At 54.5% G+C, this 51142-nt stretch carries 72 protein-coding genes (2 of these 72 running past the window's edge); 21 read left to right on the top strand and 51 right to left on the bottom strand.

Annotated elements, in window-relative coordinates; genetic code table 11:
* From K0F88_RS20110 to K0F88_RS20065, 10 genes are all read right to left on the bottom strand, one after another.
* Positions 1-573 carry the 5' portion of an endonuclease domain-containing protein gene (locus K0F88_RS20110; RefSeq protein ID WP_219096248.1) on the bottom strand. 6 nt of this gene lie to the left of the window's left edge, so only the first 573 of its 579 coding nucleotides appear in the window; the start codon lies at positions 571-573; its stop codon lies off the left edge, out of view.
* Positions 574-902: 329 nt separating this feature from the next.
* The gene (locus K0F88_RS20105; protein ID WP_219096247.1) at positions 903-1262 is read right to left on the bottom strand and encodes a hypothetical protein; all 360 of its coding nucleotides are present in this window, start codon (positions 1260-1262) and stop codon (positions 903-905) included.
* The gene (locus K0F88_RS20100; protein ID WP_219096246.1) at positions 1262-2548 is read right to left on the bottom strand and encodes a ParB N-terminal domain-containing protein; all 1287 of its coding nucleotides are present in this window, start codon (positions 2546-2548) and stop codon (positions 1262-1264) included. Before K0F88_RS20100 ends, K0F88_RS20105 begins: the two co-directional genes overlap by 1 nt.
* Before the next feature lie 107 nt (positions 2549-2655).
* On the bottom strand, positions 2656-3675 hold the full coding sequence (locus K0F88_RS20095; RefSeq protein WP_219096245.1) for a ParA family protein: 1020 nt from the start codon (positions 3673-3675) through the stop codon (positions 2656-2658).
* A 284-nt stretch (positions 3676-3959) separates the two neighbouring features.
* Entirely contained in the window at positions 3960-4289 is a 330-nt protein-coding gene (locus K0F88_RS20090; RefSeq protein ID WP_219096244.1) for a hypothetical protein, read from the bottom strand.
* A gap of 130 nt (positions 4290-4419) precedes the next feature.
* A complete protein-coding gene (locus K0F88_RS20085) occupies positions 4420-4905 on the bottom strand; it encodes a hypothetical protein (RefSeq protein WP_219096358.1) in 486 nt (161 codons plus the stop codon).
* Between the two features lie 78 nt (positions 4906-4983).
* Positions 4984-5583, bottom strand: a complete 600-nt coding sequence (locus K0F88_RS20080; RefSeq protein ID WP_219096243.1) for a hypothetical protein — start codon at positions 5581-5583, stop codon at positions 4984-4986.
* A gap of 238 nt (positions 5584-5821) precedes the next feature.
* Entirely contained in the window at positions 5822-6094 is a 273-nt protein-coding gene (locus tag K0F88_RS20075; protein WP_219096242.1) for a hypothetical protein, read from the bottom strand.
* Positions 6095-6221: 127 nt separating this feature from the next.
* The gene (locus tag K0F88_RS20070) at positions 6222-6818 is read right to left on the bottom strand and encodes a hypothetical protein (RefSeq protein ID WP_219096241.1); all 597 of its coding nucleotides are present in this window, start codon (positions 6816-6818) and stop codon (positions 6222-6224) included.
* A 192-nt stretch (positions 6819-7010) separates the two neighbouring features.
* A complete protein-coding gene (locus K0F88_RS20065) occupies positions 7011-7433 on the bottom strand; it encodes a DUF6283 family protein (RefSeq protein WP_219096240.1) in 423 nt (140 codons plus the stop codon).
* 1412 nt (positions 7434-8845) lie between these two features.
* Here K0F88_RS20065 and K0F88_RS20060 point away from each other — a divergent pair.
* Genes K0F88_RS20060 through K0F88_RS20015 form a run of 10 tightly spaced genes read left to right on the top strand, consistent with a single transcriptional unit; the run spans position 8846 to position 19683 of the window.
* Positions 8846-10045: a toxin co-regulated pilus biosynthesis Q family protein gene (locus K0F88_RS20060; RefSeq protein ID WP_219096239.1), complete on the top strand. Its 1200-nt coding sequence runs from the start codon at positions 8846-8848 to the stop codon at positions 10043-10045.
* A gap of 11 nt (positions 10046-10056) precedes the next feature.
* Positions 10057-11778 carry a hypothetical protein gene (locus K0F88_RS20055; RefSeq protein WP_219096238.1) on the top strand — a complete coding sequence of 574 codons (1722 nt, stop codon included), beginning with the start codon at positions 10057-10059 and terminating at the stop codon, positions 11776-11778.
* Between the two features lie 3 nt (positions 11779-11781).
* Positions 11782-13101, top strand: a complete 1320-nt coding sequence (locus tag K0F88_RS20050) for a type 4b pilus protein PilO2 (protein WP_219096237.1) — start codon at positions 11782-11784, stop codon at positions 13099-13101.
* A complete protein-coding gene (locus K0F88_RS20045; RefSeq protein ID WP_219096236.1) occupies positions 13091-13615 on the top strand; it encodes a hypothetical protein in 525 nt (174 codons plus the stop codon). Before K0F88_RS20050 ends, K0F88_RS20045 begins: the two co-directional genes overlap by 11 nt.
* 9 nt (positions 13616-13624) lie before the next feature.
* On the top strand, positions 13625-15364 hold the full coding sequence (locus K0F88_RS20040) for an ATPase, T2SS/T4P/T4SS family (RefSeq protein WP_219096235.1): 1740 nt from the start codon (positions 13625-13627) through the stop codon (positions 15362-15364).
* Positions 15365-15366: 2 nt separating this feature from the next.
* The gene (locus K0F88_RS20035) at positions 15367-16533 is read left to right on the top strand and encodes a hypothetical protein (RefSeq protein ID WP_219096234.1); all 1167 of its coding nucleotides are present in this window, start codon (positions 15367-15369) and stop codon (positions 16531-16533) included.
* A gap of 30 nt (positions 16534-16563) precedes the next feature.
* The gene (locus K0F88_RS20030; RefSeq protein ID WP_219096233.1) at positions 16564-17142 is read left to right on the top strand and encodes a type 4 pilus major pilin; all 579 of its coding nucleotides are present in this window, start codon (positions 16564-16566) and stop codon (positions 17140-17142) included.
* 28 nt (positions 17143-17170) lie between these two features.
* A complete protein-coding gene (locus K0F88_RS20025) occupies positions 17171-18445 on the top strand; it encodes a hypothetical protein (protein WP_219096232.1) in 1275 nt (424 codons plus the stop codon).
* Between the two features lie 22 nt (positions 18446-18467).
* Entirely contained in the window at positions 18468-18935 is a 468-nt protein-coding gene (locus K0F88_RS20020; RefSeq protein WP_257605307.1) for a lytic transglycosylase domain-containing protein, read from the top strand.
* Positions 18936-18987: 52 nt separating this feature from the next.
* On the top strand, positions 18988-19683 hold the full coding sequence (locus K0F88_RS20015; protein ID WP_219096231.1) for an A24 family peptidase: 696 nt from the start codon (positions 18988-18990) through the stop codon (positions 19681-19683).
* Positions 19684-19840: 157 nt separating this feature from the next.
* Here K0F88_RS20015 and K0F88_RS20010 read toward each other — a convergent pair whose 3' ends face one another.
* The 10 genes from K0F88_RS20010 to K0F88_RS19965 form a co-directional block, all read right to left on the bottom strand.
* The gene (locus tag K0F88_RS20010) at positions 19841-20134 is read right to left on the bottom strand and encodes a hypothetical protein (RefSeq protein WP_219096230.1); all 294 of its coding nucleotides are present in this window, start codon (positions 20132-20134) and stop codon (positions 19841-19843) included.
* A gap of 67 nt (positions 20135-20201) precedes the next feature.
* Positions 20202-20384: a hypothetical protein gene (locus K0F88_RS20005; protein WP_219096229.1), complete on the bottom strand. Its 183-nt coding sequence runs from the start codon at positions 20382-20384 to the stop codon at positions 20202-20204.
* Between the two features lie 5 nt (positions 20385-20389).
* Positions 20390-21040, bottom strand: coding sequence for a hypothetical protein (locus K0F88_RS32485; protein ID WP_257605306.1), 651 nt, complete (start codon positions 21038-21040; stop codon positions 20390-20392).
* Entirely contained in the window at positions 21040-21306 is a 267-nt protein-coding gene (locus K0F88_RS19995; protein ID WP_219096228.1) for a hypothetical protein, read from the bottom strand. Before K0F88_RS19995 ends, K0F88_RS32485 begins: the two co-directional genes overlap by 1 nt.
* A gap of 50 nt (positions 21307-21356) precedes the next feature.
* Positions 21357-21548, bottom strand: coding sequence for a hypothetical protein (locus K0F88_RS19990; protein ID WP_219096227.1), 192 nt, complete (start codon positions 21546-21548; stop codon positions 21357-21359).
* Between the two features lie 115 nt (positions 21549-21663).
* On the bottom strand, positions 21664-21972 hold the full coding sequence (locus tag K0F88_RS19985) for a hypothetical protein (protein ID WP_219096226.1): 309 nt from the start codon (positions 21970-21972) through the stop codon (positions 21664-21666).
* 83 nt (positions 21973-22055) lie between these two features.
* Positions 22056-22352: an adhesin biosynthesis transcription regulatory family protein gene (locus K0F88_RS19980; RefSeq protein ID WP_257605305.1), complete on the bottom strand. Its 297-nt coding sequence runs from the start codon at positions 22350-22352 to the stop codon at positions 22056-22058.
* 113 nt (positions 22353-22465) lie between these two features.
* The gene (locus K0F88_RS19975; RefSeq protein WP_219096225.1) at positions 22466-23044 is read right to left on the bottom strand and encodes a hypothetical protein; all 579 of its coding nucleotides are present in this window, start codon (positions 23042-23044) and stop codon (positions 22466-22468) included.
* Positions 23045-23157: 113 nt separating this feature from the next.
* On the bottom strand, positions 23158-23571 hold the full coding sequence (locus tag K0F88_RS19970) for a hypothetical protein (protein ID WP_219096224.1): 414 nt from the start codon (positions 23569-23571) through the stop codon (positions 23158-23160).
* Positions 23572-23653: 82 nt separating this feature from the next.
* Positions 23654-23842, bottom strand: a complete 189-nt coding sequence (locus K0F88_RS19965; RefSeq protein WP_219096223.1) for a hypothetical protein — start codon at positions 23840-23842, stop codon at positions 23654-23656.
* 248 nt (positions 23843-24090) lie between these two features.
* Between K0F88_RS19965 and K0F88_RS19960 the strand changes: the two genes are divergently transcribed.
* The 3 genes from K0F88_RS19960 to K0F88_RS19950 are packed head-to-tail and all read left to right on the top strand — an operon-like array spanning position 24091 to position 24805.
* The gene (locus K0F88_RS19960) at positions 24091-24312 is read left to right on the top strand and encodes a hypothetical protein (protein WP_219096222.1); all 222 of its coding nucleotides are present in this window, start codon (positions 24091-24093) and stop codon (positions 24310-24312) included.
* Positions 24313-24316: 4 nt separating this feature from the next.
* Positions 24317-24559, top strand: a complete 243-nt coding sequence (locus K0F88_RS19955; RefSeq protein ID WP_219096221.1) for a hypothetical protein — start codon at positions 24317-24319, stop codon at positions 24557-24559.
* 12 nt (positions 24560-24571) lie between these two features.
* Positions 24572-24805, top strand: a complete 234-nt coding sequence (locus K0F88_RS19950; protein ID WP_219096220.1) for a hypothetical protein — start codon at positions 24572-24574, stop codon at positions 24803-24805.
* A gap of 27 nt (positions 24806-24832) precedes the next feature.
* Here the strand turns inward: K0F88_RS19950 and K0F88_RS19945 are convergent, their stop codons facing one another.
* The 5 genes from K0F88_RS19945 to K0F88_RS19925 all read right to left on the bottom strand — a co-directional run bounded on the left by K0F88_RS19945 (position 24833) and on the right by K0F88_RS19925 (position 27184).
* Positions 24833-25420 (bottom strand): hypothetical protein, encoded by a 588-nt coding sequence (locus K0F88_RS19945; RefSeq protein ID WP_219096219.1) that lies wholly within the window; start codon positions 25418-25420, stop codon positions 24833-24835.
* Positions 25421-25678: 258 nt separating this feature from the next.
* Positions 25679-26164, bottom strand: coding sequence for a hypothetical protein (locus K0F88_RS19940; protein WP_219096218.1), 486 nt, complete (start codon positions 26162-26164; stop codon positions 25679-25681).
* A 276-nt stretch (positions 26165-26440) separates the two neighbouring features.
* A complete protein-coding gene (locus tag K0F88_RS19935; protein WP_219096217.1) occupies positions 26441-26623 on the bottom strand; it encodes a hypothetical protein in 183 nt (60 codons plus the stop codon).
* Between the two features lie 68 nt (positions 26624-26691).
* Entirely contained in the window at positions 26692-26919 is a 228-nt protein-coding gene (locus K0F88_RS19930) for a hypothetical protein (RefSeq protein ID WP_219096216.1), read from the bottom strand.
* 49 nt (positions 26920-26968) lie between these two features.
* Positions 26969-27184, bottom strand: coding sequence for a hypothetical protein (locus tag K0F88_RS19925; RefSeq protein ID WP_219096215.1), 216 nt, complete (start codon positions 27182-27184; stop codon positions 26969-26971).
* Between the two features lie 252 nt (positions 27185-27436).
* Between K0F88_RS19925 and K0F88_RS19920 the strand changes: the two genes are divergently transcribed.
* Complete coding sequence (locus K0F88_RS19920) at positions 27437-27739, top strand: hypothetical protein (RefSeq protein ID WP_219096214.1); 303 nt, start codon at positions 27437-27439, stop codon at positions 27737-27739.
* Positions 27733-29316 (top strand): hypothetical protein, encoded by a 1584-nt coding sequence (locus tag K0F88_RS19915; protein WP_219096213.1) that lies wholly within the window; start codon positions 27733-27735, stop codon positions 29314-29316. The genes K0F88_RS19920 and K0F88_RS19915 overlap by 7 nt, the downstream gene beginning before the upstream one ends.
* A gap of 609 nt (positions 29317-29925) precedes the next feature.
* Here K0F88_RS19915 and K0F88_RS19910 read toward each other — a convergent pair.
* The 13 genes from K0F88_RS19910 to K0F88_RS19850 form a co-directional block, all read right to left on the bottom strand.
* Positions 29926-30207, bottom strand: a complete 282-nt coding sequence (locus K0F88_RS19910) for a hypothetical protein (RefSeq protein ID WP_219096212.1) — start codon at positions 30205-30207, stop codon at positions 29926-29928.
* 206 nt (positions 30208-30413) lie between these two features.
* On the bottom strand, positions 30414-30761 hold the full coding sequence (locus K0F88_RS19905) for a hypothetical protein (protein ID WP_219096211.1): 348 nt from the start codon (positions 30759-30761) through the stop codon (positions 30414-30416).
* Positions 30762-30807: 46 nt separating this feature from the next.
* Complete coding sequence (locus K0F88_RS19900) at positions 30808-30960, bottom strand: hypothetical protein (RefSeq protein WP_219096210.1); 153 nt, start codon at positions 30958-30960, stop codon at positions 30808-30810.
* Positions 30961-31011: 51 nt separating this feature from the next.
* A complete protein-coding gene (locus tag K0F88_RS19895) occupies positions 31012-31299 on the bottom strand; it encodes a hypothetical protein (protein ID WP_219096209.1) in 288 nt (95 codons plus the stop codon).
* A gap of 126 nt (positions 31300-31425) precedes the next feature.
* Complete coding sequence (locus K0F88_RS19890) at positions 31426-32025, bottom strand: hypothetical protein (RefSeq protein WP_219096208.1); 600 nt, start codon at positions 32023-32025, stop codon at positions 31426-31428.
* A gap of 77 nt (positions 32026-32102) precedes the next feature.
* Positions 32103-32963 (bottom strand): DNA/RNA non-specific endonuclease, encoded by an 861-nt coding sequence (locus K0F88_RS19885; RefSeq protein WP_219096207.1) that lies wholly within the window; start codon positions 32961-32963, stop codon positions 32103-32105.
* Positions 32964-33141: 178 nt separating this feature from the next.
* Positions 33142-33453, bottom strand: coding sequence for a hypothetical protein (locus tag K0F88_RS19880; protein WP_219096206.1), 312 nt, complete (start codon positions 33451-33453; stop codon positions 33142-33144).
* Positions 33454-33472: 19 nt separating this feature from the next.
* On the bottom strand, positions 33473-33724 hold the full coding sequence (locus K0F88_RS19875) for a hypothetical protein (protein ID WP_219096205.1): 252 nt from the start codon (positions 33722-33724) through the stop codon (positions 33473-33475).
* 81 nt (positions 33725-33805) lie between these two features.
* Positions 33806-34084 carry an HU family DNA-binding protein gene (locus K0F88_RS19870; RefSeq protein WP_219096204.1) on the bottom strand — a complete coding sequence of 93 codons (279 nt, stop codon included), beginning with the start codon at positions 34082-34084 and terminating at the stop codon, positions 33806-33808.
* 30 nt (positions 34085-34114) lie between these two features.
* Positions 34115-34393: a hypothetical protein gene (locus tag K0F88_RS19865; protein WP_219096203.1), complete on the bottom strand. Its 279-nt coding sequence runs from the start codon at positions 34391-34393 to the stop codon at positions 34115-34117.
* A gap of 82 nt (positions 34394-34475) precedes the next feature.
* A complete protein-coding gene (locus K0F88_RS19860) occupies positions 34476-35033 on the bottom strand; it encodes a hypothetical protein (RefSeq protein WP_219096202.1) in 558 nt (185 codons plus the stop codon).
* A gap of 15 nt (positions 35034-35048) precedes the next feature.
* On the bottom strand, positions 35049-35324 hold the full coding sequence (locus K0F88_RS19855) for a hypothetical protein (protein WP_219096201.1): 276 nt from the start codon (positions 35322-35324) through the stop codon (positions 35049-35051).
* A gap of 15 nt (positions 35325-35339) precedes the next feature.
* Positions 35340-37181, bottom strand: a complete 1842-nt coding sequence (locus tag K0F88_RS19850; protein ID WP_219096200.1) for a DNA cytosine methyltransferase — start codon at positions 37179-37181, stop codon at positions 35340-35342.
* A 164-nt stretch (positions 37182-37345) separates the two neighbouring features.
* On the opposite strand from K0F88_RS19850, the gene K0F88_RS19845 reads away from it, so the two are divergent.
* A complete protein-coding gene (locus K0F88_RS19845; RefSeq protein WP_219096199.1) occupies positions 37346-37954 on the top strand; it encodes a hypothetical protein in 609 nt (202 codons plus the stop codon).
* Between the two features lie 180 nt (positions 37955-38134).
* Positions 38135-39196, top strand: coding sequence for a tetratricopeptide repeat protein (locus K0F88_RS19840; protein WP_219096198.1), 1062 nt, complete (start codon positions 38135-38137; stop codon positions 39194-39196).
* A gap of 33 nt (positions 39197-39229) precedes the next feature.
* Here K0F88_RS19840 and K0F88_RS19835 read toward each other — a convergent pair whose 3' ends face one another.
* From K0F88_RS19835 to K0F88_RS19825, 3 genes are read right to left on the bottom strand one after another with little or no spacing between them, the layout of a single operon-like run.
* Entirely contained in the window at positions 39230-39517 is a 288-nt protein-coding gene (locus tag K0F88_RS19835) for a hypothetical protein (protein WP_219096197.1), read from the bottom strand.
* Positions 39517-39876, bottom strand: coding sequence for a hypothetical protein (locus K0F88_RS19830; protein WP_219096196.1), 360 nt, complete (start codon positions 39874-39876; stop codon positions 39517-39519). The genes K0F88_RS19835 and K0F88_RS19830 overlap by 1 nt, the downstream gene beginning before the upstream one ends.
* Complete coding sequence (locus K0F88_RS19825; protein WP_219096195.1) at positions 39876-40340, bottom strand: hypothetical protein; 465 nt, start codon at positions 40338-40340, stop codon at positions 39876-39878. The genes K0F88_RS19830 and K0F88_RS19825 overlap by 1 nt, the downstream gene beginning before the upstream one ends.
* 150 nt (positions 40341-40490) lie before the next feature.
* On the opposite strand from K0F88_RS19825, the gene K0F88_RS19820 reads away from it, so the two are divergent.
* The 3 genes from K0F88_RS19820 (at position 40491) to K0F88_RS19810 (ending at position 42743) form a co-directional block, all read left to right on the top strand.
* Positions 40491-40970 carry a thermonuclease family protein gene (locus K0F88_RS19820; RefSeq protein ID WP_219096194.1) on the top strand — a complete coding sequence of 160 codons (480 nt, stop codon included), beginning with the start codon at positions 40491-40493 and terminating at the stop codon, positions 40968-40970.
* Between the two features lie 77 nt (positions 40971-41047).
* Entirely contained in the window at positions 41048-41596 is a 549-nt protein-coding gene (locus K0F88_RS19815; protein WP_219096193.1) for a DNA-binding protein, read from the top strand.
* Positions 41597-41834: 238 nt separating this feature from the next.
* Positions 41835-42743: an Ig-like domain-containing protein gene (locus K0F88_RS19810; protein WP_219096192.1), complete on the top strand. Its 909-nt coding sequence runs from the start codon at positions 41835-41837 to the stop codon at positions 42741-42743.
* A gap of 64 nt (positions 42744-42807) precedes the next feature.
* Here K0F88_RS19810 and K0F88_RS19805 read toward each other — a convergent pair whose 3' ends face one another.
* Positions 42808-43059, bottom strand: a complete 252-nt coding sequence (locus tag K0F88_RS19805) for a hypothetical protein (RefSeq protein WP_219096191.1) — start codon at positions 43057-43059, stop codon at positions 42808-42810.
* A gap of 481 nt (positions 43060-43540) precedes the next feature.
* Between K0F88_RS19805 and K0F88_RS19800 the strand changes: the two genes are divergently transcribed.
* On the top strand, positions 43541-44893 hold the full coding sequence (locus K0F88_RS19800) for an OprD family porin (protein ID WP_219096190.1): 1353 nt from the start codon (positions 43541-43543) through the stop codon (positions 44891-44893).
* 121 nt (positions 44894-45014) lie between these two features.
* On the opposite strand, the gene K0F88_RS19795 is transcribed toward K0F88_RS19800, so the two are convergent.
* The 9 genes from K0F88_RS19795 to K0F88_RS19755 all read right to left on the bottom strand — a co-directional run.
* Entirely contained in the window at positions 45015-45785 is a 771-nt protein-coding gene (locus K0F88_RS19795; protein WP_219096189.1) for a GNAT family N-acetyltransferase, read from the bottom strand.
* Between the two features lie 14 nt (positions 45786-45799).
* Entirely contained in the window at positions 45800-46633 is an 834-nt protein-coding gene (gene aroE / locus K0F88_RS19790; protein ID WP_219096353.1) for a shikimate dehydrogenase, read from the bottom strand.
* Positions 46634-46652: 19 nt separating this feature from the next.
* Complete coding sequence (hemF, locus tag K0F88_RS19785; RefSeq protein WP_219096188.1) at positions 46653-47600, bottom strand: oxygen-dependent coproporphyrinogen oxidase; 948 nt, start codon at positions 47598-47600, stop codon at positions 46653-46655.
* A 29-nt stretch (positions 47601-47629) separates the two neighbouring features.
* Positions 47630-48211 (bottom strand): hypothetical protein, encoded by a 582-nt coding sequence (locus tag K0F88_RS19780; RefSeq protein ID WP_219096187.1) that lies wholly within the window; start codon positions 48209-48211, stop codon positions 47630-47632.
* A 319-nt stretch (positions 48212-48530) separates the two neighbouring features.
* Positions 48531-49529, bottom strand: coding sequence for a hypothetical protein (locus tag K0F88_RS19775; RefSeq protein ID WP_219096186.1), 999 nt, complete (start codon positions 49527-49529; stop codon positions 48531-48533).
* 139 nt (positions 49530-49668) lie between these two features.
* Complete coding sequence (locus K0F88_RS19770) at positions 49669-50115, bottom strand: hypothetical protein (RefSeq protein ID WP_219096185.1); 447 nt, start codon at positions 50113-50115, stop codon at positions 49669-49671.
* A gap of 132 nt (positions 50116-50247) precedes the next feature.
* The gene (locus K0F88_RS19765; protein WP_219096184.1) at positions 50248-50568 is read right to left on the bottom strand and encodes a hypothetical protein; all 321 of its coding nucleotides are present in this window, start codon (positions 50566-50568) and stop codon (positions 50248-50250) included.
* Complete coding sequence (locus K0F88_RS19760) at positions 50568-50942, bottom strand: hypothetical protein (protein WP_219096183.1); 375 nt, start codon at positions 50940-50942, stop codon at positions 50568-50570. Before K0F88_RS19760 ends, K0F88_RS19765 begins: the two co-directional genes overlap by 1 nt.
* Before the next feature lie 27 nt (positions 50943-50969).
* Positions 50970-51142: the end of a hypothetical protein gene (locus K0F88_RS19755; protein ID WP_219096182.1), read on the bottom strand. It continues 235 nt past the right edge of the window; the window shows 173 of its 408 coding nt (coding positions 236-408); the start codon falls outside the window, past its right edge; the stop codon is at positions 50970-50972.

The raw sequence follows: 51142 nt of genomic DNA, 5'->3' as shown, positions 1-51142 counted from the left end.
AACATTCGCCGGCGCCGAGCGCCCGTGCGCGTCGACAATCAGCGCCACCAGATCGGCAAGCATGGCATCGTCCAGGCACTGTTTGGTGAACGCGCGGAACACGCGGAAGCCGTGTTGCGTGAAGATGTTCGAACGTAGGCGGTCATTCTGAAAAGCTTGCTTGGAACGGTGAAAACCGAACCCATCCATTTCAAGGACGATGTTGGGAGGCACAAAAATGTCGGCGCGGTACTTCCGGTTCTCGATAAGACCTTCACGTTCCCACTGAGCATCAGGCAGATGCACTCGTAGTGCATCGAACAGCCGGCGCTGGGGGATTTCGTTGTCAGCTTTCTTTTGCGCGTTGAGCTGCTTAGCCGCTGGCGCAGGCTCAGACTTCGGCGCTGGAACGGCGACAGGCCTTGGCATGCCTTTAACTACGGGAACTTGGTTGCGTCCCGAGCGCGCCTGGCGCTCCATTTCGGCAGCATCGGCGTGGGAAATTAAGCCGCGATTGGCGGCGTCGGCGGGAGAAAGGCGAAGGCCCATCGGTGATGTCCTGGATGTGGAATTCTGCTTATGCAGCAGTTTCACTCTCAGCACTTAGAACCTGTCCCACTTATTCAGCGGCAGCAGGCGCCGCCTGCCGGATCACCAGCAGGCGGTAGTTTGAAATCGCTATTCAGCGTCTCGTGCAGTTCTGCCTATTCGGCAGAGTAGGTATGTCGCAATATCATGCATACAACAAACATATGCACACGCAACCCCGCCTATACGGCGGCGAACATCAGCAATTGGACACAGCTGATTGTGGTTTTTGAAGCACCTCTTTTCAGAGGAAAAATCACTTGGGAACAGTGAAAACGTTACTAAATACGGGAGCTAGTTTAGCACATGGCCAGATGGCGGCTTTTCCCGCCAACTCAAGAGCCCATCCGTAGTGCGTGGATATAAAGTGCGTGCTGCAAACAGGCCTGCTTCGACGCATTCACGTTCTTGGCGCACAGCTCATGGATTTCATCTAGCGTTGATTCGGTGATTCGAATGTTGATCCTGGTCTTGTCCTTGCGACCGCGCAGCCACGTTTGCAGCAACACTTCTATTTCTTCCTCCGGCTCACATTTGAATCGCTGCATGGCGTCAGCCACCCATTCGGGCCAGAGCTTTTTAGACGCGGCCTGAGCCTTTTTGATGATTTCCAATTGATCGTTTGGAAGCCACAACGGATATGAAGTCGTGGCTACGGCGACCTTCTTGGTTGTTGGCGCTGGAATCCGAGCCATCAAACATCAACCTCTTCGAGCGAATCCAGCGACAAGGTGAAGGCTGACAGCACTTCCTCCAGATACTTTTTCCGCTGCTTGTCCGGCGCACCGCGCCAGCCGTTCATGGCTTTACTGATGACGGCCTTGGTGTTGTCGTCCATACCATCAATTTCGTTGATCGCCGTGAGCAACTTCACGCCGGCTTCAGTGCCAGGCAGCCGCACTTTGAGTGATGCCGCTGGCGCCGGGTTGGCCGGTGGCTTAGGCGCAGGGTTAGCTGGCGGGTTGGCCGGTGCATTCCCATCAGGGTCATTGTTTTCGGTGTCGGTCACACGGTTCGGCTCAGGGTCTTCACCGAGTTTGAAGCGCCGGTGGTACGCCCGAACCGCTTCATCAATTTTCTGGACGTTGTTCAGTGCTCCCGAGCAGATGTCGGCGAGCAGTTGCGAGTCTTCCGGTAGTTTGCAGATCCCGCGCCAGCGGTGTGCCCAACTCTTGGAGCGGCCAGCGAACTCGTTCTCAAATACCGAGATGGTCAACTTCTTGTTCGTTGGCCCACACGGCTCGCCGAGCAGTTTTTCAAAGTAGCGGCGAAATGCGATAACCCAACCACCGCGCGAAACGTCCAGGCGGTCCAAGTTCTCGTGGATCGTCTGGCTCATCGCCGACAGATCGTCAGCCGTGGCGCCTACAGACGGGATGTAGTCAATGTTCGCCATACGGCAAGCCCAGTACCGGCGCTCGCCACCAACAATCTCGAAGTAGCCGGTCATCGGGCGCAGACGAAGAGGGGAAATTAACCCGTCTTTGGCCACGTTGGCAGACAGAGCAATCAGCTCGTTCCACTCGTTGACGAGTTTTTGAACACGCTTACGGTCAGGGCCTTCAGGAACTGGCGTGCTCACCTGGGGCGGTCGGCCAAGAATGGCCTCCCAGCGCTTGAGAGTGACTGCATCTGGCGGCTCGCGCAGCAGCATGCGCTCAACACGCTCAAGCCAGCGGCGCATGTACGCCTTCCAGATGATGTCCTTTTCTTTTTCGTCAGGGTTATCGAAGTTGAACTTGTGGCCGTGCCGCGCTTCTGCCGCCAGCCATACTTTGCCAGCCTCCGATTTCAACCAGCCGTTTTTCGCATGCAGAGCCCACGACACCGCGCGATTGCGGGAGAGCTTGTTCACGTGCGAAGAACTGGAATGCCGTGGTTCGCCGGTCGCGGTTTTGAAATTGGCCTGAATGATAAGCGCGGACGAAAGATCGTTGTAACGCGGATTGAGCGGCGTGGTGCGGATCTGGTTGAACAACACGTTGGATACAGGCTTGAGCGATGACGCTGCATCCTGAAGTTTCTGCTCGCCAGTTAATAGGCCATTGAGTTCGCTGGAGTTCGAGGCCGTCGCGATTGATTTCCTACTCATGCCATCCGCTCCCAGCCATTGCGGTCTTCCATCAGCTTCTTCGCGGCCTGCTTCACAAACCTGGTTGAATCCACACAGCAGTTTCTGTTTTTGGCCGCGAACACTTGATCAGGCGTGTTCCGCCAGTTATCCGTTTCCGGGTAGTCGATTGCCCTGCGAAGGGGGCTCATCAAGTAATCGCTCAACGGAGAGTTTTTCACTCGGTTGATCTGCTGCTGATGTACGAGCGTCTGTTCTTGAACGATGTTTGGAAGTAGTCCCAGCAGTGTCAGCGGCAGGTCGTCTGACTCACGACGCTCGCTGATTTTGGTCTGGAAGTAGCTAACCATTGCCATCACACCGTCAACGCTTTGCACTTCTGGAATAAATGGAATGTAGATGTGCGTTGCCGCGTGAATGGCGATGTCGATAATCGAGTTGCGGGTCGGCGGAGTGTCGATGACAACAAAGCTGTATTGCTCGGCCAACTCTGGCGAACGTAGCCAGTCGCGGAAAATTTTAGCCGCCTCCAATGCGCCGGCTGAACCGGTGCGGAAGCTCTGCATATCCATCAGTTGGTTTTCGTTGTTCGGAACGATGTGGATCAGGTCGCTGCCAACCGGCTGGCTAACGTCTTTCGGAATGATCCCCATGTTTTCCAGAATTTCGCCGGTGTTACTCGGGTAAGGGATCGGCACAACGCTATCGCCCTGGCCAAGCAGGGTGAGCCACAGATCACAGACAGAAGTTCGGGTAACGTCTTCGCGATCCTCGACCAGCTTCGGGTGAGGGCGCGGCACTTTCAAGATGGACCCGTTGACGATTTCCAGCAGGTTCCAGCGCAGGCCAGTGTTGCCCTGCGGATCAAGGTCGATGTAGAGGATCGGCTTTCCCTGATTGAACATGGAGAAGTAAGCCAGACCTTGAACGAGTACGCGGCTGCTTACAGTCTTCCCTACGCCCCCTTTGTAGTTCGCCGCCACACAGACCGTGAGTGGCTTGAGGTGGAAGTCGAAGACTTGTGCTTTGGCCGCCATCGTTGACGCTCCTGGGTGTCCTGAGTTGGGTAGCCAGCATCTCTGCTCGCCGATGGGGAGGGATCATACACAGCTGTGGTACAACTTGTGTAGTACAAATTCGATTTTTGCGTGGTATGAAATCGCGGTTAGGCCTGTTGACTATTTTGCTTGGCGGCTGCTTGAAGATGTTCGTGGCTGTTCAAAATGCAGCGACAAAAAGGCCCGCCGTAGCGAGCCTTTAACTGGTGAGTTCGGATATGCCCTATACCGCACTGAGTCTCAGAACCGTCTGCCGCCATCCTTCACTCAGGGCTGGTGCAATCGGGGCAGTCAATACCTGGCGTTCGCGGCTCGGCAATGTACCCATCGTCTCCGCAGGTTTGGCAAACGGGGGCACGGAATTCGTCAATGACCACAAAAGGGGTCTGCGCCATGTTAAAGCCCTCCCACGCCCCACGGACCCATTCAACCGCATAGCGGCCGTTGCGATTACGCTCAATGAGGCTTTTGAGTAGCGCGTCATTGCGGGAGTAGTCGAACCGCTCAACTGCGATTCGTTTAATCCCTATTTCGAAGTAAGCACGTTTGTGGTCCAGCGGCTCAGCAGGGTAAATGTATTCAGCAGTGATCATGTTTTTTGTCCATGGCCTGTGACAGTTGATAGCCCCAGCGATCCGGGGCAATTCGTTTGCTCTGTCCTGTCAAAAGCCGACTTGAGTAAGAGGGCTTTTGACAGGCCCCATTGATTGGGGGCCTCTAGAGTTACAGCTGATCGATGAACGCAATCACCGAATTTGCTGTCGGCTCGGAAAGCTGGTGATAGGCATAAAAATGGAACTCCTCCTCCTCTTCATCCCACAACGCCAGCTCAGCACCATCAAACGACCAGCGCTTACCGGCGTGCGAGAACTCCACCCAGTTATCTTCGTGCTGTTCACTGCTCATGCTCGCTGGCTCTTTTTGAGTGCTTGCATCAGGCGTGAGGAGTGCCTGCGCGGCTACCGCTTTCAAGCGGATCGCTTCTACTGTTGCACCGGGTGCGCTGATGATATCAGCAATCAACTTGCGCTCTTCGGCAGTTGAAATCGACTCCCACAACTCACCAACAGGCTTTTTCTTGTTGTGCCACGCGGCGGCAGAGTGGGGCTTGGCGGTCGGCGCCAAGACAACGAACTTGCCGCTGGCATCAACGATTTGAAACTCTTGATCCAGCTCAGAGCTTATAACTTTGAATTTCACGTTCGACATCTCACAACCTCCGATTTGTATTCAGCTCCGCCAGCAGCCCACGCGTGCCGGCGATTTCTTCGTCGCTATGGCAGGCTTTTATTTGATCAGGTTCACGACAACGCCGGCTTTAGCGATGTCTTCAAGGGTGAGGTAGACGTCAGCTTCAAAGATGCACTCGCCAGCCCTGTTGAAAACATCGGCCCGTTTGCATGCCTTGTCGACTGTACAAGCGTATTCAGCGCCGTTGCCGCCTTGCACAACCTTGCGGGTGTCGCCGTTCCAATCCACGAAGAACCCGCTAAAGCTCAACGGAAAGTCGCACTCGTCCAGCTCGTCGCAAATCATGTCGCAGAGCGAGTAAATCAGCTCGTTGTGGTTGCGAAAGTTTGGCAGCCCCGAGTCCCACTGCTCAGTCTCTGCATCACACAGCTCCAACTTGTTGCCGTCAGCATCCAGCGCATAAACGCACAGCTGATGAAAGAACCACTCGCCACGCTCAAACTCCGCTACTTCCTCGGCGGAGCAAGCAAGGTCACGTACATCATCAAGTTGCAGGTCGTTTTCATCCACGACAAATGTCACCTCCAGAGACCGCCCGCGATACTCAAACACCACAGCAGTTTCAACGCCGTCGACGACGACAGGCAGGAAGGTTACTGGGCGGGTGTACTGCGGTGCGTTCTTCGAAGTTGTCATGGTGCTGTGTCCTGAGTAGAAACTGAGTTCTGAGGGTTCAGGAAGCTTTTTTGAAGCTGCCCGTCTCGATATGCTCAGTTTACACTAAAGGGTAAACCACACAAGCAGAGTTCATACTTTCCTATAAACTTTCTTTGCCGGCACGACAGGCATTGTCCGGCTGGAGATTGCTGCCGGATCTGACGGGCCTTGCACCAGCGGTGCGCCCTCCGGATGATTCTCGGGAGGGCGACACCTATTAGGAGCGGGAGAACTTCGACGGGAAGTCCACCGCATCAGCAGCGGCCTCCAAGGCGCTCACATCCAGCACCTTGCCATCAGCGCCACGCTCCGGAAACACGACCGGCTTTCCGTCCGAGCCCATGAAGCACCAGCGGCACTCTTCGTCGTATTCAACGCTGGCGACCTCAGGGGCAAAGGTCGCGACGTATTCGAACGCAGCACGCACCAGCCGCTCTTGGAAAGCGGAAAATGGTGTTTCGGTGTTCGCGGGTTTAATTTCCTGGTTCATGCAGGTCTCCTTCAAGGGGCTGGGTTATTGTGGGTGTGCAATTCAGTTGTCGCGGCGTGCTGGCAATTGCCAGCCTCCCACAGCGACATAGGGGAGGGCCGCCACGTTTGACGGCCACCAATGTCGCTCAGGCTTGGGCGCTCATCTCAGGTGCGGCAGGCGGCAAAGGTGGATGCTCTGGCAAGGCCTCAGGCAAGTTGGCGCGCGCCTCAACAATCACCTTTGGATTGACCTCAAGCCAATACTTAAACGCTGAGTTGGCGCTTGGTGGGTTGCCCGGTGTCACACGCTTCTGCATCAGCGATTCGATTTCCGAAGTCACCCACGCAGAGTCAAAAGGGAACTTCGTGTGCTCGGTCCAGAAGGCCGCACGCGTGATCTTGAACAGCATCTCGTAGGCAGCAAGCGCATGCTTCGCGTAGGGCGCATCAGACAGCGCCAGATGCGCCATCACAGGGCCGAACTGGCGAATGGCTTTGATGCGCAGGGTGTTGGCGTAGCTGATTTGTTTCTGGGTGACGCCGACCATAGCTGGCAGGGCCAGCCGATGAAAACCCTTGTCACGAGGGGCGACCAGCTCACGAATGTCGATGCGACATTGACCGCACAGCGAGGCGGACGCATACAGAGCATCACGCGAACGCTCAGAGCGATAGGTCGAGAACGAGGTCAGTGCAGAGTGACCGCAAAGGCGGGTGGCTAAGGCCGAAACATTCTTGTTCATGTGAAAACCCCTAGTGACAAATCAACATGGGGTTAGTATACACCTAATTATAAACCAGTATATAGTTATCTATAAACAATCTATGTTTTTTGAGCCCTTCCTTTCTCGGCGATCACGCCTGCAATGAATAAAGGTCGCCACAAGCAAGTGCACCTGGTGACGAAGGCGCACAGGTTGTCGTGACTGATTCAGTCAGCGGCAAGGCTTGATTGTAGGGTCGTCCGGATCCACGCCGTTGGCGATGGCCATCTCACGATAGGAGTCGAACAAGGCCAGTCCATTGTCGTCCAGATCGTTACCTATCTCTCCACGATGGTAAGCAAGACGAACACTCAAGTTGTGGTCTGCGCCGCGCATCAAGAAGCCTGCGCACGTAGCGGGTTTGTAGGTGCCGCCGCTGTGGCAGCTGAACACAGGAATCGCCATGTCATAAGCGGTACGAGCGGAATGGCGGAAAGCCTCGGCAGGAAACTCGCCCGCCGCGTCTCTACGCCAAGGACAGGTCTTGCAAGGCTTGCGGCGATAGTCCCGTGCGCCGCCATTTGGGCGACTGAAAGTCACAACCTGGTGCTCATCGCCAGCAGCTCGGGTTTCAATGATTTCGATCTTGGTCATGCTCAATCCCTTCAAACTGCTTCACCGCCGACCTGCTTTGCCCGTTCCAAACCCGCGCAGCGGCCTTGAACTCAAATTGCAATTGCGTCTGGTGCGGTGCTTCGATTTCTACTGAGTCAGTCAGACAGTCAAGAGTGCAGGCTTATCGCCCACCCGCCAGATAAGGCCAAACCCGCCGATTTCGCAAAGTACGGCCCACGCCGCATAAGGGACTTCGCTCTCGCCACCAACCCACTTGCGGTACGTCCGAGCGCCGCTCTCGCCAAGTCGTAAAAGATCGGCAATATCGCGTCCGCTCAGGGGTTTTCCTTTGCGCTCGCTGATGATTGTTACGAGGGATCGAATTTCTGTTGATGTAGGTGGAACCCAATCAGCGGCCACGGTTAGGCACGCACTTCTAATCAGCGCCATTGAGCACCAGCCGGCCGGAGCTTGGATGGAATGACAGAACTGGCGATATGGCTGCCAGGCACTGCGAAGGTGGAGAGCGGGACATGCGCTCGCACCACCTGGGGGAGGGGGGGTGGCAATTCATCGGGATACCCGGTAGTGGCCTTGGTGGTTACCCGGCCTTCACGAGAAACGATATATGCAAATCACATGCTGCTGCAAATAGTTTGTTCGCGATGCGCGGAGTGCTGGGCTATTCGCATCTCGTCCCCGCGTGTGTCCCTGACATCAGGGGACTGACTGCCTCCCCACAGGCCGTCATCTTCAAGGGCGTAGCTACCAAGGAACGCCGATGAAAGCACTCGGACACCTTCAGCTGGGCTCGGCACCTGGGCTGCCATGCCAAGTCGCGCAGCAAGAAATCCAGCTTCGCCGGCTAAATTCTCGGCGGTCATCGCCATCTGGTCCATAAGCAATTGGATGTTGCGAGGGGGGCACTCGCCGTGAAGTCGTTTCATTGCGTCCGATTGGCGTAGCAGGTCACAAGCTTCGCTGCAAAGTTCGGCGGGGGTTACTGTTTTGTTCATAAGAGCCTACGCACGTCGCGGTATCGGGATCATCAAAGGCCCATCAGGGGCTAGCGCCAATCGGTGTCGTGAACTGAATGCGTAAGGGGCGCTCCGCCCACATCGCAATCCAATTTACTTGGTGCTCAGAGTTTTTTCGCTCGGCAGCTAAATTCTTGACACCTGAACCAGCTATGTACAGTATTATTGTATCTTGCACGCCATGCCAATGGTTTGTTCAGCAGCCTTACTGGCGTCTGCCTTCGAGGCCTCCCATTGGTGAATGACTGGTCACGTTTGAAGCGCGACTGAGTAGATCGACACAAACACAAGTGCTTTCCACCCGACGCTGCCAGCGGCAGCGCAAGGGTGCGACTTAGCCGAAGATTTTCAACGAGAGGTTGGAGCTGGAATGAAAGCCCGAAATTCAAGTGAAGCTGGAAAAGGAGTTTGCCTGTGAAGCGCAGCATCATCGCAACCGCGCTCCTCGCGGCAGCCGTAGCGTCCTCAACAGCTTACGGTGCTTTCATTCTGGATGAAGGGAATGTCCTCAGCACCGAAAACGGGCCGATGGGCAAATTCCAGCCTTACGACGCAGAAGGTCGCGCAACGTTTGAAACACCAAGCGGCAGCATGGCCCCCAAGCAGGCCAAGTACAAAGATGCAGCGCTGATGGTTGACCTCGCGTACTCGCCGGTGTCGCAGCGCGGTTCGGGTGAGCCTGGCATGGTGCCGGGGTTTGGCGATTCTGTTCCGTTCGTGAATGCCATGACCATGATCTTGCCGTCGGGCTGGCAGCAGTATCGCGACAAGTCGATGTCCGAAAAAGACGTGCCAGAGCGCATCAGCTTTTCGGGAGGTCGCGCGTGGCCTGAAGTGCTCAAGCAAATTGGTGACCGCTACGCGCTGCACTTCCACATTGACTGGTTTGACAAGACCATCATGCTCAGCAAGGGCCGCGTCAGCATGGCCAGCCAAGCCAGCCAGTTGCGCGTTATCCCTGAACCTGCACGCCCAAGCTCGACCACTACCTCTGCATCTGCCTTCACGCCATCCCAAGCCGCCACCAGCGCAACACCTGGGACCGCTAAGGCCGCATCGTCCAGTGGTGTCGTAGTCATGGCCGCACCTTCAACGCCAGTTGCCGTTCAGGCCAACGGATCGCCTGCGGCGGCCAACAGCAAAACATTTGCTCCGACCACTCCTTCAGCCACGCCTGCGCCAGTAACCGGATCGGTCACGAGCGCGTCCCGTCCGGCACCAGTAGTCGCATCAGCTTCAGCGTCTGCGGTGGTTGCACACTCAGTGCCGGTCGCTGTGGTGGCTCCGTCAGCGCCTATCGCAGTCGCGCCGCCAAAACCATTTGTGCCTGCCATACCTACGTGGAAAGTCGGGCCGAATGACAAAACCATTCGTGAAGCACTCAAGGGCTGGACTCGCGCGGCGGGCTGGACCTTCGAGCCCGAGCATTGGGCTGTGCCTGTCGACATCCCAATCACCGCTGGCGCCACTTTTTCCGGCGACTTCAAAACGGCTACTCGCCAGTTGATCGGCACCACCGAGCTGGGGGCTACACCTCTTCAACCGTGCTTCTACCTCAACAAAGTGGTGCGTGTTGTCCCTATCAACGAAGTGTGTAACCCGAGCGACCGGTAATGATGAATTCTTTGAAGCAGTTTCAATTCAAACCGGTTGCTGTATTGGTTGCGGCGTGCCTTGCAGCCGGGTGCTCAACGTACAGTGATAAGCGCGAAACTGATCGCCTCTCGGAGGACATGGGGCGCACTACTTACGATAAATACGGCCGTACCGTGAATAACGTGACTTTGGAAGCAAAGCGCGCGGCTCAAGACGTTCCGTTGCCCTACATCACAGGCAAGGCCATTCCGCTTGCACGGGACGTAACACTGCCTCCAGCGCTTCGCGGCATGGTCGACGTTACGCTGCTGTTTCGCGACTCTGGTGACCTGTTAGTCGTAGCGGACCGAATTACTCAGGCCACCGGCATACCGGTCAAGGTTATGCCGGATGCATTGTTGCCTGCTGAAGCATTCTTGCCGAATTTGGGTCTTGGCCAGAATGGCGGCCCAGGCATGGTCTCGCAGGGAGTGGTGCAAGCCAGCAGTGCCCCAATAAATCTAAACTCGCCTCTGCCTGGTGTCGGCGCCCCGATCACCTCGCAACCGATTGTCACCACGCCGTCTAGTTCGCCATCTAAGTCCACATCATCAGCCAAGGCACCACCAAAGGAGCCGCCACAGATTCTGGCGAATGTCCTGGACGGTATCGCGATGCGGCGGGGCGTGTACTGGAAGTTCGACGACCAGACGGCCGGCATCGTTTTTTACCGCACAGAAACCCGCACGTTCGAAATCCGCGGTGCTGAGTGGGCAACAAACGGGGACATGTCGATGGAGCTGACTGGAGCGGTGGACGCCGGCAGTACTTCCGGCATGGCGAGTAAATCCAAATCCAATCTTCAGCTGCCTGACGTTAAGGACGGTCCGATGGGGGCGATGATTGGGCGAATCAATCAGTTCATGACTCGCTCAGGGCGAGTTGCGGCTGGCGCTGGCGGTATGCTCGTAGTGACTGACACCAAGGGCGCGCTGGATCAAATCGCAAACTTTGTGCGTCAAGAGAACACGATGCGCCAGCGTCGCATCGATATGGTGTGGGAAGAAATCACCATTGAAGAGAACACGAACTCCAATACAGGCGTGAATTTGAACGTGATGTTCAACAGCGCGGGCGGCAAGTTCAACGTCGACGGGCTCAACAGCCTGATTCAACAAGAAGGTGCTGCACTTTCCGTTGCGGCCACTGCGGGTGAAGGGCCATGGAAAGGTTCATCCATTGCGATGCAAGCCCTCTCCCGACTCGGCAAAATCGTTGATCGAAAGGTGAATAGCTTTGGCACCCTCAATGGTACGCCAGCAACTTCTGGCAAACCAAGGCGCGAGAAGTACATCGACAAACTCGAACAGACACAAGCTACCTCTGATGCAAGCAGGCCAACCGTTACAGTGACTCAGGCCGAAGAGGTATCGGGACGTATTATTCAGGTCATCCCCAATGCCTACTCGGATGGCGATATCAGTTTGGCGGTGAAATTCGACAACACGCCAAAACCAATTATCACAAAGCAGTTTTTGCCTGACGGCAGTTACGTTCAATCGCCAGCCTCCGAGGGCGACAATCTTCAGAGCAGTGCCGTTGTGCGTAGCGGTCAACCATACGTTGTCAGCGCGGCAACGGTTGACACTTCGCAATATGACGCAGCACGTACCGACCGCTCGATGCCAATGATTTTTGGCGGCTCTGATGTCACGAATAGCCTCAAGCGCGTCACGGTGTTCGTTCTCACCGCCCGAGTCAGTGAGAAGTAACCAATGACCGACGCCTACATTGAGCAGCTAACGCCGAATGCCTGGCTCGTCTTCGGCGGGATCAAGTGGAAGCCCCTGATCGGCTCAGGCTTGCCGGGTAAATCTCAAAAAGAAGCTGTTGCAGTTAAAGCAACGCACTTTGTCTCGGCTGGCGCGCACTCGGCGGCCGTCGGCACAATTCAGCTTCCCGACGAAAAAAACAACAAGATAGCGCGCAAGCTTTACTCCGCCGCCGCGATGTTTGCGTTGAGCCATCAAACTGGCGCAATGATTGCCAAGGAGAAAATACACGACGGCAGGTACTGGGTTGTTGGCTGCCATGACGGCATGGTCAGTAAAGGAACCGACGTCGTCTGTTCGGCAGCTGAAGCAGATGAAATCGTTGCCGACTTTAAAAGCCGACATTCCAGCGCGTTGGAGGTATCAGGCACTGATGCGGAGCTGGCCCATTACCTGAACGTCAATACCGAACTTCAGCCGGTCAAGTCTGCAATAGAGAAACTGCCGAAGCCGGTAAAAATTGGTGTTTGCCTCTTGCTTTGCCTGATGCTCGTAGATACCGGGTTGGGGTACTGGAAGAAATACCAATTGCGCAAGATGCGCGAGCAGAACATTGAGCAGTTTGTAGATGCACGCGCAGAGTGGGCGAACGCCCTGGATGATTGGGCGAAGACGGTAAAAATCGACGGTCAACCGGGTTTGAAAGGTGTCTATGACGCCATGGGCCGAATCCCCATGGTAATCGGGCGTTGGCAGCTATTTGAAAGTGAGTGCGTGCCTACCTCGAAAGGCTGGTATTGCGCTGCAAAATACAGGCGCACCGTTGAAGCAACAAACTACACGTTCAAAACAAATTTGCCCGAAGGTTGGGTCGCGAAATGGGATGGCTTGTCGACGGCTATTGGGAGTTGGGAGATAACAGCGCCCCGCAAACCATTGGCGCGGCCCGCGATATCACCGCTGGCCCAGTTCAGCGTCAATTACATTAGTCAGTTACAGCGGGTACTGTTCTCCTATCGAATTGTGGATTTATTACCGCCTGTAAAAGTTGTAATTCCAAACCCAACCGTTGTTCAAGTTTCGCAAGGCCGTAGCGAGCAGATCCCGATTCCTTATCCTCAGGATAATCTGAAGGGAATTGAGATTCCTAGTAAACAGAGCTTCACCTTCAAAGGACCACTACGTTCACTTTCGGTGCTGCCGCTAGTAGACGAAACAGTCATCAAATCACTGAAATTTGAGGTTGAAATGCGCGCTGTATCTCCATCATTGCGCGATAGCGTCTTCATGACTACGTTAACAGGTGAATTTTATGTTCAGTAACAAGTTACTTGCGTGGGTAATCGCAACCGGCGCGGTACTAATGACTGGGTGTGTTAGCGCAGCTACTGATACACCATTGCCTCTTGTGCTGAGCAATGATGTTCCTGCAACGGTTAACCAGATGCTTGCTATAGATGCACAACGAGCACTTGTTGCGGAGCAGCGCCTGCTCCTGGAAGAACAGCGCAAAGGTGGGTATGGGGTCGTTGGTTTGTCTAATGGCGCCTCTGGGGAAGCTAAACCTGAAGTGGCACCCAAGCCAACTGAGACACCAAAACCGGTCGAACTCCCTGTGCGAATTGAAGTGATGGGTATCTTCGGAATCGGCAAAGACTTACGAGCCGACGTGGAAATTGGAGGGGGTCGTTACCGCTTTGTACGTGGCTATGAGTTGCCAGAGGGTGCAAGTGATAATTTCCGTTACCGACTTGTCAGCATCCAAACGCCTTGCGTACTTCTCAGCGATGTAGCTGGTGCGCAACGGAAAGTTTGTCTGACCAATCCATCGCTTTAAGGTGCAATCATGACAACGTTTAGAGCGCTCTTAGGTGGTAACGAGAACACTACTGAAGTTATTTTTGATCAGAAGAGCAGCAACGGTAATCACGAGTATACGAGCATAGAGCAACTTTATGCGGCGTTACCTGCGCGCATCCAAAAGCTGCGTCCTGATATTGTTGGTGAGCAGAACTCGTCGAAGTTTTGCCCAGCGTTAATGGAAAACGGGAACTGGTTAATTCTGACTACGCCTGACTACGAGCGATCCGATCTGCTGGAAACGGCACGCGAGACTTGCTCAGGTCTGCATGAGCTAGGTCATCCACCTGTAACGCATATTGTTTCACCGACGTTGCTTCTGACTCTGCGGCAAACAGGCCTGGGTCTCGGCAGCGTTACTACGAAGGAAGAAGCCTCTTCCTACAAAGCTGCCTTCAAAGAAATTGTTGCATGGGGCATTAAAAACAAAGCCTCTGACGTAACGCTGAACGTTTCGGAATCAGAAGCGCAGTCACAAGTTCACTTTACCATTGATGGGCAATACTTGGCGCCACCGCGCTGGAAGATTGCAACACAGCGTCTGCGGGAAATCCTTAACGTTGCCTGGCAGTCTAACACTGGTGGCGCGGGAGCCATTCTGAGTGACAAAATTGAAACCCAGTGCCGTTTGCAACTTCAACTCGATTCCGGCCCGGTCATGTGCCGTTGGTCTGGTATGGCCGCCGACCGTTATAGCTCGGTTACCCTCCGACTACTCAAAGTAGATGAGAAGTCTGTACAAAAGCCACTGTCCGAACTAGGCTGGCTGCCTTCGACTGTTGATGTGTTCGAGCGTGCGCTACGCAAGGAAGGCGGCTCCATCATTTTTGCCGGCGTGGTTAACTCCGGTAAGACGGTTTCCATTGCGAGCCTGCTTTCTCTTTTACCCGATACACGAAAGATTATCTCGCTCGAAGATCCGGTTGAGTTGATCATCCCTGGTGTGATTCAGAACACCATCACTCGTTCATTGGAGGAGTTGGGAAAAGATCCATTCATTGCAAAGAATTTGACACTGAAGCGCTCGGCGGCAAACGACGTGTACCTGGGCGAAATCCGTGACCTGTTAACTGGAACATCCTTCACGGATATCACAGGTTCGGGTACGAAACTGTACTCGACTGTTCACGCCACGTCAGCAATGCAAATCCCCGAGCGCCTGTATTCAGAGTCAATCGGTATACCCTCTGACTTCCTGTCATCTCCCGGCATGCTGAACGTACTTGCGTACCAAGCACTGATTCCAAAGCTTTGCCCGCACTGTTCGCTGCCTAGTGAACATCTCGAACTAGAAGGTGGGTTCGATAAAATGGAGCGCCACCGTGACGGCGATTACTGGAAGGTTTTTTTCAATCGAATCGATAAGCTTTATTCGATTGATACTGGGCTTTTAAAAGTCAGAAACCCACAGGGTTGCAAATACTGCAAGAACCCTGAATTGCCAATGCTTGGCGGCTACATTGGGCGCGATACTGCAACTGAGCTTATTGAGCCAGGCACTGACCGCACCTTTCTGCGGTACGTCAAAGCTCGCGATATGCTTGGTCTTCAAGACTACCTGGATGATTTGCCTAGAACTGCATTTGATGACCCTGACATGACCAACAAAACCATCGTTGAGTGTGCGGTTTATAAATCTCTTCAAGGTACGTTTGACCCACGTGACATCGAAAGCAAAACGACATCGTTTGAGTCGATTGCGATGACTCGGAAAAAGGCTAAATAGTCATGTCGATGAGAGAATCTATTGCAGGCGTAAAATATAAGGTAGCCAAGAGTCTTGGGCTGCTGAACAATTCGACGCTCTCATTTGACAATCGGATCGCGGCTTTTTTGTTCCGTCCGAAACGTGCCGACTATTACAATTATTTGGCCGATATTATCGAAGGCACGAAAGGCCGTAAATCGTTGCTCGATATTTTTAATAGTGACTCCGAACGTTATGGAGATACAGCTCGGGGAAAACTGTCTCGGCATTGGGCGACTCAATTTGACAGGGGCGGTGGCAGCCTTACTAAAACGTTCCAATCAACATTGCCGGACGAAGATGTTGCCGCATTGGAGACGCTTAAAAAAGCCGGTAGCGACTCGGCGCTGGAGTCGGCTCTTCGCGATTTGGCTGCAAACAGTGAGCTGGTGAGTAAAGCTCGTGGGATTGTGATTATCTCATCGATCGTTTCCATAGCGTGTCTCGCTTCGCTTTTTTTGTTCATCATTCTTATGCCGACGTTCATCGTGCCAAAGCTTCAAGAGGCATTCGCGATGCTTCCGGCTGAGTATTATCCTTCAAGCGCTACGACCCTATTTTCGATGTCTGATTTTGTCGGTAACAATTGGCTGACAATGGCTGTCGTTCTGACTTCGTTTTTGTACGCCTGCTGGTACTCGTTTTCGAACCTTACCGGTGATTTTCGTCTTTTCTTAGATAAATATGGTATGGCCTGGGGTATCTATCGCGATTTCCAGAGTATCCGCTTTTTATCTTTCCTTGCCGCAGTTATCAAGCGGCGTGGAAACTCGTCAACGGTTCTGCTTGACGCAGTTGAAATGCAGACAATTGGGGCGTCTCGCTGGAAACGCCATCACATTGAACTGATGCTCCAGTACATCAAGCGCGGATCCGTAGGGCCTGAACTTTTTTCAACGGGGATCATGGATCAAACGATGGAGTGGTATATCGCTGACCTTATTGAGGCACGCGGTTTTGAAGATGCACTTGAATTCGTTCGAGACCGTTTGAAAGAGCGAGTACTGAAAAAAATCACGATCCAGAGCGCGATCATTTCGTGGATCGTACTTCTATCTTCGGTGATGACGTCTGGCTGGCTCATGCTTTGGCAGATGACAGTGATTGAAGATATGAGAAAGGCTCTCCAGTTGTTTTTGTCGCAATAAATTTTCTAAAGATCAGGGAGTAACATCGTAATGAAATATTTGGGCACTAAGAAGAAGCAGGAAGGTAACTATCTGCTGAACATCGGTATTGGTATTTTGATTGCGGGCATCCTCGCTGTTTGGGGTATTCCAAAGATCATGGACTACCTGGTCGAAGGCGCCATTCCATCCGTAGCTGAAGAAAGTCAGCGCTTTATCGCTCGAACTCAAGTGAGTAACTCGGGCAACGGTACTACTCCCTATGTCGGCCTCACGCAGGCATCGTTCGCTCGCTCGGTTCGTGGCACCAGTTTGCAGGTCGGCACCATTGCCGGCGAAGGCACTGGCGGCACCGTAGTTCGTCATGGTTTGGGCGGCGGCAATAACGGCACGGTGGTCATCTCCACCACCGGCGACACCTTCACCCTGACTTTCAACAGCGTGAACCAAGCTGCGTGCCCTGGACTGGCGACGTCGCTTCAGCGTTCCGTCGACAACATCACCATCAACGGTAAAACCGTGAAGGTCACTGATGTCGATAAAACAGTTTCTGCCGGTTACGTGGCCGGTACTGCAATGGCTCAGTGCATTGACGGTGACTTGAACACCTTCGCGTTCACCGTCCGTTAACTACGACAGATAAAAAGGAATACCGAACGTGGGCAAATTTCCCTCCAGACTCATGCGCAGAAAACGTCAGGACGGTTGGGCAATCGTCAGTGTGATGGTCGCCATGATGATTACCGGACTGTTGGCTATCTACGCGTCTGGGAAATGGACCACGTCGGTGTATGAAGCGCAGGCAGAGTCGACCGGTCGGTACATGACCAAAGTTAGAGGCGCCATTCTGACTGCGCTCACAAAGCACCTGGAAGTATTTACGTTGGTGGATACCAGCGGAGCCCCGCCAGGCACTTATGCTCCGGCTCCGGCATGGGCTACTTTCGCTGGTCCCACCACAACGATTTCAGTTGCTGACCTCAAAGTATCCAAGTTCTTGGAAGGTGGTTTTCCAGACTTGCCACCCCTTGGGCGTTCGATTCACATCAACCTCCAGCGTACTGGCACATGTCCGGGTACTGACTGCAACGTCACGGCGTATGTGTACAGCTGCTGGCCGATTTCGAAAGGTAAACCGTCTGGCGCCGTGGACAACACGACATGTCCAGCGGTCCCCGGCAACTGGCAAACTGACTCCAGTTTGGTTGGCGCAGTTATGATTGCCGCCAATGGCTATGGCGGTACAAATAGTTTGCAGCCCGCAACCATGCGTGGCCCTCTTTTTAGCGTCACTAGCGCCAGCTTGGGTATCCCAGCGACAAGCGCTGGTCATGTCGCACTTTTGGCGTCTCTCAATGACAGCCTGTTCCCTCAGTTTGTGCGCCAGGGTGATACCCGGCACATCTACCTGAATGACAGTCTATCTGTGGCCAAGCAGATCTCTACCGACGAAGGTTTGCTCATCAATACCGCTGTGGTGCCTGGCAGTCCTTGCTCGACACCGGGCCTCTATGCGAACAGCAACAAAAACACGATGGTTAAATGTATCGGCGGCAACTGGTTCGAGTTGGACGGTTACATGTTGATGGCTGCACAGTCTCTCGCCAACGGCGCAGCCGTTGTTGATCCGATTTGTCCAGGCGCGAATCTGCTGCCGTTCTCCTTTGCGTCACTACAAAATGCTGACGTGACAATGACCGGTCCTGATATCGCCGTGACAGGCGTTATCTCTGGCGGGTTGACTGGTAGTGGTAACGTCAACGCTGCTGGCGCCGTATCCGTCAGCGGGACATTCAACGGCACCACCACGTCCACGGCGGCGAGTAGCATCCGTGTTGCGCAGGGTGTGTCCATCGTTGCAGGCAGGGTCGTCATCACTCCGCCGTCGGCCAACGCACGAGCTTTGGTTTTGCAGGGTTGCCGCTCTTCATAATGGATCGAGGCCCGCTACAGCAATGACGACTTTCAAACACATCGCATCAATTGCTCGAACGACGATCCTGCTTTTGTTGTTTATGTCTGCCGGCTGCGCCAGCGCTGCACAGCCAAGTCCCATCGTTGATCAATGCCTACAAAAAGCCTCTGCGCTTCATGGCGTGGATCTGAGGCTTTTGAAAGCAGTCGCCAAGGTCGAGTCCGAATTCAACCCGAGCGCCAGAAACTCGAACAAAAACGGCAGCGGCGACACCGGCCTGATGCAGATCAATGATTGGTGGTTGCCAACGCTCTCTGAGTTCGGCATTTCAAAGAGCAGCCTGTATGACCCCTGCACATCTGCCTATGTGGGGGCGTGGATCTTGGCCAAGGAAATCAACAAGCACGGTCTTACTTGGCGCGCTGTGGGGGCCTACAACTCCCCTAATGAGACAAACCAACAGATCTACGCCGAGAAGGTTAATAAGGCGCTCAGAGAGATGCCTTAGGGCGCTCCAGCGGCCGCTACGCCAACCCGTCGATACCATTCGGAACGCTCCCATGGAATTTGCATTGCTTGTCGCCATTCTTGGCTCTCTCTGCGGCGCTATTGCCGGCTGGATTATTTCGTCGTTCACCATGCAATTACCGTTGCGCTGGGAGCACTTTCTTACGCGGGAAGCGCAGGAGCACCTGGGCATGCTGAGCGATGATCAATCACCGCCTTCAGTCCTCTTGCCCCCGCAAGTAGACCGCCGATTTGTGGTAGTCGTGATCCTATGCATCGCGATATCGATCCTGATTTTCAGCGCCGTGGGTTTTACGCCATCTGCGCCAGCACTAATGGTTTTCGCATACAGCATGATCGCGGCCGCCATCATCGATCAGGAGCACATGGTACTGCCGGACGTCATTGTCCAGCCTCTCCTGTGGGTCGGCCTGATCAATGTTGCCCTTGTTGATCCCAGCACACTGCGAATGCACGTCCTCGGCGCAGCCGTGGGCTACTGCCTGTTCCGGTGGTTACCAAAAGTCGGGGAGGGTGATGCGAAGTTGTGCGCGGCCGTGGGGGCTTGGCTCGGGCTTAGTGCGTTGCCCATGTTTGTGCTGGTAGCCGGCGCGCTTGGATCGGTCGTGGGGTTGATCTATTACGCTAGAAGGGGGCGCACAGCGCAGTGCCCCTTTGGCCCATCACTAGCCGTTGCAGCCCTCGCTTTGATGGCTTGCAAGGTCGCGGGTATCTCTGTGCCGCTATGAAGGTGCAAAAGCTGCGCAGGCAACAAAAAACTGCATCAGTAAATCGGGCGCGACGCATTAATTCTTCGACCTGGTTCCGGAGCGGGATGCAACAAGCAGAAAAAAACCACTGACCCGCTCCCGCTCGTCAGTGGTTTGAGTTACAGCCGACGCGGGATTACTTTTCCCGCTTTGCAGCTTCACCCTCGTAATACTCTGTCAAAAAACCTTTCCCATCTTTGGACGCTTCAAAGCGTGCACTGCACTTGACGCCGCTTTTCGTTTCGCTGACTTCGCCGTCGGCAATCTTCAGGATGGAATAACCCATCAATTTGGAATTCAGCTCAGCGTGCCCGCGCAGGGCCGAGATGCAATCGTCGCGCTCGGTGATGGGACTGGATTGCGCGAACGCGGCGGCGGAGGCAATCGACAGGGCAACTGAAAGAGCGATAGTTTGAAAAATGAGTCGCATGCGTGTTCCTTAGATAGGGCTGGTTAAATGTGGTCTCGCCAGAGAGCAAGTCCGATGCTGATTGCTCTTACAAAAGGCCGTACCGGCGCGACAGGTCGTCGATCCGAGCTGCGCGCTGCTCATGCTTACGGTGCGACGCCTGATCAGGCACCAAGTCGCCATGCGTAACCGCAGCGATGTACTGTTCGCTCTCTCGAACGAGCGCCAGCAACGCCTTCAGCTCGGTACGCATTTCTTCATAGATACTCATGCCAACTACTCGCCAGTCCGGTTCCGGAATTTCGCGGCAAACTCAGGGTTCTGGGCTTTCATCTGGCCAAGGGTGAAGGTGGTTTTCGCACGGCCCTCGGCGATGAGTTCTGCCAACGGACGTCTGAGATAGTGTTCGGCTGTTTCTGCGGTGATGCGCTTCTCATCAATCAAGTCGCCGTCATGATCAAGCTTGTCCGCAATCAGGTTCGCCGGATCGTCGTCACCGAGCGGAGAAACAGGCATGTTCGACCATTGCGCTTCCCATTCCGCTGCGTCCTCCCAGCCGGCACCGCCAAGAATGACAAAGCCGTTGTTTTCTTCATCGGCAAAAGTGATGGCGATGGAGCTGATCTTTGACGTAGAGGGCTTGGGAGCATCGCTCTCTCGCGCCAGCGGCGTCTCGCCTGGCGTTACTGCGCGTGGCGGTAGTGCTTCTCGTATGCCCTTGAGGATCAATCGGCCAATCTGTTCAGGCGAGCGCTCGGCATCATCGGTCGCGACATGAACGATACCGTTGGTGGCGGTGATTCGAAGGTCGCGCCCTTCTGCGTCCGTGGCGCACACTTCATGACCAAGCTCCAACTGAGCAATCATGCGGCGATTGCCGTTGATTACGCTGAAGCCAAGTTGTTCCAGCTGATCAAGAATTCCCATTATTTCGATACTCCCTGTTTCTGTGAGACCTGACTAGTTTTGATCAGACGGTCGCGGGCAACCGCAATAAGGTTCTGTGCAAACTCCAGCGCCTCGAAGGGGGTCAAGTGCATCGACAACGTGCGGTTATCCGATACGCCGCCATCCTCGTTGCTGGTGAACAGGCGCACGCGAATGCATTCCGGACCGGCCTGGGCGTCGACGAGTGGGGGCTGTACCTTGATAAGCGGTGCGACACGCTTATTGAACTTTTCATCTACTTGCATCGTGTCCTGCTCCATTTTATCGAACGCCTGGCGGCGGAGTTATCAACCGGTTAACGCTGCTCGATGTCTTTTGCATTGGCCAGCGCGTTCTTTTCTGCTTCATCACTCGACACGGCGGAAAAGCCCCACGCACGAAAGCCACTGCTCAGCACAACCAGTACGGCTTGCTCTCCTGCATGAGCAGCTGCTTTCACAGATACTTGGCGGCGTGACTGAACTTCATAATTCGGCTCGGTGTGCATAGCTCTTTTCCCCCAAGCAAATTGTTTGTGCTGTGGTTGGTGTCGTGTCGCATTCAAGGCGCTACTACTGGAGCGGCCCTGCAAGGGCAGGGCTTGTGGTGCAGACGGGGCATCCTCACTGGCACAAGCGCCAGCGGTCGATAACATCAGCGGCGTGCTCAATCGCCGAGTGCGCCCGCTGTATGTCATTGGCATACCGATTAGACACCAGCGGCAAAGCCCCTTGAAGCTGGGCGATTTTCGGTTGCAGACTACCTGGGATGTTTTGCTTCTTGAACTCGCTCGCGGTCCCACCAGTCAGCCAGCCACGGGAAAAATTCAGTGACTCAATGAGGCTGCGGAAATCACCGATTTTCAGCTTCACCTTGGCGCTGCCATAAACGGAGTCATTGGCGGCATTGCGAGTAACCGGGACGGTGTTCATGAGCGACCTCATTATTGGCTGTAGGGTGAAATTCGGAACAGCCATAGGTTTACACAAAAGGGTAAACCTGTAAACAGTCTAGTTTACCCTTTACGGTAAAATTTGCTCAGCTTGCGCACGCGCCGACTTTCAACAAAAAGCACCAGCAGTCTGCGGCTAAACTGACTCTTGTTGACGTCGTTCGCTTCCCAAGCAGCTTTCTGCGATAGCCCGCCCACCAGATGGTCGCGTAGCGCCAGAATTACCTTGGGCCCACGGATCGAAGTCCCCGCCATCAGCAAATCAAATTGCTCTTCGCTAACCTTTCCTGGCGGAAGTTCTTTTGCAACCTCGGCGGCACTCACGGTGACTACGCTTTTATCAGTTTCCTGGCTATTCAATTTGCTGCCTCTTCAATTCTGTTGAGTGTTTGCCGCGTAGGAGCACGCTTTCGTTGTGAGCTGGTCAGAGCGTCAATCCTGCGGATATAACCACGTGGCCACCGACAATCGACTTACTTCAAAAGCACGAATTCTTTACCTCTACCATCAGGCGTGGTTATTCGCAGCTGACCTTCAAACGAAGTCACAGAGGCCCCCTTTATGACCCCGCCAACCTTGCCACTCACCCTGTAAAAACCTTGTGTGGTTTCGATTGTGCTTTCGTCGGAGTCCATGAACCCGCCACGGTTTACCGCGACATGCACAAGGTCGCCTAGCGAAATGGGGGTGGTCTCTTTGGCGCGCTGCATTTCAAGCGCTGCCTCAAAGGCTTCTTCAGACCCAATGTATTTAATGGCGATTGCCCGCTGGAATGGCCACAAGAAAAAAGCTGAAATAATGGCCCACGCGCCTCCGCTGCAAGCCGCTCGGCCGAAGTGTTCGAACCCTCGAAACACCTCGACAATGCCGAATGACTCAGAATCATTGGACGCTGGAATCCAACCTATAGCTTGAAGCCATTCCACCGGACCGGTGTTGATTGCTCCGAACCAATAGAGGAGCGGAACAACTAGACAGCTGGAAAACATAAAATTATGAATGGTCTTCAGCTTTTCCTCATCCCGTGTTGCAGCCTTCAATATTTCTGTCATTGGAATTCCCTGGTGTACTGGTGATGAGCAAGATTGCATCACTTGCTAAAAGATACGTGGATACTTTATTAGGAACGACGTAAGAGATTCAGCGTGCGTCGGATGGGCGACGCTTAGGCCGCGCGGTAGTCATACTTCCCGGCAAAAACACGCAAATGAGTAACGCGACAAGCCAGCTCGTAGCCTTCCCCTTCACCCTTGTAGTTGCACAGCTCAGCGAACTCCAAGCTGTCGACCAACGCATCAGCCTCTTCAAGCGAAAGGCCTGCCTTGAGGATTTCAGGCTCAGGATAGAAATCCTCTTCGTCGTTATCGCCAAAGTAGGCCGCCGCATTACCAGTGGCGGCGACTGGCTTATAGATAGGCTCCATCAGGTAGCGCACAAGCTCATCACGCGGGTATGCGTCGCTGGCCACGGTGAAGGTAGCCCCGCAGCGAAAGGATTCGGCATAAAGCGCCTCGGCACGGGCGAAGGTGCTTTCGTCTTTCAGCATGGCGGACAGAGCTGCTGAGATTGCTTCCAGCATGGCCGGCTTCCTTCGATAGTGACTGTCGACAACCGACTCAAGGAGTCGGCTCTAGACAGAGCCCTGCGCACAGGGCTGATTGTTATGCTTGCTGGTGGTTGCGGGAGGAAAGCGCACTTTCAACGCGCTTAAACTCAGCGCTGCCCTTGCGCACGGGAACCTGGATATTCCCCATTTCGGAAGGCTTCAAGCGGTAAAGGGTGCCGCTGAGCAATGCGCCAGTGAAACCGGAGTACATGTAATCCTCACCGCCGACCTTGAAGCTTGCCATCTGCGTTTCCCCGCCCTTGTTTCGATAGGCCGAGTTTACCGTAAAGGGTAAAGCTGTCAATCACCGATTGTGCAAACAACCTTAAAAAAATTGCAGCCAGCTTTATACAACTGAATGTCAGGCTGTGCCTGCGTTACGCCATTTTATTCAGCTCCAAATAGTTGCTCTGTAGTGCAACTAAAAAGCTTGCGATAGGTTGTCGTACAGTTTAATCTTTTTGCGGTCGGTGATTTTCACGGAGTTGACAGATGCATTCAATCGAGACCCAACAAAGCCAGCAGGTGCGCTTCGGGCAGATCCTCAAGGGCCATGATTTCCTGCGAGCCCAATCGCCCACAGTTGTTTGGCGGCGCACCCAAGGGGCGTTCGCGATCCGCGTCGACCTGATTGGCGAGGGAAAATGTAGCTGGCCAGTCGACGTCACTGAGCTGGTGACCCCGGTAAGCAAGCAAACGGTAAAGGCGGGCTGAGCTCATGAGTGCTATTGAACAAATTGGCGACAACCGTTACTCACTGAAAGCGCGCGGGACCAGCATGGTGCTGGAGCAAGTCAACGGTGGGTGGCGGGTGAAGACCAAAAATGCCGCAACTCGCGCTTGGAGTATGGGCGGTGAAAGTTGGAAGGAATTCGCCACCCTGGCTCAGGTTGAAGCGAACTATAAGAGCTGGCGCGGTATTGCAGCGCTGGTCGAAACCCAAAATCAACAAGCGCACTGAGAGGTATCCGCCGTGGCCACCAGCTACCAAACAAACAAGCTCGCCGAAATGAAGCGACTGGGGTGGGCAGACGCCGGCCGGCAGAACCTGCCAGGTCCTGGCCGCGCGCCGATGGAATACATCTACGTGCTCACCAGCACTGCTGGCCTTCGAGCGTTCATCTACCCGAGTCAAACAGAGTACGTGGTGCTCCAGGTGCAGCCGATTGATAACCTCAAGCTCGCTTTCGAGGCCCTAACCGGCTAGGAGTTTCACCCTTCTTGAGGCAAAGCCTCAGCTGATCCGCCTTCCCAGAATTGCGACCTGGTGCGCAGCGCCGCCGAGGTCATTTTGAATTGCCTCTGTGGTTGATTTGCTCACTCGTTCACCAACGGCCGCGTCCACCAAGTAGGCGTGCATATCGATGCTTTCGGATGCCGTCGCGAGGAACTGCCAACCCTGCGCAACAGCCTGAGCGGGTGATGTCAGAATCGATTGCACCGCCCAAACGGCTGACTCTTCGTTCCATATGGCCAAGAACGGCTTTGCGTCGTTGGTAGCGCCACGGCGAAACCATGACAGTCGCGCAGCATAGTCATCGACTGGCGGGCCTTCCCAAGCACCCACAAGCGGTTTGATGACTGGCAGCGGCAGGCGCGGCTGATAGCATTGCGGGTTGTAGTCAATCTCGACTTCAGCGGCTATCAAATTGTTTGCTGGCAGGAAGGTTGCGTAAGACCAAGGCAGGGTGCCAGACACGACGTATGCCTCCAGCTGCGGATCAAAGTACGCACCGTTTTCGATAAGTGCCTGGCGGGCTCGATAGCTGATAGGGCTGCTGTCTTTGCCCTTGATCAAGTGGACGGGATAACGGTCTTTCATGTCGCTTCTCTTTGCTCGTGGGCGAATATTCCTCGCCCTATACCACTAAAGGCCCACAAGGGCCTGAGGTGTTGAATCAACGAAGTTGGCTGCGTGTCTAGCCGGTCGTTTATGAGCCGGTTCCGTAGATGGAATTCCATGCGACTACCAACGTCAGCAGTACGATGCACGCACCGAACGGCATAAAGCGCTTCATGTAAAACATAGCCGAGGTGAACATCAAATATGAGGCTATCGCGTATCCAATTTGGCTTGTGTTCATTTCTCTCGGGCTCCGCCAGTGCTTAGCGTAGGAAGAATTTTCGTAACCGGATCTTGGTCGACTTGGTGCTCAGGCAAATCTTCAAATGCATTGGTCTCTTCAATCGAAAGATGAATGGTGTAGTGCCTCGCTTCGGCCTGAGGTAAAGCTGTGATCAAGGCTTGAAGCGTCTCTGCCGGTTTAGTGGTGGTCACCGTTGCGCAAATTGTTTCATCACCGCCGCACCAGCCCCTGACGTGACTCTGACCAATTTGATCCAAGGTTGCTAGGCGGAGGCTTTCAACCGCCCTGATGGCCTGGGTTGCGTGTGGGGTGTCATCGGAGCTTTTGGGGAACACCGCGATAGCAATCATGGAGACTGCAACCACGGCCAACAGGTAAAACCCCCATCGATACCACTCAAAGGGCCTTGGTAAATCGACAGCTCCGTGAATTACGGCCTCGCTCTGTGGGTCGATTGAATCATGATCGGTGTTGCTCATCGTGTTTTCCCTCACAGCGGTGCATGGCACCGCGCTCTGTCTGCGAAAACCCTGCAAGCAGGGCTGGCATTGCGTCTGGATGCATCAGCCTTGGCGAGCAAGATCCGCTGCAACCCAAAAAAGACCGCATGCCACGAAAGCACCGGCCGCCGCTTCTTTCTGTCTCAAGTAAGTGAACACGCATACCGCAGCAAAACAGCAAACAGCGAAAAAAGTGTGCATGACGACGTGCATGTTACGGTTCCAGTCTGTCGATTACCTGGCGGTGGATGTCGCTCATTCGACGCTGACGACGTTGAAATCAATGTTGTCGTAACCACTGAAGCCGTTCAGGTGCTCGCGAATGTTCAAGGCGTGAAACGCGCCAAACTCAGCCAGATCAGACGCATATTGCGACTCGGTAATGCCTTCGGGTTTCTCAACCTCGACGCCGTTGGCGAGGTCGCATCGATCAGCCATAAACCCGGTCCCATGCCGCCCATTGTGGCTATACGGTTTTTCGTTCATAGGAAATTGCATGGCCCGTCTCACCGCTTGTTCGACATGATGGAGGTGTAGCGGGCGCGGCTATGAGTGAAGGTTTTGATTTCGTCCTGGTTGCCGGTATCAACGCTGCCAATAAGTGAGAGGAGGCCACTCTTGGCCGCCACGGGATCGAGGCTGCCATCGGCAACGCCGCGCAGTACTTCGTCCAGCGTGCGTTCCATGTTTTCTTGCGTATTGTCGTCGATGATAGCGGGGCGTCCGGTACTCATGCTGTTGATCCTTAATGATTAGAAGTTTGAATAAAGCCTATGGCGGTGACTAGCCGAGAATCATCCGCTTCAAGTCCGCTTCATGAGCCTTTGCAAGTTCCGCTGCATTGCCGGAATTTGCGTTGTAGGTCGTCGTCCTTGCCCTCGTCCGACCGCCGCTGTTGGTGAGCGTAATGTAGTTCTCGCTGAGGCGAGCAAGGCGCTTTCGTTCTGTCAGTGCGGCCCGCGCCACACGAATAATCTCTTCCAGATCGCTAATCTGCATAGGCATCACCTAAGGGGTTGGATGGCTGTCAAAAAGGCATCCAGCCGAATAATGATCAGCAAGATAACATAGCATTAAACATAGCTCTTAGGAGCTGCTAAGCGTCCGCCTGCTATGGAAAATGGTTGATTTGATGCCGTCCCGCCAGCCGAAAAGCAGAATGGTAGCCTCTCATTAATTTGAATGGGTATAGTGGTACTTTATCGTGTTAATCCCTTCAGGCTTCGGCACCTAATCAAGAGCATCAGCCCCATGCCAACCACAACAACGCTGTCTGATTTTTTGCTTCACGTCGGCCCCACCAGTGATGGCGACCGGTGCGCGCTTCTCAGAGCACTGGGCGATGAATGGATAGAGCAAGGGCATGTAACGGCTAGACCGACGACTGATGACCGTTTTGAAGTGATGTTGGTGACCCCAACACAGTCAATCTGCTTGGCCGGCGTTGAACGAAATCACATGGACCTCATTCGCGGACATGGGCTGTATGTGATTCAGCGTCAGGATGAAGCCTCGGAAACTCAGGCAGTATTGATGGAGTGGCGTGAATGCTGAACATCACTGACTTTCTGTCGCGCGGGGAAACCTCGCTGTATTCGAACAAAGCCGGCCTGATGAAAAGAACGGCCGTGGCGGTTGTTGCGCCGCTGGTGATCGGCATGCTGAGCGCTTGCTCGGTAGCACCAACTTCGGATCTCGCTGGCAGTTACGACGCGCCAGCCGCTGCAAGTGCAACGAGGAATGAGTTCACCGTGACCGGTGCAAGGGGTAGCGAAATTGCAGCCACTGTGAGCGCGAGGTCGCGCGGCAATGCAAAGGGTTATAGCGTCGACGGCAATACCTTGCTCATGCAGGCGCTGTTAGACCCCAGCATGGGAAAAATCCGGGTGGCATCTTCAACCTCGGACGTCCTGGACGCTTACGTGTCGAGCTTACCTAGCAATGTAAGATTATCCATGATGGGCAAGCAGTCACCGCCGCAGTTGGCTAGCGGATTACAGAACCTCGCTCCAGATGGCGTCGCCATTTCGCACCATAGCAGACACCAAGACTCTGCTTGCATCGTGTTCGCGGTGGGTGCTTCTAGCACCAAGCTCCCAAACGGTAAACCGGCGAAATATGTCGACTTCACCGACGCCCTCTATGTAGCGTCGACCGACTTGAATGACGCAACCACAATGCTCCATGAGCTGACGCATTGCCTGCCAAACATTGATCTGAAACTTGATAATCATCCATTGTCGCCGTACTACGAATCGAGTATTCGTGAAGTACGGTCGGACCTGGCAATCGTTTTGTATGGCGCTTCGAAAACAGGATCATTCGAGAGCGGCCTTGAGAACGTCAGTACCTTTCGAGGAGCAACACCGATCAGGCCAAACCATGCGACCGTGGCCATGCTTGAGGTGATCACCAAAGGCCTGAATCCAAGATCATTTGTTGGGATGCCGGCTCAGGAAGTAATCAATTCGGCGGTGGCCATCGTAAACGGCCTCGCGCCAGCGACGAACACCGATCTAAGGCTCGCGTTTGCCAAGGAAGCGTGGGCGAATAAGCTGTCTAACAGAGGTATTTCTTCCGGCGATACCTCAGCCCCAAGCAACCTCTACACCAGTTTTGCTGGTCAGTCATTTCAAGTTGATTTGCAGGGCCAAGCCAACACGATCATCAATCGGTCGCTCGACCATGCCTTATCTCAATCCGACATAGTGCGTGCGTCCAAAAAGCTGACGGTTGAGCGGGTTGAGGCGTTCGCTAAAAAGCTGGGTGTTTCTCTCACGAAGGTACAGCGAGCAAAAGCGGAATTTGTCGACGGCACTCGTACAGCAGTCGGTACAAAGGTTTCGCATGACGGTAGCATCGTCGCGACAAAAAACCCTTTCACAATGGCGGCCCTTGAGTCTTCCATTCAGGGTGATTTGAAAACGATGGTGGCGAGCGGCCTAATTAGCATCCCGAACCCCGCTGACAAGGCACTCAACAACACGTTGACCACGATCAGCAAAGCCGGAAGCTTGAGAGGGCTGAACAAAACCTTTGGAAGCGCGTTAGAAGCCTTGCAATCAGGTCTGGCAAAACAGGACCAGCACCGAGAACTACCTGCGAGCACGCTTCGCGGGCCTGGGCAGTGACGCACCATTACAACTGGTTTTGACCGAATGCGGCGCCAGCTTATTACCGGGCAAAAAAAAACCCGTCCCGCGAGGGACAGGGTGGTGCGTCGTTGTAGGGGAAAGACTATTGGCAGGTACTAGCCCTACAACTACTAAACCGATGCCAAAGGCAAAGGTCGTGAAGGAAGCTTGGGCTATGAGGGCTGGAATTGCAATAACGTTAAAGCTATTGGCGGGGTGATGCAGAACCTCGCCGGCTTGCCTGCCCCCTCAGCCGGTATCCTTGGCGGCACCTGCAAAATTGCACCCTACTTGACCACCCGTTTGCATTGCATCTGACCAACTGTTTGCATAGGACCTGACCAGTTGTTTGCATGGGACTTGACCAGCAAGATTCGTGAAGACCTTACCGGCAGAGAACGGCCAAAGCCCGCACAAAGGTGGGCTGAGGGTAAGCAGCATGAAAGTTTGATCAACTGCGGCTGTACAGTGGCATTTCATCCTGGGTAAGCCCATAGGGCTTGGAGATGGGGACTCGTTTGATTCCCCGAGGAAGGCGGTCTTGCGGGCGCTCAATCTGCGCCTTCTCGGCCCATACCGATTTCCAGTGGCGCTCTTTTTTCATTATCAACTCGCTTCGTTCGGTTGATCAGCATTACCTGCCTGAAGATTATTGCCTTGCTCCTCCTGAGGCTGGGAGGATTTTGCGTTTAACTCCGGCTCGCCCTCACGCAAGTACAGCAGCGCCGATTTCATAAACATGAAGCTGCTGGCTGACGCAAACGTGAGTGTGATAACTATGCACACATAGAGCGATGTGGAAAAGGGGGCATGCGCTGCGTACATGCTAATGGAGATGCCAAAAACTGCTGCTGTGAAGCTAAAAGCAGTGCTGTTGAGTCGAGTCATAAATTTCCTGTGTTCCAATATCGGGGCAATCGTGTGCCTGGGTGAACGACCTATGCTTTGGGAGCGGCCTCGTTTCGTTGAACGCAGAAATCAGCGCTCTTCTACTGGCCTTAGCCCACAATGGCGGGGCTAAGGCGGAAATTAACGCTACTGCAAAAGGTCAGATAAGCCCCAACTAAGGGGCCGTGATCTTTCGCAATTACTGGTCAGGCAACGCTTCCGGTAGCTGTCGCCTCAATCCTGATGACCTCTTGCCACTCCAGAGCAGTAACGCACGCAATCTCCTCGTCATCAGATTCGCGGTACACACCAATTAGGTTGTCTTCCCACTCCTGAAGGTCCGGCACAGCACTCCCGTCCTCCGAGGTGATGAGCATGTAAAATTCGCCGCTTTGACGGCGGAGCGCCATGCAGCCCCCGCCAGTGTGAACCGCGACGAATCCGATAGCGCACGGGTCAATGCGGCCTCCATCTTCGGCCACCAGTGGGTGGCTTAGTGAAGCGGTGAAACCAGCAGTGCGCAGAGCATTTAAAGTTTGGGTTGGAGTCGGCATCGTTTATTTCCTTGAGCTGGTGGCTTGGCGAGCAGTGCGGTGATGGTTAGGCGCAACGGGCGATGTGGTCCGCGTAGCATTGCTGGCTGTAAACCAGATAAACACCTTTCTGGACCTTGCGATCTTTTTTCCACGAAAAGGCAAGACCGGTTTCCATTGCGTTTGAAATTGCATTTACCATCTGCTGTTTTTCGCTCATCGCCTTGCCCTCCGGGGCATTGTTCGTTTCGATGGCTCCACTATAGTTCTGTTAAACAGAACCAGTCAACACTTTTTTGACACCTGTCTTCTTTAATATATCCCCCCACGACTGGATGCTGTAGACAGGGCCTTCTTTCTCGATACGCACGCCAAATTCTCGGTTCAGCGCGGAGACATAGGTGTCAATGTTGCCCTTGCTCAGCCCCGTCAAAGCGGCCACGCTCGCGGCTGTCGGAGTATCAAGGGCGTCTATCGCTGCCATCGTCACTAAAAGGCGACCAGCGTGGCCCTTGGGGTATAGGGGGACGCCATGTTCGTTTGTTGGAAATTGGCTCATGGTTGTTCTCTGTGTACTGATAAACAGAACTATACGTCCGTGATGAGCGCCTGTCGAATTGTTCCTGGTGCGCGCGTACAGGCATCGTGGATGCAAGTACACGGATGATTTACCTGGTAGGCGAGGTTATGGCGCCGAGTCGTTAGGTAAATGCAGGCACATTGTTCTGTCCAGTCGACTTTGGATCTGACGTACCCACGGTGCAGCCAAGCACCAGCCAATGGCAATACCGGCAAAGTCACAAGTAAGTTGGGCGAGCTGGACATGCCCGCGTGGCGGCCCGCCGTAGACGCTGACCAGCGGTTGCACCAGCACCTCCCACAGCAGAGAAGTCGACACCAGCAGCAGAACCGAGGCCGTAAGTGCTGGCATTGGTTTCAGCCAGCCAGGCCGCAGACTGCGGACATTGTCCATCACATAGCATCCGCCCAGATACAGCGGTAGAAGCTGACAAAGCGCTTTCACCACCAAGGCGCCGATCAGTTCCTTCACCGCGACTGAACCGAAGAAATAGAACAGCAGGGTTGCAACGCCGAGTCCACCAATCGCCTGCGGCACCCAAAGTGCAGCGCGCGTCGTGTAGAAGCGCATAGCGCTCCAAACGATCATCACGCTGCCGGCGTAGCCAATGAAATGTGCAAGTTCACGAGGGCGGTAAAGCCATGCGTCACCCTGGAACAATTGGAGCGGCTCAAACGACGCGTGGCCCGATACCAAAATCGCCATACCGATCAGCGTGCTCCCGAAGCAGAGGAGAGACACCACCTTTGGGTTGTTTCGCCGCGTTCGCACTCCAACTGCCCTCAAGAGCGACTTATTGATCCGGACACCGGTAGGTTGCCAAGCAGATGAAGTCCTGTCGTGTTTACGAAAGTCTCATAGTCGACCGGCCGCTCAATACGGGTTTCAGCATTGGGCAAGATGTAAGCCCATGCGCGCTGGGAGGTCGCGTCATACACCAGCTTGAAGAGCCGTGTCGGCACCCAGACTTTGTTCGCCCCGATTGTCGAATGACCTTCGTCAAAAATAGGTCCAGTGAACACAAAGACGTCACCTCCTGCCCGCTGCGTGAACTTGCGGACATCTTTCTCGACGACCGACCAAATTTTTCGATTATTGATACTGTTCTGAGGGACCATGTTCGAGAGCGCGAAGGACTGCGCCATTGCTTTCGGGGAGGGCGAGTCGGCGGCTGGAGCTTGATGGCCACGGTCTGTTTGGACCTGCCCGCGATAGTCGCTCAGTTCCGCTCGCCCGCTCTTCGGAATGCGTGGATCCGGGTAAAAGTCGTTTGTGCGCTCTTCACCCTTGGCGTCTCGAAGTACGGCCGCATTGAGCCGCTCTACCACCACGAGTGGTGTTTTACTTGCCTGCGAATACAGGACAGCAAACGAGTCAGAGCAGAGCGCCATCGGTTTCAACTTCACCGAGATGCGTTCCAGATCGAATGGTTTCTCGTCAGGGAAGCTATCTGCGCAAGCATCAAATGTCGGCTGTTGCTGCTTGGCCGAGTACAGGCTAATTGGATCATCAGGGCTGTAGGTATTGATGTGCAGCTCATGCTCCAGCGGCACTCTTACGATATCGAACAGGCTTCGTGCCTGGGCGCCAGCCGAGAACAACATAAGGGCTGATAGCCCAACTGCAACGCTGCGTAGGTTCATGCTTACTTCTTCCGGATGCTCTGGTGGGGTATCAGGGGCTACTGCGTGCCATCAGCGCTGCGGTCGCGCACCTGGTAACGGCGTGCAGCGTTTTGAGGCGGTTGAATGAAGCGCCGAGCGCGTCCGCATCAGCACGTGTAGTAGAACTGGAAAAACCTGCCGTCAGGAAGTGGCATGCTCACGGTGCCGGCGAAATCATCGCCTGAGAGGCCGCCATCGCTGTCTGGTCGACGAAGATGTCTCCAAGCGCAAAACCCTCATCCTGTGGCTCGCCGAGCGGCGCAGGCGCTATCTGGTAGTCGTGGGTGCTGGTGTGGTCGCCATCGTAAAGGGCCTCCTCGATCTGTATGAACACGGACTCCGTAACGAGTAGACGCACCTGATCGAGAACGGCTTGTTTCTCCGCGTGCTCTTCTGCCAAGGACTGGCGTAAGGCAAGCTCTTCCGCCTGAAGTAATTCAGGGGGGTAGGGGGGAGCGTCATAATCCATATCGATTACCTGTATGCAGTCAGCAAGCCTTGTGAGTTTCGCTGCTCAGGCGCAGGCACAGCGTCTTGTAGTACGAGCGAAGTCGAAGGAAGAACATCAAGGCAACCGCCAGAATAATCAGGCACGACACAGTCAGCACGGGGATCGGCATTTCGGACTTGATCCCGAAAGCGATCATCGCGTAAAGAACCACAGGGGCCATAACAAGATAAGCGAGGAGCACCAAGCTGATGTTGAGCATGGTGACGGGGGTATGTTTTCTATTACTCATCATTCACTCCGAGCGAGCGGTACGGGTCACATTGCAGGCGGGTCTCAGTAGGCCAAGACCCCTGCAAAGGCGCTGCGGTGATCAGGGATTGAGAGTCCGCTTGAGTACGGCGCCGGCTTTGAAACCTGGCACGTTCGACGCGGCGATCTGAATAGATTTGCCGGTGCTCGGGTTGCGGCCGACACGAGCTGCACGAGAGGCGACCCGAAAAGTACCAAAGCCAACTAGAACTACCTCTCCGTCGGGTTTTCTCAGCTCATCAGTCACCGCTTCGATAAAGCCGTTGAGCGCAGCAGCTGCATGGGCCTTGCTGATGTCAGCTTTCTCGGCGATTGCGTCGATCATTTCAGACTTGTTCATGTGTTTTCTCCAGATTTGGAAGTGGTTGGCTTACTTCGAGTCGGTGGATCTTTTGTACATGGTCATGCCCACCCAGGCGAACAGAAGGCCGCCGAAGAGTCCGCACACAAGACCGGCTGTGTGGTTCTGAGGGATGGTGCCGAAAAGGAAATAGAGAATGCAGGCGGCCGTAATGGCGCACTGAATGATCGACGCCCAAGCAAACGCTGAGGGTCTGCGCGTAACCCACCCGTAAAGCCAAAAGGCAAGCGACAGGGGCGCCAGCACGAGCGGCGCAAAGAGAATGTTGAAGCTGTCTGGTTGCAGCAATTACTAGAACCTTTAAAGGCCACTTGGGCGGTGGATTGTGTTGTGGGCACCAAGTAAGTTGGCGGCCCCACTCTGGCGTGTATCAGCGCAGCCCTGGCCCCGGTTTTACTCGGGTTGCTTGTTCGCGCTGATCCATCCGGGTGTTCATGTTATCCAAACCCGCCCCCAATCGCCCCCTGAGGGTGTCAGCGGCGCGGCCGTCGCCGGAAAACGTCGCTCGCTCGTTAGCGAATTCACGTTTGAGCAATTCGTTTTCCTTGAGTAAGTGGCCGGCCTCTTCTTTCAACGAGACAAATTTCTCTATCAGCTTGCTGACACCAGCGGCTGCCAGGCCGGCTCCGAGTGCACTCACAAAAGAGGTGTACGCGACATTGGCCGCCTCGAAAGGCAGATTCCCCTTGAAGGCCTCAAGGATAATGCTTTTATCGGGGTGGTTGATCATGAAGTTCGCCGCTTCCATCGCCTCTGGAACCCGGTTTACCACCGCTGCGGCGTACAGGGCGCCGGTAACAATGGCTGTGCCGAGAAAGGGACTGGCTGCAAGTGCCGCGCTAGCCGAGGCGTTCGGCATGTAATCTTTAGCGAATTTGAAAAACAGATTGTTCGCCTTATCAAGGAACGACTGCTCTTGTTTGTTCATGGCCATGGAATCCTTTTAGGCTGCGACAGCGGGATAGTCGGCGTCGACCAAATCGCAATGGGCTTCAACGAGTTTCAGTTTTTCTCGCGCTTGTTCGAACGTCAGTTCGCTGGTGTCATCGCAAAGCTCGGTCAGGAAGATCGCGTAGGGCAATGACAGCATCTTCACGCCCTTAAGCAGGGGTTTGCTTGGGTTTGTCTGCTCGATGCGCCTCAGCCCCGCTTCAAGGCGCTCACTGAGCGCATTGGCAGTCTGGGCAAGGTCGGCGGCTTCTGCTTGTGTCGGTCGCATGATCGGCTCTCTCTTTTACATACGGGGGCCAAAGGAGGGGCGCGAGCGCACCACTTCCTCGGCCGCAGGGAACATGGAAAGTTGCTCTTCTTGGCGTTCGTGTGCCACGGCGGCAGCGGTTTCATCCGCGTCGAGTCGTTGTGCAGCCACCAGCTCAGGGGTTACCGCTGGGGCAGGTCGATCCAGATGCTTGATCAGTGGGACGCCGGAAACACTTGGGTATTGGATGACCAGCGCTTCGCCAAGTGCTACATCGCTGAGCGCGCTGCTCTTGTGCAAGATGCCAACACCACCACCGATATCTTGAATGACCATACCAACGTCATTGACGGTGACTCGCCCCTCATATTTCACGCCGGCCAATGGCGCTCGGATTTCGCTCACGATCATTGAGGCAGTGTCCTCAATGTTGTCCTGGATAACCTGCACCAGTTCGCGCATGCCGAACTCGCCGTCGTGCGCAAAGTTCAGGATCGATTCGCCGACAAGATGTGCGGCCGCAACAAAAGGCGTTCGCAGAACACCTTGCCCCATCAGTTCGTGTGCAATGGTTTTCGCTAACCCTGCAACTACGTTGGGCGGCCACTGCATCGCTTTAGCGTGTTCAGCAACAGTGATTTGGCGGAGTAAATCCGGGTTGGTTGGATGGCTGATCTTTGGATCAGTGGAACGCACCCTTGCATAGCCTTTGGTGATGGTGGCGAGCTTGGGAGAGTCGGCGTTGAAAATCTGCATGCGGAAGTTTTTTCCTTCCGCCAGATCCCGGACCTGTTTGTCTTTTAGGCCCTGCATTTCACTCCAAACTTCCGAGTCATCAGGAATGTCGTCCATGATGTCGCTGAACGTGACGTTCTTCTTTTCAGGTTTTTGCAGCATGTCCCAGCTGAAGTGCATGCCCTGGGTGACCGCGATCATGCACCACCTGTTTCTAGGTTCGAGCGCGTTGAAGTCCTCGCCTTTGAGCACAGTCTCATGGGTGGTATAGCCAAGATCCCGGAGTTGCGAACGCAAGATCGAGGCGCTTGCAGAGCTGGCGTAAGGAATAACGTTTTCGAATATCACGAACGCGGGGTTGGCTTTGGCAAGGATCACCAAGGCTGCAACCACAAGATGGCCAACTTCAGGATGATCCTCGGGTTGGGCAGTTCCACGCTTGGCACGGCCGGCTACACTCGCCCCCGAGCAGGGGAGGCCCATTTCCATACCATCTTGTTTCGGCAATACCCGCATCGCCATGTCATCAAATGCCAGCTCTTGCATCGGGGCTGCGATGGGAGCGGTCGTCGACTCCCATTCATCAGAAAAAGATGCGTGATCAAGTAGCTCAGGGCGAATTTCGTTTACAAACCCTTTGCGGGTGGCGACGCCGGCCGATTGCAGGCCTTCGTGCACGGCTTTAGAGAGCAGGCCGCCGCCATGCGACAAGCTCCCGATTTCAAGCGGAATGCCGTTCTGAATTTTGTATCTGAGGCGGTTCAGGCGTTCTTTCTTTTTCACTTCGGTAGCAAGAGGCAGCAGGAAGATTTCCCCGTCACGCTGCATAACTCGAATGGCGGCCATGCCATCAAACAACGCAAGCAACTTCTCGCTGTTGATGTCGATAACCGGAACTTCTTCACCTGTCGTTTTGTGAATTTTACCGGAGATTTTGCGTGCGCCGTTGGGGTTCGCTTCAATCCGAAAAACACCATTTTTCAGGTGAATGTCATACCGATCACCTTTCTGGAATCCAGCCGGCGAGACCTCGGTGTGCTCAAGGTATATTCGCGGCTTGCCCCGGTTCTCCCCCATGTTTTTGATGTGGTAGCCCCGCAAGGGCTTTGGCTGCTTCGGGTTTTGGAGGGGACTCTCTGCCATGGTGATCGCCTGGTGGTAGCTATTACTAGGTAGCGTAATATTAAACCGTGTACCGCACCACAAAAAAATAGTCTCTCCGAAGCTTGCGGCCCCTTGAGTGATATTGTAGTTTCATATCACTATATCTTGCCATTATGGCTTGCGGCAAAAGGAGAACTGCCAACATGATTCAGAATTCCAACGTAATTGGCATCACGCCGAAAGCGCGCGACCTGGTGCAGCCAAGCAAATTGGCTCGCGGCTTCGGCGCGCAAGCGGCACTCAACAAAATCACCGCGACCTTTACCGATATCGCGACCAAGGCGAACGTGGGCCACTGGAACGACGATGGCAAGGTGAAACGCCAGGGCATCACCTACGGCGCGTACAACGCTATGAGCTATAGAGCAGCTGATGGGTCCGTCATGCATTCGTGCGGCCAGACCATTAATGAGATGCGCGATAAGCGACAGTTCACGCACAACGCGATAGAACTGCGCTGTGATGCGCTCGGTCTTGTGATTTATGTTGGGGGTGTTACTCAAGTCAATCCAAGCACTCGGGTGGTCATGACGGCAATTCGCCTGGCGTGCTACCAGCACAAACAGATGAAGCCGGAGCTGATCATTGTTGCCGACGCTGAAGCGCTGTACCGAGCGTGCCATAACGTGCTGCTCACGACGTTCAACCGCCTCGGCCGCGAGTACAACATTGCGGGGCTGACTCGGGAGGATTTGACGCTGGTGTCTGATTCGGAGCGCCTGCCGAACATCGTGCTCACTGAGCCAATTTGATTGTGGATTCTAAAGCCGGCAGTTGAAATCGTTGGCCTTTGAGCCCGATAAGGGCCTCCTCCGAGGGTATTGAACGGCTGGATTCTTCCATTTTTGTGTGCACGGTATAAAATCATGGCACGTTGTTACTACTGACCAGCGCCTATCGTTGCTGTGTCTCGTTGCTTTGGAGCACTCATTTTGACTTTCTGCAAAGGCGCCATTCCTCTGGTAATCGGCGCCGCCTTTCTTTATGGCTGCACCTCGCCGACAGTTCAGCACGAGACTCCTGAATACCCCCAAGTGCAAGATCAAGCGGATGCACCGGCTAGTTCTGCCCCATCCCCTGTGTTGACTCAGTCAGTCGAAGTGATGCCCTCCGACAGCGTTTGGCAGCCTGTGAGCGACAACAATGCCCAGCCCCAAAACAACGAGGCCACACAGCTTTACACGCTGGCACAAAGCGCCGAGAGCGACGACCTGCGCCTGGTGTACCTCGAAAGAGCGGCCGAATCCGGAAGCGCGACTGCGCACTATGACATTGCGAAAATCTACACCGAGGGGAAAATTCGACCTCGCGATTTACAGCTCGCACAGGAACACTTGCAGGCTTCAGCAAGCCTCGGTGATCCTGAAGCAACGCGTGTGCTCGGGTGGCAGTTGGTGCGCGGCGACAATGGTTCGCAGAACCTCAACGGTGGGGTAGCGCTAATGGAAGTTGGGGCGCAAACCAGCGTCCGTGCCCAGCGCGAATTGGGCATGCTCTTCGCGGACCTGTACGACGGCTATCGCTTTGGTGAATTAGCCAAGGGCGAGATGTACCTGATGCAGGCCTACAAGTCCGGCGATGTGCAAGCAGCGGTAGCGCTAGGACGCCTCTACGTTCGCCAAGGTCGCCAGATCGAGGCGGTAGACCCGCTGACATTTGCGAGTGAGCACGGCGATAAGTCCGCAAACAAGATGCTGCGCGAACTGGGCATTGATACCAGTTCGGTTTTAACACCGTCCAAAGCGACCGTGGGCGATGATGCAGACAGTGGTGAGCATTTTTACTTGCAAGCAAACGCGATCATGCTGCGCAAGCACGATGCCGAAGATGAGGGGAGGGCATATGCGCTGTATAGCTTGGCCGCTGATCGGGGGTACAACCTCGCGAAAGTTGAGATGGCCGCTATCGAAGGCGTAAAGGTTCAGCTTGATGCTTCTCGTGGCGCCGGTTGGCTGGAACAGGAACGACAGGCAATTCTGGCAAACAGTCACTGACCATTAGCCAGCTGATAGCGGCGGCTGACGCTTTCAAGCGCAAATGCGTTTTTGGAAGCCGGCCGCCCACTCTGGTAACAGCGCCAGCGCCGCCTGTAGCGACTCGACGTCCTGGGTGAACTCCAGCCACTCATGGCTCTCAGCGACATAGGCGCTGACCTCAAGCGCCTTGGCCGGGTCAGGATGTCGCGTCTGGTTGTAATCGCAGATCTTAAACAGAACTCCGCTTACAGCTTTCTGCGCCGCCCAAAACCCGCCACCAGTGGCGACCAGCTCGAAGCCTTCTTTTTCCCACACCTGATCGATCAGATCGGTACTCATCATTTTTCTTCTCCTGTTTTTGTTGCTGCTTGGAAGCGCAGGTAAAACTCGGCCCGCTCGACAACCCGAAAGGGAAACCCGTTCAAAGCAGATATAGCCGGCAAAGCTTGGGTGATCACCGCGCTGTAATCGTCACCCTTGAGCGGCGACATGCACGCACCATATATCTCAAGAGCACCATCGAGACCCACGAAGTCCAAGTCGAGCTCGTGCGACAGCCTGGCAAGGTCATTCATGTGATGACCGAGCGGCGCCTTTAGGAAGCCGATACCGCGCCGTTTTGGAATGAGCACTTCAATGCGGCCATCCATCTTGCAGACAAGCATTTCTTTCGGCGCGATAGTCGTCAAGTTTGGCATCAGAACTCTCGCTCATCGGGGTAAGCCCTCAGAAGCGCTTCGCGCACCAGCGGCTGCCACTCCAGTCCGTCCAGCAGCGCAGCAAGCGTACCGCTTTGTTCGCCCCACGAAAGCGGAGCGCCGTCGCCGCTCAACAGGATTGCACCAGCAATGATGGGCTCCACGTCAGGGCGCTGAGTGATCTGGTAGTTACCAAGTGATTGCACGCCAGTACCGACAGCACGCCACTCAAACAACAGCTCAACCTGGGACGCAAACAGAAGCCCGCACTTGCCGCCGATGGAGCCGGCAAAACCAGCACCGTTGCGTGTCAGTTGGGGGCGGCGATGCTGAAATGCAGCGAGTGTAAAAGCCGAGGCCTTGAGGTGATCAATCGATATCGAAGCGAGCATGCTCAATTCCGTCGTAGGGCTGCCGGTCAGCAGCAATGATTGAAAAATATCACTGATAAATGATTTTCGCAAATCATACTGGCGATTTTATCAAGTCGCGTAAGCACTACAGTATATCACTATACCTTGATAAAACTTTTGCAGTCATAGCCTCTAGAGGCTAATATCTAGCCTTCCCGTGTCGCGGCCATTGCGCCTGACGCCATACCCCGTAGGTGAATCATGCTCCCTCTGAAACGCACTCTATTGGCACTATGCTTCGCTATCGCAGCACCGCTCACCGCAGTTGCGGACACCACGTTCTCGGGGCAGGCCGTCCGTGTGTTGGACGGTGACACAATTGAAGTGCTGAAAGACTCGCGTGAGCTGGTCAGGATCAGACTGGCCAACATCGATGCGCCCGAAAAAACTCAGCCATTCGGGCAGAAGTCGAAGCAGAACCTGATCAGCCTGGTGGCTGGTAAAGACGTGAAGATCATCGACCTCGGTGGCGATCAATACGGGCGACGGATTGGCCGAGTGATGGTTGGCGCTGATGAGGCCAATGTCGAGCAGGTTAAAGCCGGCATGGCTTGGGTATACGAGCGGTACAATCATGATCCTAAGTTGCCAGCCATTGAGGCTTCGGCACGCGCGCATCAGTCTGGCTTGTGGCAGGATAAGTCGCCGCAAGCACCGTGGACGTTCCGTCACGGCCAGTAACCACAAAATCAAAGGTCTCGCGATGTCGGGGCCACAATCTATCTTCGAAGTAAGCTGTGCTGGCCTGAAGGATTCCAATGCGTCCCGTTGAAGTTACCGAAGTGCAGATCATTGCCGCAGGCCGACAACTGATCGAGGAGGGGAGAGCCGTCACTGCAAACTCATTGCGCCGGCGCATCGGTGGCGGTAACCCTCGACGTTTGCTGATTGTGTGGGAGCGAGCGGCGACAGGCGTAGCCCCCCCTGGTGCTGATAAGCCTAAATCCGAACCGGATCCTTCCGTTGTTACGGGGACGCAGACGGAGAACCCAAGAGTATCTGTCGCTGAGCTTGAGCGCAGAGTGCAGGATTTGATGGCGCAGCTGGCCAGCGCCCAACGTGCCGCCGAAATTGAGATTCAGCGACTGGAATTAGTCGTAGGTGCCGTCACCGATCAGATGAACGATTACAAGCAGCGTTGCGCCAATTACGAAACTTCAGCAAAGCACACCCAGATCCGCATCGCTGATTTGACTGCGCGTATAGATGAGCAGCGCAGTGAACTCAACAGAGGCGAGAAATCGCGCAACGCCCTGGAGCTTGCACTTCAAAAGCTTCAGCCTATCGGCACCCCCCCTTCCAAGTAACTTGCCTGCCGTGTCCAGCCCCCCGGCCATTCCATGCGCGGCAGGAGCACCGCAATGGCCCACGCAGGACGCGAGCAGCGTTCAAAGCAGGGCCAAGACACTAGGTTCAATACAATGATACGATGCAGGACAAGCCGTTCCTTGCAGTGGGCCGGCTGACGTCCACAAAACCTTAGAAGTACGGTACGCGTGTCGACGTGAGGAAATGAAACCGTTCACAACAGGTGAGACTGAACGCATGAACATTCGTCACTGGATCCCAGCTGCATTGCTATTGGGCGTATCCATGATTGGCAACACAATGGCCTCAAACGGAAAGGATCTGACGCCCAATAGCGCAGATATTTTGCTCAACGTCGCTATGCCGCCGTTGAAACTTGATATTAAGCAAGCCGCTGGCAATCCTGGCGGGGTCGGATGTGTTGGAGTTGAAACCTGGGATCCTGTGGCTGGGCGCTGCACTGAAGTCGAGTTCATTCGAAATACCGCAGCGGTGGTGCAGATTATTCCTAGTCCTCCCTCGGTCGCTGCTGATGGCACTTGGAGCACCCAATATGCCTACGTTAGAGATGGCCTTGGAAGGCCGGTATTTGCTGGAATTGCGGTGCAGTGGTTAACGTCGTTTGGCTACTTGAACACTTCCACCTCTTACACCGATGCGGGTGGCGTGGCATACGCCGCAGTAGCAAGTGGCAGCGCTGGTAGCGCCACCGTCTACGCCAAGACGATGGTTTCTAACTATGCAAATACAGGTATCACATTTACTGCGACCGGGCCGACCATCCTATCTTTCACTATGGACAGCGAGTACGCCAACAAACGAATACCTAATCAATTGCGATATGACCGGACTGGTACGGGTATTGATCCTGGCATTTCCTACGGCTCGTACTACAGCAATACATTCGTGTGGAGTGCTATAAACGCTACTAGATACGAGCTAGTAGATAGCGGCGGCAATATAATGTATTCAGGTTCAGCTACCAGTGTTGATTTACGAAATCGCTCGGTAAAACTTTCAGTCGAAGGGCAGGCATATGTAACGTGGACATTGCGCGCTTATAACGGTGGGCAAATTACAAGCCAACCAATATCGATGAAGGTTTACATTGATGGCGATTCTGGTGGTGGCGACGGTGGCGGCTAGATTTAGCGCTGAAAAAAATAAAGGCCCCTAACTAGGGGCCTTTTTATCAAGTTGCTTCAACGAATTAGTGATTTCGGGTAACAGGCATCGCATCATCAGTGCAACCCCAAGTGCAGAACGCTGGATACGCCCCACTGTCCTGATTGTTAGCCATTTGTGCTGCGCGAACCTCGGGGATTTCGGTGTACTTCTCCGGATTGGCTGCGCGATCAGCTACAGCGTCGGCGTGCAACTTGTCGATGGTGGTGCAGCCGGTGTTTGCCAGAGCGATCAGTGCTACGAGGCCGAATGCTGCGATTTTGATAGTTGCTTTCATGGTGTTGCTCCTTGGTGTGGGATTCAGTGACTGTTTGTCGCTGATGGCCCATTCTAATAATTCTTTACGGTCGTGTAAACCCGGTAAACGAATAATTTACTGTGTTTACAGTTATTTTTTTATGACAGTTATACTTCACAAAATCTAGAGCGTCAGGCCGTAACCGCGCCATAGCTAGCGGCCGAATCGGCAAAAACTTTAGGGCGAATAGAAATATTTCTCCTGAAACAATATTGTAACAATGCCAAAATAGGATGCTCGCGCAGTCGGCATCCAATGCCGGTCGTTTAAATCATGGTTCCTGCACCAGGTGGGTGCATCAATGGCAGCCAAACATCCGCTATTCACGGTCTGTGCCGGAGTGTCCAATGGGGGGTACTTTAGTCGTAGGTCGACACATTCCGTGAGAGGGAGCATCTCCCTGCCTGTTAACATTATTTTTAGTTGCACAGAATAATTAAAGACCTGAGGAGCTGTATCAATGCCACAAAAATCCTTGTCGCTGGCCATCGCGCTGGCGAGCGTTTCGCTGGGTGTTCAAGCCGCAGAAACAAAGCCAAGTGGCTTCGTTGAAGACAGTCATCTCGCCGTTCAAGCGCGTAACTTTTACATCAACACGGATAACCGTGACGGAACCGCCAATCCATCAAAACAAGAAGAATGGGGCCAAGGCTTCATCTTCAACTTCACATCTGGTTATACGCAGGGCACCGTGGGCTTCGGCGTCGATGCTATCGGCTTGTATGGCGTTCGCCTCGACTCTGGCAAGGGCACTGCTTACAACGCCGGCAGCGTGGGTAAAGGCGGCACAGTGTTCCCGAGCGACAGCGACGGCCGCGCTGTAGGCGACTTCGGTAGCCTGGGTGTGACCGGCAAGATGAAGATCTCCAAATCGGAGCTGCGACTCGGCACGCTCCAGCCGAAGCTGCCGGTTGTGCAAACCAACGATGGACGCCTGCTGCCACAGACTTTTGAAGGCGGTCAGGTCACAAGCAACGAAATCGAAAACCTGACGTTGATCGGCGGCAAGCTGGAACACGCCAAGGGTCGTAACTCCAGCAACATGGACTCGCTGACTATCGCCGGATCCAACGGCAACCCGCAGACTGCAACATCCAATCAGCGCAGCAACGAGTTCTACTACGCTGGTGGTGACTACAAGATCACCAAGGATCTGATGGCGCAGTATTACTACGGCAGCCTGGAAGACTTCTACAAGCAGCACTTCCTCGGTCTGACTCACAACTGGGCTTTGCCAGTGGGCAGCCTGAAATCTGACCTGCGCTACTTCTACAGCGATTCTGACGGCAAGAACGGTAACCAAGAAGGCCGCATTGCCGGCTATCGCTCGTCGGGCTACAACAACAACGGCGGTGAGGTCGACAACCGCACCTGGTCGGCGAAGTTCACGTACAGCCTTCAAGGGCACTCGTTGGCAGCCGGTTATCAGCGAGTCGACGGAACGTCCGACTTCCCGTTCCTGAACCAAGGTGACGGCTCAACTGCATACCTGATCACCGACGTACAAATCGGTAAATTCCAGCGTGCCGGTGAACGTACTTGGCTGGCCAGTTACGGATATGACTTTGCAACTATCGGCGTTCCTGGCTTGACCACCTCGGTCATGTACTTGAAGGGCGATAACATTGCAGCCCCTGGTAATGACCGCCGCGAATGGGAGCGCGATTTCCAGCTGGGCTACGTGATTCCGAGCGGTTCTCTAAAGGGTTTGGGCTTGACCTGGCGCAACGCATCCTTGCGCTCTGATGCAGTAAATCAGCGCGATCAGGATGAAAACCGGCTCATCGTTTCCTACACCTACAACTTCTTCTAATCGAAGAAATGAAAAAGCCCCGACATGATCGGGGCTTTTTTAATTGCAGCGTTTGTGCCTTTGCAGTCGGTACAGCACGCCATCAGTACAACGCATCAACCACGGGGCAATGGCGTTACTCTCAATCCGCAAGCTTGATGATGTCCAAGTACCAGCCATGCTGGTTCGGCGTAGGCCGGAAGCCAAGGTCGGCCGCCTCAGCTCGCTTTGCCTTGCCCTTGTAGAGTTCCCAGCTGCCCCAGCAGACTTCGACGACTGGATCTTTGAGCATGGACTCTTTAGCTACGGAAATTCTGCGAGCAAGTTCCAGTGTCCGCTTTTGAGCGTCTAACCTGGCCATCACGTAATGCACTCGATCAGGCTTCACGCTTCCCGGTGTGTAGAGCACGCTTTCAGGGTAGACCCGTACTGAAATCATCTCCAAGTCATCGCCGCGAACCTTTGAGTGCGCCACGCTCGACAGGCGCTGCATGTACACCGCCCTTTGCTGCTTCAAATCCTCTGCGTCCCTATGCGCCTCGAACCCCATGCGCGCCCAGAACTCTACGGAGCTTCTCGGCTCGCATTGAGTCACGAGCACCGCATTGTTTTTGGCCTCCTCTTTACGGATTGCGTGCTCAACAAGTGCCCGCCCAACGCCACGACCGTGGTAGTCGCTTCTCACCTGAAGAATGGAGCCGAGCGATATCCCGTAAGTCAGGAAACCGATAGGTCCTACACCATCGACAAAGACAGTCACTTCTTTCTCGGCCGTGGCCTTTTGGATGCCCCCCCAGTTATGGATGAACCCATGGCCATCGTGCTCTTCAGCCTTTAGCCACTCATGGATGAATGGCAAGTCAGCTTTGGTGGCAATGCGAATACTTGAGTGGCGACTTTTTTTGTCCGGCATGGGTGATTTCCCTGTTACGCCTGTTTGCTATCCGCGTACATCTTGCGTCGAATCTGCTCTTGCACCGGTGCTGTTTGAGGCCGCACGCCGCGCCACAGGTAAAAAGCTTCCGCTGCCTGCTCAACAAGCATTCCCAAGCCGTCCATTTGCAACGCGGCATGGTTCTCTATTGCCCAGCGGCAGAACACCGTCGCATCCTTCCCATACATCATGTCGTAGCAAACGGTTCGCCCTGGTGCGATCAAGCATTCCTTAATCGGCGGCATGGTGCCGTTTAGGCTGGCCGACGTAGCATTGATGATCAGATCAAACGGCTCATGCAAGCTTTCAAATCGGCTTGCAGTGACTGGCCCCAGATCCGCGAACTGCATGGCAAGTGCCTCCGCCTTCTCAATTGTGCGGTTGCCGATGACTACTGCGGCGGGGTGTTCGGCAAGCAGCGGCTCAAGCGAACCACGCGCCGCGCCACCGGCGCCGAGAAGCAGGATGCGTTTACCTTCAATGGACACACCCGCGTGCCGCAGATCCCTCAGTAGGCCAGCACCGTCGGTGTTGTCGCCGAGAAGGCTCCCGTCGGCTAACTTGCTTATGGTGTTCACCGCCCCGGCGCGTAGCGCCCTGTCTGTCAGCTTGCTCACCAGCTGGTATGCCTCCTCCTTGAATGGCACAGTCACATTCGCCCCAAGCCCTCCCTGAAAAAAACGCGCAGCACAGCCGGCGAAGTCATCGAGCGGGGACAGCAAGGCGCCATATTCCATGTGCTGGGCTGTCTGCTGGGCAAAGACGATGTGCAGGAGAGGGGACTTGCTATGCCCAATGGGGTTGCCGATGACAACGTAGCGATCCATGGGCTGTACTTCACCGGGTTTAGACTGACTGATCATGTTCACCACCATTCAGTTTCGGATCCGCAAGCCAATCACGATTTTGCAAGTAATAATCGGTCAGTCGTGCTTCTTCGCTACCTGGCTCAGCTTTCCAGTCATACGACCAGCGAACCTGCGGTGGCAGCGACATCAGGATCGATTCAGTGCGTCCACCTGATTGCAAGCCGAATAGGGTTCCTCGGTCATAGACAAGGTTGAACTCAACATAGCGGCCACGGCGGAATTCCTGAAACTCACGTTGCTGTGCGGTGAATGCCTGGCTCTTGCGGCGCTGCATGATCGGTAGGTACGCCTCGATGTAGGCGTCTCCCACCGCTCGCCAAAACGCGAAGGTCTTGTCGAATCCCCATTCATTTAGGTCATCAAAAAACAGGCCGCCAATTCCGCGCGGCTCATTCCGGTGCTTGATATGGAAGTAGGTGTCGCACCACGCCTTGTAACGGGGATACACGTCCGACCCAAATGGCGCGCACGCCTTTTCGGCGACACGGTGCCAGTGCACGCAGTCCTCTTCGTTACCATAGTAAGGGGTTAGGTCAAAACCACCGCCGAACCACCAAACCGGTTCCTCCCCGTCTTTTTCCGCGATAAAAAATCGGACGTTGGCGTGAGAGGTTGGAACGTGTGGATTGTACGGATGAATGACCAATGACACGCCTAAAGCTTCAAAGCCGCGACCGGCCATTTCAGGTCTGTGGGCGCTGGCGGAGGGGGGCAGCGTGCTGCCAAAAACGTGAGAAAAGTTGACGCCGCCTTTCTCAATGACATCGCCATTTTCAATCACGCGGGTGATGCCGCCGCCACCGCCTGGGCGTTTCCATGCATCCTCCACAAACTGGGCGCTGCCATCTTCGGATTGCAACGCCGCGCAAATGCGGTCTTGCAGATCAAGTAGGTAGGCTTTAACAACCTGGGTGTGGTTGGACATAGCAGAACCTTAAATTGCGTGGGCCTATGTCAGCCGGCCGCTGTTTTCGGATGTGTGTTGAGCGTCTGTACCCACTCGCTGATTACCGGTTCGAAGTCCGGCATTCCAGATTCATGCTGGGTCTCGCACGCGGCCAACAGCATGGCGCTGAATTCTAGCACTGCCGAGTAACGTGCAGATTGGATGGTTTCGGGTACGACTGTGAGGTTTGCAACAGCGGAAGCCGCATCTCCGCCACTTGGATCAAGGTTTTCGGCGAGGCAGCTCTCAACGGTCGTCCAAATCAATTTGGCCCAGATGCTCGTTTGAGTTTTTTTACCACCTGGGCGCATCGCAAGAACATTGGAAATGCGCTGCACAACCTGATCGCGCAACATGCCGTCGACGCACTGGCCTTTTGCTGAACGTTGAGGTGCCGCAAGCAATTGGGGCAGGGCGTTGACAGCGCCAACGATTAAAGCACCGTATGCTTCACCCTCGGGGCCTTCCTTGAGCCTGCAAATGGGTTGATTGCCGGAAAGAATGCCTGGCTTGTCACCCCCGACGCTTCCAAGCTGAAGGCTTGCGTTCGGCACTGCGCGCATCAGACTACTGATTTTGTTGTGTGGCATGACTGTTCCTATGTGTTCGTCTGAAGGTTGTGCTTCACGCGCCATGCACGAAAGCTCACGGCAGTGCTGCTATCGCCTGCTGGCACATAATCCACCGAAACATGGCTTGTTGAGTCTGTGGGGCCGGCAACCGGCTCGCCGCACGTTGTGCACGAGAACAGCTCAAAGAGCCCCTCTGCGCCGCGCTGGAACGCCCAGTGGCCGCTATGCTGGTCGACATACAAGACCCGCGATGACCGATCGATCGTTTTGACCAGCGATAGACACAGTCGGCGGCGGTCCTGGGTGTGCGGAGCAACATCACTTGTCATCATCTGAATTACCCCATTGCCTTAATAGCGTCTTCGCCGAGCTGGCGGCTGTACTTGCGCAGCAGATGGCGCGCATAGGCGGCATGGATTGGCTCAATCGCTGGTAGCAGGGCCAGACTGCGTCCAACCTTGGCGTCGGGACCGGAAAAACCGACGTCATCTTGTGAGGCCGCACCGTCGCAGACACCGGCAAGGGCGCGTAGGTTCTTGTGCACCGCAAAGACTTGCACCGGGGTGATGGTCGCCGCTTCGCCTTCAAAGCCACGATCAATTGCGCGCTGTGTAGTTCGCGCAGCACTGCGTAGTGCGCGAGCCTGATCAGCGCGAGACGTCGAATCTGCAACCCAATGAGCGATAGCCTTGGCATCAATGACAGCCAGTGGTGGCATCGTCTTGCTTGCCGCTTGAGTTATGGGTGAAACGGCGCCGGCAATACGCTCAAGCGCTTGATCAAGGGCGCGGCAGGCTTCGACATATCCTGCATTGGCCGACGTCTTGAGTAGCGCTTGAATGGCCTCGACGACTTCGACGCTGACGGTGAACCCACATTCGGTAATCAGGTGGGTGACAACCGAGATGGCGCCGTTATGGACGGGCAAGGCCCAAGTCTTGGTGCTACCGGCATAAACAGAGCCTGAAACCGATTTGATCAGTCGCACATAGCCTTCGTTGTAGCTGAAGCGAACGCTCAGAGTTATCAGGGAGCCAGCAGAGAATGCACCGGTCACGTTCAGCGAGGGCACGGTAGCGGCGGTAGCCGGCGCGGTGAAAGCATCCTTGATGCGCTGGGCGGCGGTGTGGCTCACCACAAAGTCGTTGGCAAAGGCAATTCGGGCCAATGCAACAGCCGAAGGGGCGTCTGTACCGACTTGCCAGTAGACATCGCGGCCCAGCTTGCAGAACTTGCGCACAGGAAGTTCGCGAACAGCAGCAAGAAGCAGCTCGGACTTTGGAAAGTACACTCGAAAGCTAGCGGAAGCCTCATCGAACGCGATTACCTTTTCCATTGCTTGCTCCTAGTGTCCAGTGACTGTGGGGGCAGTATTCCTCAAGCAATTATGATATGCAAATATAATTTATTCATTCCCAATGCAGGCACAAAAAAACCCCGCAATGGGCGGGGCTAATGGCCTGGCTGAACCGGAGTCAGTCAGCTTGTGGAATGTGTTTGGCAAGGCTTTGAAAACCTACACCTGCATTCCGTCTAACTGCGTCGTAGTAGTATTTCTCGATTTCCAGAACCGCTCCAAAGGGCAGGTGAGGGTTGTCGCGATACGAGGTTGCAATCAAACCCTTCAAATCATCAGGAAAAGGGGCCTTTGCGACTTCCTTGAGAAAATCATCAGTCACCGCGACGTTTTTGAGGAAATCATCCTCGAACGTCCAGCCGGGAAATCCCAACACCAACCACACCACGAACGCTACGAACAACCCCGCTGCTAAAGGAATGAAACTATCAAATTTGATAAAGCAGCAAAATGCCACAACAGCAATAAGCAGCGTCAGACAGTTAGCCTTCACCTTTTCGCTCGTATTGTACTTGCGACTACGATAAGCACTCATCAAATGAACCAGCTCAACATTCACACTCATAAAACACCTCGTTGATTAACCACAACCTATTATTGAACATGAGCAACAGAGAATACAAATAAATTGTTGCCGAATTTCCATCGAAAACAACCAGTTTTCCATGAGTCTGTTATTGCAATGTAATACTGGGCATCAGGATCTTTCAAAAACGAGAGTTGTTGTCCGAGGCCAGTCCGTAAAACACTCAAGTTGAATTTGAGAGCCTTGCGTGGGCGGATCAAAATCAACCGTAATGAACTCGCCATAGCCCGAAACATGGTCGTAATGGGTAAGGCACCACTCATCACAGTGAAGGCTCAACAGGTGGGCGAGCTGTAAGGCCGTTGGCCGCAGTCCGGATTTGATTTTGAATTGAGCGTTGCCATTCACTGGCCCATGGCGCAGAGATGCGTCGACCGGCGTAGGCATCACACCTGACACGCCGGTTATCTCAATCGTGACCTGGTAGACCATTACACATGCTCCACAGGTCGAGAAACCCGTACCTGCTGGCCTTGTTGATGCCCAATCATTAGCAGGGAGGGCGTTGGCTGTACTGCATAACCAGTAGCGCGCAATTCATGGCGCCATTTCAGAATCAAATCCAGCAGGGCGTCGAGGCCGGTCGCTCGTCGCGTTTCAGAATTCAAAATCCCAGACTCGCGATCCTTGAAGCAGACTCGAAACGAGTGTTCCGTGCTTGGTAGCACTACGGTATCGGTCGCGTGACGCACAATGAAAATCACGTCTTGGTACGTCCGTGTGAGGTAAAAGCGTTGGCTCTCAAGTGAGCGAAGTTCAAAACCAACAGTTTCCCAGCGTTCTTTTTGAATTTGAAATTCACTCATGTGAACAACTCCTTTTGTTAGCGAGGCTTAAACGGCCGGCTGGGCTGTAGTTACTGGCGCAGCTTCTTGCAATGCTTCACGAGCAAATTCCATTTCAGATTTGCTGTAAACCCCTTGCGGTGCGCTGATCATCTCGATCAACTTTTCAGGCGGCTGCTTGCACAGGTACTCGCGATAGAGTTTCTTGTTTGCTCGAAACT

The sequence above is a fragment of the Pseudomonas sp. UMAB-40 genome (assembly GCF_900095275.1).
Taxonomy (GTDB): Bacteria; Pseudomonadota; Gammaproteobacteria; order Pseudomonadales; family Pseudomonadaceae; genus Aquipseudomonas; species Aquipseudomonas mandelii_B.
The sequence above is the reverse complement of the archived record's forward strand: the minus strand, read 5'-3'. Positions and strand labels throughout refer to the sequence as shown.

Excerpts from the sequence above, each read along its gene's own strand:
- K0F88_RS19885 (WP_219096207.1), bottom strand. The coding sequence starts at position 32,963 with ATGAACCTACGCAGCGTTGCAGTTGGGCTATCAGCCCTTATGTTGTTC.
- K0F88_RS19775 (WP_219096186.1), bottom strand. The coding sequence starts at position 49,529 with ATGGAAAAGGTAATCGCGTTCGATGAGGCTTCCGCTAGCTTTCGAGTG.
- K0F88_RS19800 (WP_219096190.1), top strand. The coding sequence starts at position 43,541 with ATGCCACAAAAATCCTTGTCGCTGGCCATCGCGCTGGCGAGCGTTTCG.
- K0F88_RS20105 (WP_219096247.1), bottom strand. The coding sequence starts at position 1,262 with ATGGCTCGGATTCCAGCGCCAACAACCAAGAAGGTCGCCGTAGCCACG.
- K0F88_RS19880 (WP_219096206.1), bottom strand. The coding sequence starts at position 33,453 with ATGGATTATGACGCTCCCCCCTACCCCCCTGAATTACTTCAGGCGGAA.
- K0F88_RS19795 (WP_219096189.1), bottom strand. The coding sequence starts at position 45,785 with ATGCCGGACAAAAAAAGTCGCCACTCAAGTATTCGCATTGCCACCAAA.
- K0F88_RS20045 (WP_219096236.1), top strand. The coding sequence starts at position 13,091 with ATGTTCAGTAACAAGTTACTTGCGTGGGTAATCGCAACCGGCGCGGTA.
- K0F88_RS19970 (WP_219096224.1), bottom strand. The coding sequence starts at position 23,571 with ATGCTGGAAGCAATCTCAGCAGCTCTGTCCGCCATGCTGAAAGACGAA.
- K0F88_RS19890 (WP_219096208.1), bottom strand. The coding sequence starts at position 32,025 with ATGGCGATTTTGGTATCGGGCCACGCGTCGTTTGAGCCGCTCCAATTG.
- K0F88_RS20030 (WP_219096233.1), top strand. The coding sequence starts at position 16,564 with ATGAAATATTTGGGCACTAAGAAGAAGCAGGAAGGTAACTATCTGCTG.
- K0F88_RS19960 (WP_219096222.1), top strand. The coding sequence starts at position 24,091 with ATGCATTCAATCGAGACCCAACAAAGCCAGCAGGTGCGCTTCGGGCAG.
- K0F88_RS19805 (WP_219096191.1), bottom strand. The coding sequence starts at position 43,059 with ATGAAAGCAACTATCAAAATCGCAGCATTCGGCCTCGTAGCACTGATC.
- K0F88_RS20085 (WP_219096358.1), bottom strand. The coding sequence starts at position 4,905 with ATGTCGAACGTGAAATTCAAAGTTATAAGCTCTGAGCTGGATCAAGAG.
- K0F88_RS19895 (WP_219096209.1), bottom strand. The coding sequence starts at position 31,299 with ATGAGCCAATTTCCAACAAACGAACATGGCGTCCCCCTATACCCCAAG.
- K0F88_RS19920 (WP_219096214.1), top strand. The coding sequence starts at position 27,437 with ATGCCAACCACAACAACGCTGTCTGATTTTTTGCTTCACGTCGGCCCC.
- K0F88_RS19965 (WP_219096223.1), bottom strand. The coding sequence starts at position 23,842 with ATGGCAAGCTTCAAGGTCGGCGGTGAGGATTACATGTACTCCGGTTTC.
- K0F88_RS19875 (WP_219096205.1), bottom strand. The coding sequence starts at position 33,724 with ATGAGTAATAGAAAACATACCCCCGTCACCATGCTCAACATCAGCTTG.
- K0F88_RS19765 (WP_219096184.1), bottom strand. The coding sequence starts at position 50,568 with ATGGTCTACCAGGTCACGATTGAGATAACCGGCGTGTCAGGTGTGATG.
- aroE (WP_219096353.1), bottom strand. The coding sequence starts at position 46,633 with ATGGATCGCTACGTTGTCATCGGCAACCCCATTGGGCATAGCAAGTCC.
- K0F88_RS19925 (WP_219096215.1), bottom strand. The coding sequence starts at position 27,184 with ATGCAGATTAGCGATCTGGAAGAGATTATTCGTGTGGCGCGGGCCGCA.
- K0F88_RS19985 (WP_219096226.1), bottom strand. The coding sequence starts at position 21,972 with ATGAACACCGTCCCGGTTACTCGCAATGCCGCCAATGACTCCGTTTAT.
- K0F88_RS19780 (WP_219096187.1), bottom strand. The coding sequence starts at position 48,211 with ATGCCACACAACAAAATCAGTAGTCTGATGCGCGCAGTGCCGAACGCA.
- K0F88_RS20070 (WP_219096241.1), bottom strand. The coding sequence starts at position 6,818 with ATGAACAAGAATGTTTCGGCCTTAGCCACCCGCCTTTGCGGTCACTCT.
- K0F88_RS19905 (WP_219096211.1), bottom strand. The coding sequence starts at position 30,761 with ATGCCGACTCCAACCCAAACTTTAAATGCTCTGCGCACTGCTGGTTTC.
- K0F88_RS19935 (WP_219096217.1), bottom strand. The coding sequence starts at position 26,623 with ATGGCTGATCGATGCGACCTCGCCAACGGCGTCGAGGTTGAGAAACCC.
- K0F88_RS19975 (WP_219096225.1), bottom strand. The coding sequence starts at position 23,044 with ATGACAGAAATATTGAAGGCTGCAACACGGGATGAGGAAAAGCTGAAG.
- K0F88_RS20005 (WP_219096229.1), bottom strand. The coding sequence starts at position 20,384 with ATGAGTATCTATGAAGAAATGCGTACCGAGCTGAAGGCGTTGCTGGCG.
- K0F88_RS19870 (WP_219096204.1), bottom strand. The coding sequence starts at position 34,084 with ATGAACAAGTCTGAAATGATCGACGCAATCGCCGAGAAAGCTGACATC.
- K0F88_RS19770 (WP_219096185.1), bottom strand. The coding sequence starts at position 50,115 with ATGAGTGTGAATGTTGAGCTGGTTCATTTGATGAGTGCTTATCGTAGT.
- K0F88_RS19930 (WP_219096216.1), bottom strand. The coding sequence starts at position 26,919 with ATGAGTACCGGACGCCCCGCTATCATCGACGACAATACGCAAGAAAAC.
- K0F88_RS20010 (WP_219096230.1), bottom strand. The coding sequence starts at position 20,134 with ATGCGACTCATTTTTCAAACTATCGCTCTTTCAGTTGCCCTGTCGATT.
- K0F88_RS19910 (WP_219096212.1), bottom strand. The coding sequence starts at position 30,207 with ATGACTCGACTCAACAGCACTGCTTTTAGCTTCACAGCAGCAGTTTTT.
- K0F88_RS19830 (WP_219096196.1), bottom strand. The coding sequence starts at position 39,876 with ATGCCAAACTTGACGACTATCGCGCCGAAAGAAATGCTTGTCTGCAAG.
- K0F88_RS19860 (WP_219096202.1), bottom strand. The coding sequence starts at position 35,033 with ATGAACAAACAAGAGCAGTCGTTCCTTGATAAGGCGAACAATCTGTTT.
- K0F88_RS19990 (WP_219096227.1), bottom strand. The coding sequence starts at position 21,548 with ATGCACACCGAGCCGAATTATGAAGTTCAGTCACGCCGCCAAGTATCT.
- K0F88_RS20075 (WP_219096242.1), bottom strand. The coding sequence starts at position 6,094 with ATGAACCAGGAAATTAAACCCGCGAACACCGAAACACCATTTTCCGCT.
- K0F88_RS19900 (WP_219096210.1), bottom strand. The coding sequence starts at position 30,960 with ATGAGCGAAAAACAGCAGATGGTAAATGCAATTTCAAACGCAATGGAA.
- hemF (WP_219096188.1), bottom strand. The coding sequence starts at position 47,600 with ATGTCCAACCACACCCAGGTTGTTAAAGCCTACCTACTTGATCTGCAA.
- K0F88_RS20090 (WP_219096244.1), bottom strand. The coding sequence starts at position 4,289 with ATGATCACTGCTGAATACATTTACCCTGCTGAGCCGCTGGACCACAAA.
- K0F88_RS20020 (WP_257605307.1), top strand. The coding sequence starts at position 18,468 with ATGACGACTTTCAAACACATCGCATCAATTGCTCGAACGACGATCCTG.
- K0F88_RS19855 (WP_219096201.1), bottom strand. The coding sequence starts at position 35,324 with ATGCGACCGACACAAGCAGAAGCCGCCGACCTTGCCCAGACTGCCAAT.
- K0F88_RS32485 (WP_257605306.1), bottom strand. The coding sequence starts at position 21,040 with ATGGGAATTCTTGATCAGCTGGAACAACTTGGCTTCAGCGTAATCAAC.
- K0F88_RS20080 (WP_219096243.1), bottom strand. The coding sequence starts at position 5,583 with ATGACAACTTCGAAGAACGCACCGCAGTACACCCGCCCAGTAACCTTC.
- K0F88_RS19845 (WP_219096199.1), top strand. The coding sequence starts at position 37,346 with ATGATTCAGAATTCCAACGTAATTGGCATCACGCCGAAAGCGCGCGAC.
- K0F88_RS19945 (WP_219096219.1), bottom strand. The coding sequence starts at position 25,420 with ATGAAAGACCGTTATCCCGTCCACTTGATCAAGGGCAAAGACAGCAGC.
- K0F88_RS19995 (WP_219096228.1), bottom strand. The coding sequence starts at position 21,306 with ATGCAAGTAGATGAAAAGTTCAATAAGCGTGTCGCACCGCTTATCAAG.
- K0F88_RS19915 (WP_219096213.1), top strand. The coding sequence starts at position 27,733 with ATGCTGAACATCACTGACTTTCTGTCGCGCGGGGAAACCTCGCTGTAT.
- K0F88_RS19815 (WP_219096193.1), top strand. The coding sequence starts at position 41,048 with ATGCGTCCCGTTGAAGTTACCGAAGTGCAGATCATTGCCGCAGGCCGA.
- K0F88_RS19820 (WP_219096194.1), top strand. The coding sequence starts at position 40,491 with ATGCTCCCTCTGAAACGCACTCTATTGGCACTATGCTTCGCTATCGCA.
- K0F88_RS20095 (WP_219096245.1), bottom strand. The coding sequence starts at position 3,675 with ATGGCGGCCAAAGCACAAGTCTTCGACTTCCACCTCAAGCCACTCACG.
- K0F88_RS19835 (WP_219096197.1), bottom strand. The coding sequence starts at position 39,517 with ATGAGTACCGATCTGATCGATCAGGTGTGGGAAAAAGAAGGCTTCGAG.
- K0F88_RS20065 (WP_219096240.1), bottom strand. The coding sequence starts at position 7,433 with ATGACCAAGATCGAAATCATTGAAACCCGAGCTGCTGGCGATGAGCAC.
- K0F88_RS19850 (WP_219096200.1), bottom strand. The coding sequence starts at position 37,181 with ATGGCAGAGAGTCCCCTCCAAAACCCGAAGCAGCCAAAGCCCTTGCGG.
- K0F88_RS20035 (WP_219096234.1), top strand. The coding sequence starts at position 15,367 with ATGTCGATGAGAGAATCTATTGCAGGCGTAAAATATAAGGTAGCCAAG.
- K0F88_RS20050 (WP_219096237.1), top strand. The coding sequence starts at position 11,782 with ATGACCGACGCCTACATTGAGCAGCTAACGCCGAATGCCTGGCTCGTC.
- K0F88_RS19955 (WP_219096221.1), top strand. The coding sequence starts at position 24,317 with ATGAGTGCTATTGAACAAATTGGCGACAACCGTTACTCACTGAAAGCG.
- K0F88_RS20015 (WP_219096231.1), top strand. The coding sequence starts at position 18,988 with ATGGAATTTGCATTGCTTGTCGCCATTCTTGGCTCTCTCTGCGGCGCT.
- K0F88_RS19940 (WP_219096218.1), bottom strand. The coding sequence starts at position 26,164 with ATGAGCAACACCGATCATGATTCAATCGACCCACAGAGCGAGGCCGTA.
- K0F88_RS20040 (WP_219096235.1), top strand. The coding sequence starts at position 13,625 with ATGACAACGTTTAGAGCGCTCTTAGGTGGTAACGAGAACACTACTGAA.
- K0F88_RS19810 (WP_219096192.1), top strand. The coding sequence starts at position 41,835 with ATGAACATTCGTCACTGGATCCCAGCTGCATTGCTATTGGGCGTATCC.
- K0F88_RS19760 (WP_219096183.1), bottom strand. The coding sequence starts at position 50,942 with ATGAGTGAATTTCAAATTCAAAAAGAACGCTGGGAAACTGTTGGTTTT.